The 42,701-nt window shown below is 64.7% G+C and carries 40 protein-coding genes and 1 tRNA gene; 18 read left to right on the top strand and 23 right to left on the bottom strand.

The window, feature by feature from the left end; translation table 11 throughout:
• Positions 1 to 112, bottom strand: a 112-nt coding sequence (locus B2V90_RS05365; protein WP_293920139.1) for a hypothetical protein, incomplete at its 3' end; no start/stop codon positions are given.
• Positions 113 to 280: 168 nt separating this feature from the next.
• On the opposite strand from B2V90_RS05365, the gene wecB reads away from it, so the two are divergent.
• Positions 281 to 1,393, top strand: a complete 1,113-nt coding sequence (gene wecB / locus B2V90_RS05360; protein WP_293920136.1) for a non-hydrolyzing UDP-N-acetylglucosamine 2-epimerase — start codon at positions 281 to 283, stop codon at positions 1,391 to 1,393.
• 38 nt (positions 1,394 to 1,431) lie between these two features.
• Here the strand turns inward: wecB and purQ are convergent, their stop codons facing one another.
• From purQ to sppA, 6 genes are all read right to left on the bottom strand, one after another.
• Entirely contained in the window at positions 1,432 to 2,106 is a 675-nt protein-coding gene (purQ, locus tag B2V90_RS05355; protein WP_228223012.1) for a phosphoribosylformylglycinamidine synthase subunit PurQ, read from the bottom strand.
• Positions 2,107 to 2,109: 3 nt separating this feature from the next.
• Complete coding sequence (purS, locus tag B2V90_RS05350; RefSeq protein ID WP_009821548.1) at positions 2,110 to 2,343, bottom strand: phosphoribosylformylglycinamidine synthase subunit PurS; 234 nt, start codon at positions 2,341 to 2,343, stop codon at positions 2,110 to 2,112.
• A 124-nt stretch (positions 2,344 to 2,467) separates the two neighbouring features.
• On the bottom strand, positions 2,468 to 4,591 hold the full coding sequence (locus tag B2V90_RS05345) for a GumC family protein (RefSeq protein WP_228223011.1): 2,124 nt from the start codon (positions 4,589 to 4,591) through the stop codon (positions 2,468 to 2,470).
• 2 nt (positions 4,592 to 4,593) lie between these two features.
• Positions 4,594 to 5,295: a polysaccharide biosynthesis/export family protein gene (locus B2V90_RS05340; protein ID WP_228223010.1), complete on the bottom strand. Its 702-nt coding sequence runs from the start codon at positions 5,293 to 5,295 to the stop codon at positions 4,594 to 4,596.
• Positions 5,296 to 5,418: 123 nt separating this feature from the next.
• Positions 5,419 to 6,714 carry a UDP-N-acetyl-D-mannosamine dehydrogenase gene (wecC, locus tag B2V90_RS05335; protein WP_228223009.1) on the bottom strand — a complete coding sequence of 432 codons (1,296 nt, stop codon included), beginning with the start codon at positions 6,712 to 6,714 and terminating at the stop codon, positions 5,419 to 5,421.
• Positions 6,715 to 6,823: 109 nt separating this feature from the next.
• On the bottom strand, positions 6,824 to 8,707 hold the full coding sequence (sppA, locus tag B2V90_RS05330) for a signal peptide peptidase SppA (protein WP_228223008.1): 1,884 nt from the start codon (positions 8,705 to 8,707) through the stop codon (positions 6,824 to 6,826).
• 168 nt (positions 8,708 to 8,875) lie between these two features.
• Between sppA and gpmA the strand changes: the two genes are divergently transcribed.
• The 8 genes from gpmA to B2V90_RS05290 all read left to right on the top strand — a co-directional run bounded on the left by gpmA (position 8,876) and on the right by B2V90_RS05290 (position 16,720).
• On the top strand, positions 8,876 to 9,562 hold the full coding sequence (gene gpmA / locus B2V90_RS05325) for a 2,3-diphosphoglycerate-dependent phosphoglycerate mutase (protein WP_037542670.1): 687 nt from the start codon (positions 8,876 to 8,878) through the stop codon (positions 9,560 to 9,562).
• A 90-nt stretch (positions 9,563 to 9,652) separates the two neighbouring features.
• Positions 9,653 to 10,138, top strand: coding sequence for a 5-(carboxyamino)imidazole ribonucleotide mutase (gene purE / locus B2V90_RS05320; RefSeq protein WP_009821554.1), 486 nt, complete (start codon positions 9,653 to 9,655; stop codon positions 10,136 to 10,138).
• A 22-nt stretch (positions 10,139 to 10,160) separates the two neighbouring features.
• Positions 10,161 to 11,231 carry a 5-(carboxyamino)imidazole ribonucleotide synthase gene (locus B2V90_RS05315; RefSeq protein ID WP_228223007.1) on the top strand — a complete coding sequence of 357 codons (1,071 nt, stop codon included), beginning with the start codon at positions 10,161 to 10,163 and terminating at the stop codon, positions 11,229 to 11,231.
• A complete protein-coding gene (locus B2V90_RS05310) occupies positions 11,228 to 11,716 on the top strand; it encodes a dihydrofolate reductase (protein ID WP_228223006.1) in 489 nt (162 codons plus the stop codon). The genes B2V90_RS05315 and B2V90_RS05310 overlap by 4 nt, the downstream gene beginning before the upstream one ends.
• A gap of 70 nt (positions 11,717 to 11,786) precedes the next feature.
• Entirely contained in the window at positions 11,787 to 12,713 is a 927-nt protein-coding gene (ribF, locus tag B2V90_RS05305) for a riboflavin biosynthesis protein RibF (protein WP_228223005.1), read from the top strand.
• Positions 12,714 to 12,834: 121 nt separating this feature from the next.
• Positions 12,835 to 15,801, top strand: a complete 2,967-nt coding sequence (ileS, locus tag B2V90_RS05300; RefSeq protein ID WP_228223004.1) for an isoleucine--tRNA ligase — start codon at positions 12,835 to 12,837, stop codon at positions 15,799 to 15,801.
• Complete coding sequence (gene lspA / locus B2V90_RS05295; protein ID WP_228223003.1) at positions 15,798 to 16,310, top strand: signal peptidase II; 513 nt, start codon at positions 15,798 to 15,800, stop codon at positions 16,308 to 16,310. Before ileS ends, lspA begins: the two co-directional genes overlap by 4 nt.
• The gene (locus tag B2V90_RS05290) at positions 16,307 to 16,720 is read left to right on the top strand and encodes a DUF3035 domain-containing protein (protein ID WP_009821560.1); all 414 of its coding nucleotides are present in this window, start codon (positions 16,307 to 16,309) and stop codon (positions 16,718 to 16,720) included. The genes lspA and B2V90_RS05290 overlap by 4 nt, the downstream gene beginning before the upstream one ends.
• Before the next feature lie 3 nt (positions 16,721 to 16,723).
• Here the strand turns inward: B2V90_RS05290 and B2V90_RS05285 are convergent, their stop codons facing one another.
• The 6 genes from B2V90_RS05285 to B2V90_RS05260 form a co-directional block, all read right to left on the bottom strand.
• Positions 16,724 to 18,211 carry a DUF4403 family protein gene (locus tag B2V90_RS05285; protein WP_228223002.1) on the bottom strand — a complete coding sequence of 496 codons (1,488 nt, stop codon included), beginning with the start codon at positions 18,209 to 18,211 and terminating at the stop codon, positions 16,724 to 16,726.
• 96 nt (positions 18,212 to 18,307) lie between these two features.
• Positions 18,308 to 20,227: a 1-deoxy-D-xylulose-5-phosphate synthase gene (gene dxs / locus B2V90_RS05280; RefSeq protein WP_228223001.1), complete on the bottom strand. Its 1,920-nt coding sequence runs from the start codon at positions 20,225 to 20,227 to the stop codon at positions 18,308 to 18,310.
• 60 nt (positions 20,228 to 20,287) lie between these two features.
• Positions 20,288 to 20,752 carry a Fur family transcriptional regulator gene (locus B2V90_RS05275; RefSeq protein WP_009821563.1) on the bottom strand — a complete coding sequence of 155 codons (465 nt, stop codon included), beginning with the start codon at positions 20,750 to 20,752 and terminating at the stop codon, positions 20,288 to 20,290.
• 46 nt (positions 20,753 to 20,798) lie between these two features.
• Positions 20,799 to 21,125, bottom strand: coding sequence for a DUF423 domain-containing protein (locus tag B2V90_RS05270; RefSeq protein ID WP_009821564.1), 327 nt, complete (start codon positions 21,123 to 21,125; stop codon positions 20,799 to 20,801).
• Complete coding sequence (locus tag B2V90_RS05265) at positions 21,122 to 22,912, bottom strand: cation:proton antiporter (protein WP_009821565.1); 1,791 nt, start codon at positions 22,910 to 22,912, stop codon at positions 21,122 to 21,124. Before B2V90_RS05265 ends, B2V90_RS05270 begins: the two co-directional genes overlap by 4 nt.
• Positions 22,912 to 23,334 carry an iron-sulfur cluster assembly scaffold protein gene (locus B2V90_RS05260; protein WP_228223000.1) on the bottom strand — a complete coding sequence of 141 codons (423 nt, stop codon included), beginning with the start codon at positions 23,332 to 23,334 and terminating at the stop codon, positions 22,912 to 22,914. The genes B2V90_RS05265 and B2V90_RS05260 overlap by 1 nt, the downstream gene beginning before the upstream one ends.
• A gap of 109 nt (positions 23,335 to 23,443) precedes the next feature.
• On the opposite strand from B2V90_RS05260, the gene B2V90_RS05255 reads away from it, so the two are divergent.
• Positions 23,444 to 23,899 carry a YaiI/YqxD family protein gene (locus tag B2V90_RS05255; protein ID WP_228222999.1) on the top strand — a complete coding sequence of 152 codons (456 nt, stop codon included), beginning with the start codon at positions 23,444 to 23,446 and terminating at the stop codon, positions 23,897 to 23,899.
• Entirely contained in the window at positions 23,899 to 25,086 is a 1,188-nt protein-coding gene (locus tag B2V90_RS05250; RefSeq protein WP_228222998.1) for an NAD(P)/FAD-dependent oxidoreductase, read from the top strand. Before B2V90_RS05255 ends, B2V90_RS05250 begins: the two co-directional genes overlap by 1 nt.
• Before the next feature lie 20 nt (positions 25,087 to 25,106).
• Here the strand turns inward: B2V90_RS05250 and B2V90_RS05245 are convergent, their stop codons facing one another.
• Both B2V90_RS05245 and B2V90_RS05240 read right to left on the bottom strand, forming a co-directional pair.
• A complete protein-coding gene (locus tag B2V90_RS05245) occupies positions 25,107 to 26,804 on the bottom strand; it encodes a GAF domain-containing hybrid sensor histidine kinase/response regulator (protein ID WP_293920122.1) in 1,698 nt (565 codons plus the stop codon).
• 137 nt (positions 26,805 to 26,941) lie between these two features.
• Entirely contained in the window at positions 26,942 to 28,996 is a 2,055-nt protein-coding gene (locus B2V90_RS05240) for a transglycosylase domain-containing protein (RefSeq protein WP_228222996.1), read from the bottom strand.
• Between the two features lie 108 nt (positions 28,997 to 29,104).
• Here B2V90_RS05240 and B2V90_RS05235 point away from each other — a divergent pair, with 108 nt between their 5' ends.
• Complete coding sequence (locus B2V90_RS05235; protein ID WP_228223015.1) at positions 29,105 to 29,302, top strand: hypothetical protein; 198 nt, start codon at positions 29,105 to 29,107, stop codon at positions 29,300 to 29,302.
• Positions 29,303 to 29,328: 26 nt separating this feature from the next.
• Here the strand turns inward: B2V90_RS05235 and B2V90_RS05230 are convergent, their stop codons facing one another.
• Positions 29,329 to 30,639 carry an MFS transporter gene (locus tag B2V90_RS05230; RefSeq protein ID WP_009821572.1) on the bottom strand — a complete coding sequence of 437 codons (1,311 nt, stop codon included), beginning with the start codon at positions 30,637 to 30,639 and terminating at the stop codon, positions 29,329 to 29,331.
• A 156-nt stretch (positions 30,640 to 30,795) separates the two neighbouring features.
• On the opposite strand from B2V90_RS05230, the gene pgsA reads away from it, so the two are divergent.
• Genes pgsA through B2V90_RS05215 form a run of 3 tightly spaced genes read left to right on the top strand, consistent with a single transcriptional unit; the run spans position 30,796 to position 32,065 of the window.
• Positions 30,796 to 31,359, top strand: a complete 564-nt coding sequence (pgsA, locus tag B2V90_RS05225) for a CDP-diacylglycerol--glycerol-3-phosphate 3-phosphatidyltransferase (protein ID WP_228223014.1) — start codon at positions 30,796 to 30,798, stop codon at positions 31,357 to 31,359.
• Positions 31,360 to 31,364: 5 nt separating this feature from the next.
• The gene (gene moaD, locus B2V90_RS05220) at positions 31,365 to 31,625 is read left to right on the top strand and encodes a molybdopterin converting factor subunit 1 (RefSeq protein WP_228222995.1); all 261 of its coding nucleotides are present in this window, start codon (positions 31,365 to 31,367) and stop codon (positions 31,623 to 31,625) included.
• Positions 31,622 to 32,065, top strand: a complete 444-nt coding sequence (locus B2V90_RS05215; protein WP_228222994.1) for a molybdenum cofactor biosynthesis protein MoaE — start codon at positions 31,622 to 31,624, stop codon at positions 32,063 to 32,065. Before moaD ends, B2V90_RS05215 begins: the two co-directional genes overlap by 4 nt.
• A 695-nt stretch (positions 32,066 to 32,760) precedes the next feature.
• On the opposite strand, the gene B2V90_RS05210 is transcribed toward B2V90_RS05215, so the two are convergent.
• Together B2V90_RS05210 and B2V90_RS05205 are read right to left on the bottom strand one after the other, a co-directional pair.
• Positions 32,761 to 33,690 (bottom strand): hydrogen peroxide-inducible genes activator, encoded by a 930-nt coding sequence (locus B2V90_RS05210; RefSeq protein ID WP_009821577.1) that lies wholly within the window; start codon positions 33,688 to 33,690, stop codon positions 32,761 to 32,763.
• 39 nt (positions 33,691 to 33,729) lie between these two features.
• A complete protein-coding gene (locus tag B2V90_RS05205; protein WP_009821578.1) occupies positions 33,730 to 34,503 on the bottom strand; it encodes a sulfite exporter TauE/SafE family protein in 774 nt (257 codons plus the stop codon).
• Positions 34,504 to 34,669: 166 nt separating this feature from the next.
• Between B2V90_RS05205 and epsC the strand changes: the two genes are divergently transcribed.
• From epsC to uvrC, 3 genes are all read left to right on the top strand, one after another.
• On the top strand, positions 34,670 to 35,383 hold the full coding sequence (gene epsC / locus B2V90_RS05200) for a serine O-acetyltransferase EpsC (RefSeq protein WP_009821579.1): 714 nt from the start codon (positions 34,670 to 34,672) through the stop codon (positions 35,381 to 35,383).
• A complete protein-coding gene (locus B2V90_RS05195; RefSeq protein WP_009821580.1) occupies positions 35,383 to 35,721 on the top strand; it encodes a DUF2794 domain-containing protein in 339 nt (112 codons plus the stop codon). Before epsC ends, B2V90_RS05195 begins: the two co-directional genes overlap by 1 nt.
• 71 nt (positions 35,722 to 35,792) lie before the next feature.
• Positions 35,793 to 37,706: an excinuclease ABC subunit UvrC gene (gene uvrC, locus B2V90_RS05190; protein WP_228222992.1), complete on the top strand. Its 1,914-nt coding sequence runs from the start codon at positions 35,793 to 35,795 to the stop codon at positions 37,704 to 37,706.
• A 164-nt stretch (positions 37,707 to 37,870) separates the two neighbouring features.
• On the opposite strand, the gene B2V90_RS05185 is transcribed toward uvrC, so the two are convergent.
• From B2V90_RS05185 to mreC, 5 genes are all read right to left on the bottom strand, one after another.
• Positions 37,871 to 37,946 (bottom strand) — tRNA-Lys (locus tag B2V90_RS05185).
• A gap of 113 nt (positions 37,947 to 38,059) precedes the next feature.
• Positions 38,060 to 39,172 (bottom strand): rod shape-determining protein RodA, encoded by a 1,113-nt coding sequence (gene rodA / locus B2V90_RS05180; RefSeq protein ID WP_228222824.1) that lies wholly within the window; start codon positions 39,170 to 39,172, stop codon positions 38,060 to 38,062.
• A complete protein-coding gene (gene mrdA / locus B2V90_RS05175) occupies positions 39,169 to 41,208 on the bottom strand; it encodes a penicillin-binding protein 2 (RefSeq protein ID WP_228222823.1) in 2,040 nt (679 codons plus the stop codon). Before mrdA ends, rodA begins: the two co-directional genes overlap by 4 nt.
• Positions 41,205 to 41,732 carry a rod shape-determining protein MreD gene (mreD, locus tag B2V90_RS05170; RefSeq protein ID WP_009821584.1) on the bottom strand — a complete coding sequence of 176 codons (528 nt, stop codon included), beginning with the start codon at positions 41,730 to 41,732 and terminating at the stop codon, positions 41,205 to 41,207. The genes mrdA and mreD overlap by 4 nt, the downstream gene beginning before the upstream one ends.
• Positions 41,729 to 42,640 carry a rod shape-determining protein MreC gene (gene mreC / locus B2V90_RS05165; protein WP_228222822.1) on the bottom strand — a complete coding sequence of 304 codons (912 nt, stop codon included), beginning with the start codon at positions 42,638 to 42,640 and terminating at the stop codon, positions 41,729 to 41,731. Before mreC ends, mreD begins: the two co-directional genes overlap by 4 nt.
• Between the last annotated feature and the right edge of the window lie 61 nt (positions 42,641 to 42,701).

Here is a 42,701-nt window from a genome sequence, read left to right as displayed (position 1 = left end):
CCGCGATCTTGCCCGCATCCTTATCGACGCACACAACGTCATGCCCGAAATCCGCAAAACAGGCCCCCGACACAAGGCCTACATAACCCGCGCCGATCATCGTGATTTTCATACGATCTTCCCCGCTCCACCCTTGAGAATAACACCAAGCAGCGCGACTATCCCACAGATTGTCGCCCGTGCCGCTTGCTGCATTGCAGCGCGGAAATACACAAGATGTTCAGCGGCTGTATACCAATTTCTGCGACAGGCGGTGCAGGGAATGATGAGGGAGCGAGATGTGAAAGTGGCCATTGTGTTCGGGACGCGGCCCGAAGCGATCAAGATGTTCCCGGTCGTCCATGCGCTGCAAAGGCGACAGGGGGTCGATACGCGGGTGATCGTGACCGCGCAGCATCGCGGGCTGCTGGATCAGGTGCTGGAAATTGCCGGGATCGTGCCGGACATCGACCTGGACGTGATGGTGCCCAACCAGACGCTGGACGGGCTGACGGCGAAGCTGATCGTCGAACTGGGCAAGGCCTTCGACGCGGAAAAGCCCGATCGCGTGGTGGTGCATGGCGACACGCTGACGACGATGGTGGCGAGCCTAGCGGCTTATTATCGCAAAATCCCGGTCGCCCATGTCGAAGCGGGGCTGCGCAGCGGCGACATTCACCATCCCTGGCCCGAAGAGGTGAACCGGCGGGTGGTCGCCTGCATCGCTGACATGAATTTCGCCCCGACGCAGGCAGCGGCCGATGCGCTGATGAAGGAAAGCCGCGATCCTGCCTCCATCCACGTCACCGGCAATACGGTGATCGACGCTCTGCTGGCGACGCGCGACCGGGTACGTGATACGCCCGCCATGGCGCGGGGGCTGGACGATCTGGCGGCGCGCTTTGCGGGCAGGCGGATCGTGGCGGTGACGACGCACCGGCGCGAGAATTTCGGCGGCGGCATGGAATCGATCGCACGCGCGATCGCCGACATCGCCGCGCGGCCGGATGTGGCGGTGATCTTTCCGGTTCATCCCAATCCCAATGTCCGCCCGATCATGGATGCCGTGCTGGGCGACCTGCCCAATGTGGCGATGATCGAACCGCTGGATTATCCGCATTTCGTGCGGTTGCTGGACATAAGCCATCTGGTGCTGACCGACAGCGGCGGGGTGCAGGAGGAAGCGCCGTCACTGGGCAAGCCGGTGCTGGTTATGCGCGAAACGACCGAGCGGCCCGAGGGCGTCGACGCGGGGACGGCGCGGCTGGTGGGCGCGGATCGCGAGCGGATCGTGCGCGAAGTGCTGGCGCTGCTGGACGATGACGCGGCCTATCAGGCGATGGCGCGGGCACATAACCCGTTCGGCGACGGCGGGGCGGCCGAACGGATCTCGGCCGTGATCAGCGGGGCGTGATGTGGCGGCCGGGTCGACGCCCGGTCGCGAAATGCACCTCAGGCGCGGGCCAGCAATCCTTCGACCAGGCCGTCGAACAGGCGCTTCCCATCGGTCGAGCCATGGGCGGGTTCGATGACGCGTTCGGGATGGGGCATCATGCCCAGGACATTGCCCGTATCGTTGAGGATGCCGGCGATGTTGCGCGCCGATCCGTTGATATTTTCGGCATAGCGCAGCGCGACGCGGCCTTCGCCCTCCAGCCGGTCGAGCGTGGCGTCATCGGCGAAATAATTGCCGTCATGATGGGCGACGGGATAGCGGATGGTTTCACCGGCGGCATAGCGGCTGGTGAACGCGCTTTGTGCATTTTCGACGGTCAGCGGCACGTCGCGGGAGACGAAATGACCGCCTGCATTGCGCAGCAGCGCGCCGGGCAGCAGGCCGCTTTCGGTCAGCACCTGAAAGCCGTTGCAGACGCCCAGCACGAAGGCCCCGCGCGATGCCGCCTGCGCCACCGCCTGCATGACGGGCGAACGCGCGGCCATGGCGCCGGACCGCAGATAATCGCCATAAGAAAAGCCGCCGGGCACGCCGATGAGGTCGATGTCGGCTGGCAGATCCGTGTCCCGGTGCCAGATCATGGCGGGCTTGACCCCGGTGGCCGCTTCGAACGCCACCGCCAGGTCGCGGTCGCAATTGCTGCCGGGAAAGACGATGACGGCGCTTTTCATGGCTCAGGCCACCTTTTCGATGCGATAATTTTCGATCACCGTGTTGGCGAGCAGCTTGCGGCACATGGCGTCGATATCGTCGTCGCTGGTGCCATCGGCCAGATCGAGTTCAATCAGCTTGCCGGCGCGCACATCATTGACGCCGCCAAAGCCTAGGCCTTCGAGCGCGTGATGGATCGCCTTGCCCTGGGGATCGAGGACACCGCCCTTGAGGGTGACGAAGATGCGGGCTTTCATGGCGTGCTGCTCCTTGGGATCAACCTGGGCCGCGCGGCGGGCGGCGGCAATAATGCGGCACCCCCTAGGCCCGGCGCGCGCGCGAGGCAAGCCATTATGAGTCGGGGGACGAAGGGACGCGGACCTAGTCGCCGCGATGATAATCATAGTCGAAGGCGCGGCCCTGCTGCTTGGTCAGGATCGCGCCGATGATGACGCCGCCGGCGCGGCGGAGGCGATCGACCGCCGTGCGCAGCCCGCCATGATGGTTGCGGCCCCATTCGACGACCATCAAGGTCGCCTGCGTGCGCGTGGCGAGCAGCGGCGTGTCACCGAGGCCCAGGATCGGCGGTGCGTCGATCAGGATCGTATCATAATGATCGCGCACCGATGCCAGTAGATCGTCGAGCGCGGGGGTGGCCAGTAATTCGGTGGGGTTGGGTGGCACCGCGCCGCAGGGCAGCAGCGAAACGCCGGGTACGCCCGTCGCGATGACGGCGTCGACCGCGTTTGCCTGACCCGTCAGCACTTCGCTGATCCCCTTGCCAGGCGCAACGCGGAAGAGGGCGTGCTGGACCGGACGGCGCATGTCGCCGTCGAGCACCAGCACCGTCTTGTCGAGGGCGGCCAGCGCGCGGGCGAGGGCGTTGAGGGTGAGCGACTTGCCTTCCCCTTCCTGCGCGCTGGTGACGAGGATGGAGCGCGGCAGGCCCCCGGTGGAGGCGAGCAGCAGCGAGCGGGCAATGGGAGCGAAGACTTCGGACGGCTGGGGATTGTCGCCCGTGACCGGCACGGCGCCCAGCAGCGGCAGATCGACCCGCTCCGCCAGCGTTTCGGCCGACGTCACCGCATCGTCAAAGGCGTGACGCGCGCCCACCAGCAGCAGGCCGAGCGCCAATCCGCCGAGCGCGGCGAACAGCATTGTTTCCCCGACTTTGGGTGAAAAGGGGCTGTCGGGCGGGGACGCACGGTCAAGTGGCTGGATGCGGCCCGCCTGAAAGCCGGCTTGCGAGGCCATGTCGCGATAACGCTGGAGCAGGCTGTCGTGCAGCATGCGATAGGTTTCGACTGAGCGTTCGTACATGCCCATCTGGACGCTGCGGCCACGCGCGGCCTGCGCATCCTGTTCTACATCGGCGATCTCGTCAGCAATCTGCTTTTCGCCGCGCCGGGCGATGTCATAGTCCTGTCGCAGCGAGGCGCGGATGCGATTGGCCATCTGCTGCGCCTGATCGTCGAGTGCGGCGAGCCGGGCGCGCGCTTCGCGCATTTGCGGATGCGCGTCCTTGCGGAATTGCCGTTCCTCGACCAGTTCGGCCCGCGCCTGCGCTCGCTGCGCCATCAAGTCCTGCATCGCGCCGTTGCCGAGCACTTCAGGGAGGGTTTCGGTGGAGGCGGCGCGGGCGCTTTCCCACCGTTTCTGCGCCGCGATCCGATCGGCCAGCGCCTGGGCGCGCAGGCTGTTCAACTGCGCCAGCCGGCTGTCGATTTCCGATCCCGATGGTCCGGCGGGGCTATTTGCAGAGGATGCGCTGTCCATGTCCGCGCCAGGCGGGATCGGTGCGCCGTTGCGCGCGGCATAGACCGCCAGTTCGCGCTCCGCCCGTTCCAGATCGCGCCGCGCGCCGTCCAGTTCACCCAGCAGGAAGCGCCGCGCCTGAACACCGGACTGGAAGCCGCGTTTCAGGTCCGAGCGGATCAGGCTGTCGGCATAGCCGTTGGCGATTCTCGCCGAGAGCGCCGGATCGGCGCTGACGAAATGGATGCGGATGACCCGCGACTTGCCCGGCAACTCGACCTCCAGATGATCGCGCAGCAGGGCAATGACGCGCTCCTGCTCGGCCTGGCGCTGGCTCTGGCCGCCGGCTCCGACTTTCGGGCGGCTGACGCCCATGCCCTGGAAGAAGGTGGGGGTGCCCACCAGCGAAAGGCTGCGCGCGACATCCTGCGCCAGGGCGCGGCTGCGCAGCACTTCCAGCTGCGTCTGCATCACTGTTTCGATGCCGTCGGTGCTGGGGCGCGGTGGCACGCCGGAGCCGGCCGCGCCGGCGGGCACATCCTGCACCTCGACCGAGGCGGTGGCGCGATAATCGGGGGTGGACAAGAGAATATAGAGCAGCGCCACGAGCAGGCAGAGCGCCATGGTGACGAACAGGATCACCCGGTGGCGGCGCAGCAGCAGCCCATAGTCCCGCAGACCGCGCGTCAGCCGCGCGCCAAGGCCAAGGCGTTCCGGGCGATCGTGCAGAGGGGGCGTGGTGGCGGCCATGGTCAGTCTCCGTCCAGCGCGATGAAGCCGGCGGCAAGCGCAGGCGCGGCAATGAGCGCGCCGCCAAGGATCGCCTTGGCGCGCGACAGGCCGACGATCACCTGATCGCCCGGCAGGATTTCAGGGTCGGCCGCTTCGCCCTTTCGGATAGCGCCCAGGTCGAACATCGCCGCCTGCCGCTGACCATCGAGCCGGCGGATCACCACGACCTGGCGCGTGTCGGCCAGGCGGGTCGGACCTTTGCCAAGGGCAAGCGCCTGCGACAGGGTCAGGCGGCCATCGATCGGGTAGAGGGCGGGTTCGCGAATTTCGCCGTCCAGCGTGATGCGACGGCCCACCGCCTTCTTGACGAACAGGCTGACCTGCGGCGAGACGAGATAGCGTTCGCCCAGACGCCCGGCGATGACGTCGGCGGCTTCGCTGGCGGACAAGCCAGCGACCGGAACCGCACCGATCAGAGGCATCCGCACCATGCCCTGCGCATCGACCTGTGCGTCTTCCAGCGACAGGTCGGGTTCATGATAGACCTGGATGCGCAGCACATCGTCGGGCGAGAGGCGATAGTCCATGCCGACGGCAGGCGGCGGAGGAATGACCGCATAAGCCTGATCCCCGCGCGGGGCATCCTCGACGGTGGCGCAGGCCGCGACGCTGCCCAGCAACAAGGCGGCCATGATCGCGCGCGGCGCAGGCTGTCGCATCATGCCTCATGTCCCCCATCGGCCGTTGCTTTCGCACGTGCAAAAACATCGTGCCTTGCGGGGGTTAGCGGCGGGGCGGGGCAATGGCAACCGCGTGCGCGACGGGCTGCGCCCTGGCGGCCCCCGTCAGACCGCAATGCGCCCCGATGTCGACGCTGCCGCTCGGCGGGGCTGATCGGGCCAGATTCCCCGCGTATCATAGACAGCCTTGTCGGCGCGTTCGTCGACGGGAACGGATTTGAACATGTCATGATCGACCAGAATGACGAACACGCCACATTGTTCCAGAGCCGTATCGAGATCGATCAGTTCTGCACCCGTGCCGGCAAATTCTATCGGCAGTTCCTGGGCATAGGGTTCGACCAGTTTGATGCGGCGGCCATAGCGGCGGGCGAGTCGCGCGGCGACCTTTACGGCCGGGCTTTCGCGGAAATCGTCGATGTTCGCCTTGAAGGCGAGGCCGAGGCAGGCGATGTCCTCACCAGCGAGATCGTCGATCAGGTCGGATGCCTTCGCTACGACATGATCGGTCTTGCCGTCATTTACTTCGCGTGCGGTGCGGATGATGCGGGCATTTTCCGGGTCGCCATGGACGATGAACCACGGATCGACCGCGATGCAGTGACCACCGACGCCCGGGCCGGGATTGAGGATATTGACGCGCGGATGCCGGTTGGCGAGGCGGATCACTTCCCACACGTCGATGTCCATATTGTCGGCAATGACGGACAATTCATTGGCGAAAGCGATGTTGACGTCCCGAAAGCTGTTTTCGACCAGCTTGACCATTTCAGCCGCGCGGGCGGTCGTCGTGATGCAGGCGCCGCGCACGAACTGGCGGTAGAAGCCCAGCGCCTTGCGGGCGCAGCGCGGCGTGATGCCGCCGATGCAGCGATCATTGTCGATCAGCTCCACCAGGATGCGGCCGGGCAGCACGCGTTCGGGACAATAGGCGATGGCGACGTCGCCCTGCGCGCCCATGCCCGGCATTTTGAGGTCGGGACGCAGCTGCGCGAAAATGTCGCGCATCGCTTCGGTCGTGCCGACGGGCGAGGTGGATTCGAGGATCACCGTATCGCCGGCCTTGAGCACCGGGGCGACCGTGCGGGCGGCCTTGAGCACATAGGAAATGTCAGGCGCGCGATCCTCTGCCACCGGGGTCGGCACGGCGATGATGAAGACGTCGCTTTCCTCCACCGTCAGGCTGGCGCGCAGATTGCCGCGTGCGACGACGCCCTGCACCAGCCCGTCAAGATCGACTTCCTCGATATGGACGCGGCCGGAATTGACGGTTTCCACGACATGGGGCGACACGTCGATGCCCACCACCTGGCACCCGCCGCGCGCGATCAGCGCTGCGGTCGGCAGCCCGATATAGCCAAGGCCGATAACGGAAACCTTTTGCTTGGTATCGACGGGCATGGAGCGGCAAATCCCCTGTTCAACGGCAATGATTAGCGGCTTTTGGCCGAAATTGCTGAAGAATTCGGTAATGGCAAGGGCAGGGCGGAGACGCGCCCTGCCACGTCCATCAGCGCCAGAGCGTCGCCAGCATCGCCATCATGCCATGGTCGTCCGCCGCCTGGCGCGGACGGGGCGCGCCATAGCCGCGACATTCCAGGCAGTCCGCGCGCACCCCCGCGCCCGATACGAGCCCGCGCACGTCGCTGACCGCCTGCAACGCCCAGCCGTGCTGGAGCCAGGCCTGACGCGCCAGCATGTCGCGCGGGGCGGTGGCATCGTCGCTTTCCCGTTCAGCGAATTCCTGCAACCATTCGGCCCATTTGTCGGGCTGCTTTTCGATGCGGAAGGCGCGTGCCTTTGCCGGATCGATCTTTGCGCGGCGAGCCGCTTCGGCAATCGCATCCTCCAGCCCGCCGAACCGATCGACAAGGCCAAGCTGGCGCGCGGTGCCGCCGTCCCAGACGCGACCTTGCGCGATGCGGTCGATCTGTTCCGGCGTCTTTTTGCGCGATTGAGCGACAAGGCCGACGAAGCGGCGATAGATATCCTCAACGCCCAATTGCATGATCTGGTCGAATTCGGGCGTGGTGCCGCCGGCCAAGTCGGGCTGACCCGACAGGGGCGTGGTGCGCACGCCATCCGTGGTAATGCCCATTTTCGCCAGCGTGCCTTCAAAGCTGGGCAATATGCCAAAGACGCCGATCGATCCGGTGATGGTGTCGGGTTCGGCAAAGATGACATCGCCAGGCGTGGAGACCCAATAGCCGCCGCTGGCCGCGACATTGGCCATCGACACGACGACGGGCAGGCCATCCTCCTTCGCCTGCATTATGGCGCTGCGGATCTTTTCCGACGCCATGACCGACCCGCCCGGCGAATCGACGCGGACGACCAGTGCCTTGAGATTGCCCTTGTCGAGCGCGCTCAGCAGCAGGTCCGAAATCGTGTCGCCCGCAGCGGTGCCGGGGCCGGCTTCGCCATCGACGATATCGCCCGCAACCGTCAGCACGCCGATCTGCCCGTTGTTGGCGGGTGCGCGGGCCTTCACATAGGAGCGCAGGTCGATGGCCGCAAAGCCGGTGGCATCGCCGGCCGCCGAATCCCCGGCAATGTCCGCGACATGATCGGCAAAAGCGGTGGCGTCGCCCAGCTTGTCCACCAGGCCAGCGGAGAGCGCGGCCTTGGCAATATCGCCATTGGCGGCGCGGGCGGCAGCGGCGGGATCGCCGGCATAGGCCGCGATCCTGGCGCGGGGGCGCGCCTTGGCTACATCATCCTGCCATTGCTGCCACAGCGCCTCGGCCAGCGCCTCATTGGCCTGGCGCGCTTCGGGCGATTGTTCGGTGCGGATGAAGGGTTCGACGAAGCTCTTGTAGGTGCCGACGCGATAGACATGGGTGTTGACCCCCAGCTTGTCGATCAGCCCCTTATAATAGAGGTTAGATCCGCCCCGGCCCATGATCGCCACGCCGCCGAGCGGATCGGTCCACACTTCGCTGGCATGGGCGGCGAGTTGATAGCTGTCGTCGCTGTAAAGCGTAGCGTAGGCGAGCACGGGCTTCTTCGCCGCGCGCACAGCATCGAGCGCCGCGCCGATGCGTCCTAGCGCGACCTGACCGCCGCCCAGAAACCCGTCGAGGTTGAGGACCACCGCCTTGACCTTCGCATCGCCTTTGGCCGCTTCCAGCGCGGTGACGATGTCGGACAGGCGATATTCCCTGGCCTCAGGCGCGCCGCCGCTCAACAGCGCGGTCGGGCTGATTTCGGCGGGCTGTTCAACGACCGTGCCGTTAAGTTCCAGCAGCAGCGCGCCGGTGTTCACCGACTTTGCCGGCTTGGGCGAATAGGACAGGGCGGTATAGAGCGCGCCGAAGAAGAGCAGCAGGAACAGGAGGACGAGACCGTCCTTGATCGCGACCACAATGCGCCATGCGCCCTTCACAAATGCCAAGTCGGCTGCTCCTCATGTCTAAACCCGCGATCTATGCTTCTGGCGCTATCGCATCAACGCTTGCGCTGCAATGTGGGGCATGTGTCGCCCGCGACAAGCTTGCGCGCACGATTTTGCCCGTTATGGGAAGGCGCATCATTCGCCGCTGTCGTGCAGGAGATGCGTCCCATGCCCACCCTCGTCCTTATCCGCCATGGTCAGTCCGCCTGGAACCTGGAAAACCGCTTCACTGGCTGGTGGGACGTGGACGTGACCGAAAAGGGCGTTGAGGAAGCGCGCGCGGCCGGAAGGTTGATGGCGGAAAAGGGGCTGGACTTTGACCAGTGCTACACCTCGCTCCAGACCCGTGCGATCAAGACGCTGAACCTGGCGCTGGAGGAAATGGGGCGACTGTGGCTGCCGGTCGAGAAGGACTGGCGGCTCAATGAACGCCATTATGGCGGTCTGACCGGCCTTAACAAGGCGGAGACGGCGGAGAAGCATGGCGATGAGCAGGTGAAGATCTGGCGCCGCAGCTTCGATATTCCGCCCCCGGTGATGGAAGCGGGCAGCGCGTTCGACCTGTCGGGCGACCGCCGCTACGCGGGCATCGCGATTCCGTCGACCGAATCCTTGAAGGACACGATCGCGCGCGTCCTGCCCTATTGGGAATCGGTGATCGCACCGGACCTGAAAGCCGGCAAGCGGGTGCTGATTTCCGCCCACGGCAATTCGCTGCGGGCGCTGGTCAAGCATCTGTCGGGCATTTCCGACGACGAAATTACAGGCCTGGAAATCCCGACTGGTCAGCCGATCGTCTATGAGCTGGCAGACGACCTGACCGCCACCGACCGCTATTATCTGTCGGAGCGCTGATCCGCGCGGCCTGCAAAGCGCATTGCCCCCTGACGGTACGGCCGCTAAGGGGCTTTGCTTTCCGCGCCATCAGGGGACATCAGCACGGTCATGAGCGCTATCGACGTCGGCATCATCATGGGGTCCCGTTCCGATTGGGACACGATGCGGCATGCGGCCGAGACGCTGGAGGCGCTGGGCGTCGCGCATGAATGCAAGGTGGTGTCGGCGCACCGCACGCCGCAGCGGCTGTATGATTATGCCAGCGGCGCGGCGGCGCGGGGCCTCAAGGTCATCATCGCGGGCGCGGGCGGGGCGGCGCATCTGCCCGGCATGGCCGCGGCGATGACACGCCTGCCGGTGTTGGGCGTGCCGGTCGAATCCAAGGCATTGAAGGGCATGGACTCGCTGCTGTCGATCGTCCAGATGCCCGGCGGCATTCCAGTCGGCACGCTGGCGATCGGCAAGCCCGGCGCGATCAATGCGGGCCTGCTGGCGGCGGCGATCCTGGCGACGGGCGACGCTGCGTTGGCGCAGCGGCTGGACGATTGGCGCGCGCGGCAGACGCAATCCGTCGCCGATACCGTCGAAGACTGACGCGAATCAGAACAGGACCGCCATGACGATCATCCCGCCCGGTTCCACCATCGGCATCCTTGGCGGCGGCCAGCTGGGCCGGATGATCGCCGTCGCCGCCGCGCAACTGGGCTATCGCACCCATATTTTCGCACCTGAAGACAGCGGGCCGGCCGCCGACGTGTCGCCTAACTGGACGCACGGCGCCTATGAGGATGCCGCCGCCCTGTCCGCCTTCGCCGACAGCGTCGATGTCGTCACCTATGAGTTCGAGAATATCGACCCGTCCGCCGTCGATACGCTGGCGCGGCATGGGCTGGTGCGACCGGGCGCGCAGGCGCTGCGCGTGGCGCAGGACCGGCTGGCGGAAAAGCGGTTCGTCTGCGACCTTGGCGGGCTGACCGCGCCCTTCGCGCCGGTGGAAAGCCTGGACGATCTGGAATCGGCGGTCGAGACGATCGGCAGCCGCGCGATCCTGAAGACCAATCGCATGGGCTATGACGGCAAGGGGCAGGCGCGCCTGGCCGAGCCGGGCGATGCGGTGGGCGCGTGGAACGCAATCGGCCGGCAGAGCGCGATCCTGGAAGGGTTCGTGACCTTTGCCGAGGAATTTTCGGTGATTTTGGTGCGCGGCGCGGACGGCGCGGTGCGGTTCTGGGACTCGCCGGCCAATGTCCATGTGGACGGCATATTGTCGACATCGACCGCGCCGGCCGGGCCGCTGATCGAGGGGCAGGTCGATCAGGCGCGGGCGCTGGCCAAGCAGGTGGCCGATGCGCTGGACTATGTCGGCGTGCTGACGCTGGAATTTTTTGCCAGCGCCGACGGCCCGGTCTTCAATGAAATGGCGCCGCGCGTCCATAATAGCGGCCACTGGACCATCGAAGGCGCGGTGACGAGCCAGTTTGAAAATCATGTGCGCGCCATTTGCGGCCTGCCGCTGGGCGAAACGGGTTTGGCCGCGCCGCGCGTCGAGATGCGCAACCTGATCGGTGACGATGTGGCGGCGTGGGCCGATATTCTTCGCGATCCGGCCAACCATCTGCATCTTTATGGCAAGCATGAGGCGCGCCCTGGCCGCAAGATGGGGCATGTGACGCGGCTGGCGCTGTGAGCAAGATCATCCTTGTCCTCGCCCGTGCCGACAACGGCGTGATTGGCCGGGACGGCGACCTGCCCTGGCGGTTGCCGGCGGATTTGAAGCATTTCAAGGCGATCACGGCGGGCCACCCGATGCTGATGGGGCGCAAGACGTTCGACAGCCTGCCCGGATTGCTGCCGGGCCGCCGTCATATCGTGCTGACCCGCGACCGAACGTGGCGGGCCGAGGGGGCGGAGGTAGCCCATGATGTGGACGGGGCGATCGCACTGGCGCAGGCGGCGAGCCTGATGGTCATTGGCGGCGCGGAGATATATCGCCAGTTCCTGCCAATCGCGGACCGGATCGAACTGACCGAAGTGCATCTGGACGCCGACGGCGACACGAGCATCGCCTATCCCGATGCGGCGGATTGGCGCGAAACGGCGCGGGCCGATCACGTTGCTGTGGAGGGCCGACCCGCCTACAGCTTCGTGACGTTCGAGCGGCGCGCGCACTGATGGCGGGGGCGAATGGGTGGGCAATCCGCCTCCATTGCCAGTTTTTCGTCCTGTCCCTATAGCGCGGCGCATGGAGCGGCTTTCCAGCAGCGCCCCGGTCCCGCCGCATTTGCGCGGGAGCGTCATGGCGCTCGGCAATTTCGATGGCTTTCATGCCGGGCATCAGGCGGTAGTCGGACGCGCGATCGCGCGCGCGAAGGCCGAGGGACGGCCGGCGATCGTCGCGACCTTCGATCCGCATCCCATGCGGCTGTTCCGGCCCGATACGCCCAGCTTTCGTCTGACCACGCTGGATCAGCGGGAAGCCTTGTTCGCCCGCGCCGGCGCGGATGCGATGATGATATTCGATTTCACGCCGGCGCTCGCGGCATTGGAGCCGGCGGACTATGTCCGCGTGCTGATCGAGGATATGGGCGTCGCGGCCGTCGTGACGGGCGAAGATTTCACCTTCGGCCGCGCGCGCAGCGGCACGATCGACAGTTTTGCGGCGCTGGGCCTGCCGGCGCAAGCGGTGGGGCCGGTCAGCGATGGGCAGGGCATCATTTCCTCCACCCGCGTGCGTGAGGCGCTGCGCGCGGGCGACTGCGAGACGGCGTGCCGGCTGTTGACCCGGCCGTTTGCGATCCGGGGCGTGGTGCAGCATGGCGACAAGCTGGGCCGGACCATCGGCTTTCCCACCGCCAATATCGATATGGGGCCGTATCTGCGACCGGCCTATGGCATTTATGCGGTGCGCGGCATCCTGCCCGATGGGCGAGTGCTTAACGGCGCAGCGAATTTGGGCATCCGCCCCAGTTTCGATCCGCCCAAGGAGTTGCTGGAGCCGCATTTCTTCGACTTTGCCGAAAGCCTATATGCGCAAGAGGTGGAGGTGCAGTTGATCCGCTATCTGCATGGTGAGCGCAAATATGACGGGCTGGACGCGCTGACGGCCGGCATTGCCCGGGACTGCGCCGATGCGCGGCAAATCCTTGCGGGAACGCCCATGCTCGCGTAGGGCACGGCCCTGATTTGCTCAACCTCCGTTCGGTTCGAGCGTGTCGAGACCTATTCTCGACAGACGCTTCTCGGCTTCGCTCGAAGCTGCTTGAACCGAACGGGCCAGAATAAGCGCGCCCATGACCGACCAGCCTGCCCAGAAAACCGACGATTATAAGTCCACCGTCTTCCTGCCCCAGACCGACTTTCCGATGAAGGCGGGCCTGGCGCAGAAGGAGCCGGCGATTGCCGCGCGGTGGGAGGCGATGGACCTCTATGGCAAGCTGCGCGAAAAGCGCGCGGGGCGCGAACGCTTCATCCTGCATGACGGCCCGCCCTACGCCAATGGCGACATCCATATGGGCCATGCGATGAACAAGGTGCTCAAGGACATCATCGTCCGCAGCCAGTCGCTGCTCGGCAAGGATGCGCCCTATGTCCCCGGCTGGGATTGCCACGGTCTTCCCATCGAATGGAAGATCGAGGAGGAATATCGCAAGAAGAAGCTGAACAAGGACGAGGTGCCCGCGCAGGAATTCCGCGCCCAGTGCCGCGCCTATGCCGACAAATGGGTCGGCGTGCAGCGCGAGCAGTTCAAGCGGCTTGGCATCATGGGCGATTGGGAAGACCCCTATCTCACCATGAAGTTCGACGCCGAGGCCACCATCGTCGGCGAGTTGCTCAAGTTCGCGGAGAGCGGCCAACTCTATCGCGGCGCGAAGCCCGTCATGTGGTCGCCGGTCGAAAAGACCGCGCTGGCCGAGGCGGAGGTTGAATATGAGGATGTGACGTCGACGCAGATCGACGTGGCGTTCGAGATTGTGGAAGCGCCGAACGCGCCCGAACTGGTCGGCGCGCATGCGGTGATCTGGACGACGACGCCGTGGACGATCCCGGTGAACCAGGCCTTGGCCTATGGGCCGGAGGTTGAGTATGTATTGGTCAGCCCAAGCTACGATCGTGCCCTGACCGACGCATCGTTTGAGAATGCCGGAGCGTTGCAAGGAAAAAGGCTAATAGTTGCTAAAGCGCTGATTGACAGTGTCAAAGCGCGTCTCGGTTTCACTAGCTATTTCACGCATTGGGAAGGCAATGGTTCGGACCTCGCCGGTGCCGTGGCGCGTCACCCTATGCACCATCTCGGCGGCTTCTTCGCCAAGCCGCGTCCGTTCCTGCCCGGCGATTTCGTTACCACCGACGCCGGCACGGGTCTGGTTCATATGTCGCCCGACCATGGCGAGGACGACTTTGCGCTGTGCAAGGCGCACGGGATCAACCCCGTCTTCGCGGTCGAGGGCGACGGGAAATATCGCGCCGACTGGGCGTGGCTGGGCGGGCAGGGGAGCGTCATCAACCCCAAGTTCGTGAGCAAGGATGGGCCGATCTGCACCGACTTGGCGCAAGCCGGGGGGCTGCTCGCGGCATCGGACGATTTCCGGCACAGCTATCCGCATAGCTGGCGGTCGAAGGCGAAGATCATCTATCGCTGCACCCCACAATGGTTCATTCCGATGGACCAGCCGCAGGGTAAGCGCGGCGTTCTCGACAAGCTCGAACCGAACGGCGGTGGGAGCGAGGTCCACAATATCTCGTTTGGTTCGAACAGCGTCGAGCGAAGCCGAGAAGCGTCCGTCGAGAACTCGTCGAATGGCGCAACCCTCCGCGAAATCGCGCTCGACGCGATCGCGCATACCCGCTGGGTGCCGGAACGGTCGACCAACCGCATCCGCTCGATGGTGGAGGGCCGCCCGGACTGGGTAATCTCCCGCCAGCGCGCTTGGGGCGTGCCGATCGCGCTCTATGTCCATCGCAAGAGTGGCGACTATCTTGTTGATCCGGGCGTGAATTCCAGGATTGTCGAGGCATTTCGCGTGGGTGGGGCGGACGCGTGGTTCGGCGCGGATCATCAGGCGCTGCTCGGCCCGGATTATGATCTAAGCGACTATGAAGTCGTTAACGACATTCTCGACGTCTGGTTCGACAGCGGATCGACGCACAGTTTCGTGGTCGAGGGCCGCTATGGCGAGGGCGCGCGCGCGGACCTCTATATCGAAGGGTCGGATCAGCATCGCGGCTGGTTCCAATCGTCGCTGCTGGAAAGCTGCGGCACGCGCGGCCGGGCACCCTACAAGGCCGTCCTGACCCATGGCTTCGCGCTCGACGGCACGGGCAAGAAAATGTCCAAGAGCCTTGGCAATGTCGTCGATCCGCTCAAGATCATGAGCGAGAGCGGCGCGGACATTTTGCGCGTTTGGGTCGCGAGCACCGACTATTTCGATGACGTCCGCATCGGCAAGGAAGTGCTGGCTGGCGCGTCGGACGCCTATCGCAAATTGCGCAATACGTTCCGCTACATGCTGGGCGCTCTGTCCGATTATGATGAAGAGACCGAAGCGGTCAGCTATGCTGAGATGCCGGAGTTGGAGCGGTATATGCTCCATCGGCTGGCGGCGTTGGACGCGGAACTGCGCGCGGTAGTGGACAAGAGCAAGGGCAGCGAGAACTGGCTGGAATTCAGCCGCTACAGCCGGGCGATCTTCGATTTCGCCAATAGTGACCTTTCTGCCTTCTTCTTCGATATCCGCAAGGATTGCCTCTATTGCGATGCGAAGTCGGACCCCAAGCGCCGCGCCTATCGCACCCTGCTCGACACGCTGTTCCACGCGCTGGTCCGCTATGTCGCGCCGATCATCCCCTTCACGGCCGAGGAAGTATGGCAGAGCCGCTTCCCAAGTGCCGATGACAGCGTCCATTTCCTGGAATGGCCCGAGATCGATGCGCGCTGGATCGACGGCGATCTGGCGGATAAATGGGCTGAGCTTCGCGACCAGCGCGAGCAGGTGAACGAGGCGATCGAGCCGCTGCGACGGGACAAGATCGTTCGGTCCAGCCTGGACGCCGACGTGACTATGGGCGAATTGCTGCCGGTGGGCGATGTCGATTTCGCTGAAGTGGCGATCGTCGCGCGCGTGACCATGGGCGAGGGCGACGGCATCATCGTGCGGCCGAGCGAATGGCATAAATGCGGGCGATGCTGGCGCAAGCTGCCCGAAGTGACGCAGGACGGCGCGCTGTGCGACCGTTGCGCGACGGTGCTGGGCGCATGAGCGGCGTAAATCACCGCCCGCTGGGCCTGACGGTGGCGATCGTGACGCTCGCGCTCGACCAGTTGATCAAATATACCGTGACCTATCCGCTGGCGCTGCAAAGCCGGGCGGACGAGGGGATCGGCCTGCTGCCGATATTCCGCCTGCGTTGGCTGGAGAATAGGGGCGTGTCGATGGGCTTTTTCCACGCGGATACCGACGCGATGCGCTGGGCGCTGGTGGGTATGACCTTCCTGATCGCCACCTTCGTTGGGGTATGGATGTGGCGGGAAAAGGCGCGGCAGGACGTCGCGGCGCTGGGCCTGGTGCTGGGCGGGGCGATCGGTAATATCGTCGATCGCGTGCGGCTGGGCTATGTCGTCGATTATGCCGATCTGCATTTCGGCGAATGGCGGCCCTTCCTGATTTTCAATCTGGCGGATGCCGCCATCACCATTGGCGTGCTGATCCTGCTTGCGCGGGCGCTGCTGCTGCGCGACAAGGGCGCAAAGACGGAGACTTTGAAGTGAAGCGTAAACTGATCCTCGCTGCCGGCCTGATTGCAACCCTGTCGGCCTGCGGCGGCGGCCGTGGCCTAGCGGGGCGCGACCGTCCCGATGAATTCGCCGTATCGCGTCAGGCGCCGCTGGTCGTGCCGCCCGATTTCGCGCTGGTCCCGCCCGCACCCGGCACGCCGGCTGCTGCGTCAGTGGATGCCAGCCAGGAAGCGATGCAGGCGATGTTCGGTGGTCCCGCCCAGCGCAGCGCCGCGGAGAGCGGTACGCTGACCCAAGCCGGGCGTGCCGATGCCGCCGCCGGTATCCGCTCGCAGGCGGGCGACCCCGATACGCAGGTCGTGAACAAGGGCAACACCACCCGCGACATCATCGCCGCGCCCGAAGGCGATGGGCAGGACGCGCGCGCCGCGGTTCCGCAATAATCGTCAGCGCGGCTGGTAGCGAATTTGTGCCTTGCCGGTCGCGCGGACCGGCAGGTGCAGCCCCTGGCCATAAGCGTGAATCTGGCCGATCTCATAGCGGTCGGCCCTTGCGCGGATAACGAAATCGCCGATCTGTTTGTCGGCGATGGCGCGGGCAATCTTGCCCTTGAGCTCCGCGATATCCTTGGCGAAATTCTGACTCAACGCTGCGGCGATTAGGTTGGAGAAGCCCGGCGCCTGCGCGATGGCGAGCGCGGTATCGCCGCCCGCCCCATCGGTGTCGCCGGTGATGACCGGATCGACGAAATCCACCTTCGGGGAATTGGGTGCGTTGACGGGCCGCGCCGCCAGCCAGATGCGCCCATGGGTGTCCTTTCCCTCCACACGGGCGGCGATATCCACGCCCACGGCGATGCGGCCGCCGGTTGCGCCATAGCAGGTCACATTGGAAAAGCGTGCGCGCACCGTACCGAGCGCAGGCAGGGTGAAGGGACGTGCCGCGCGCTTGTCGAGCGCGCGCTGGATCACGGGTTCCAGCGTGCGATAGTCCGACGTGACGGGCAGGAAAAAGCGCAGGCCGTCGTTGATGTCCGTTCGGTCGAGCGGGGGAAGCGGCGTCGGCCGCGGCGGATCTGGACGGGCAACGCCCACCAGGGTCTGCGTCACCGCCTCCAGCCCCAGGTCGAGCCGCAGCGTGCGCCCGTCCATGCGATAGCCATTATAGAAGATGCGGGTGGGGGCCACGCGCATCCACACCGCTGGGTTGCGCCGGTTGAGCTCGAGCGTCGAAAAGGCGTCCCGCCACAAGGTTTCCGCCCTGGCGCGCAGGTCTTGTTGCGCCAGTTCGCGCGGCAGGTCGCGTTCGAGGCGCGCGACGATCGGGCGCAGCCTTTCGTCCGCCTCATCAGTGAAGCGGATGCGCTGGCCCAGAAAGTCGATACCCGGCGGCGTTGTCCAGTCATAATGCAGGTCGATCTTGCCAGTGGGCGTCCAGTCCCGCCCGATGTCGAGCTGGATTCGCGCCTGCACCCGCGCCGTGCCGGTGGCGGTTTCCCCTTTCAGCACACCCGCCACGTCGCGGGCGCTGATGCGAGCATGGACGGGCAGGTCTGCGATGATCGTGCGCCCTTCGCCGTGCAAGGTCACCGGGCCGCGCGTAACCTCCCCGATGATGGTGCAGCCGATGGGCGGCGTGACGTTCAGTTCTTCGCCAAAGACGCGCAGTTTTTGCGCAGGTATGCAGCGAGGCTCTGGGCGGTTGATGGTCCATAAGGTGCGCGGCACGGCCTTTTCAATCGCCGCGCGCAGGGCGTCGGCGTCGGCGTCGATCGGCACGGCGATGACGGATGTTTCGCGGGGAACGGGAACGGGATCAGACGCGCGTTGCGGGGCGAGATCAGTCGGCTTTTGCTGGCAGGCGGCGAGCAGCAGCAGGGCAAGCGGCGTTCCACGACGAAAGGACGGCCAAACCGCCCGCAGACCGCTGTGCAACTGCCCCTTCTCCTATTCTCTGGTCCGCGGCGGCGCAGGGCCGCCGCGGTGAAAGGAAGACAGTCAACGGGCGAAATGGTTCCGCGCCAGCGTCATTCAGGCGCGCGCACCGGCCCCCACGCTATTGTGGCGCAGCGCGGTCAGCACCGTGTCGATGATGGCGTCGGCGTCCAGACGGGCCATTGCATATTGTTTTTCCGGCTTGTCCTGGTCCTGAAACAGGTCGGGCAGGCGCAGCGTGCGCAGTTTCAGACCATTGTCGATGAGGCCAAGGTCGCTCGCCAGCGTCAGGACATGCGCGCCAAGGCCGCCGACCGCGCCTTCCTCTATGGTGACGGCGACGTCATGGGTGGTCAGCAGCTTGCGGATCAGCGCTTCGTCCAGAGGCTTGGCGAAGCGCAGGTCGGCGACGGTGGTGGAGAGGCCCTTGGCCTCGAGCGCGTCCGCAGCCTTCATTGCTTCCTCCAGTCGGGTGCCGAGCGAGAGGATCGCGACCTGACGCCCTTCGCGCACGATGCGGCCCTTGCCGATCTCCAGCGCCTGCGGCTCCTGCGGCAAGGCGATGCCCGTACCGTTGCCGCGCGGATAGCGCACTGCAATCGGGCCGCTGTCATGCATGGCGCAGGTGTGGACCATATGGACCAGCTCCGCCTCATCGGCCGCGGCCATCACCACCATATTGGGCAAGGTGGCGAGATAGGTGACGTCGAAGCTGCCGGCATGGGTCGATCCGTCCGCGCCAACGAGGCCCGCGCGATCGATGGCGAAGCGGACCGGCAGATTCTGGATCGCCACGTCGTGCACGACCTGATCATAAGCGCGTTGCAGGAAGGTCGAATAGATGGCGCAGAAGGGGCGCATACCCTGCGCCGCCAAGCCTGCCGCGAAGGTGACGGCATGTTGTTCGGCGATGCCGACGTCAAAGATACGATCGGGGAAGGCGGCCTGGAACTTGTCCAGTCCCGTGCCCGACGGCATGGCGGCGGTGATGGCGCAGACAGCGGGATCGCGCTGCGCCTCGGCGATCAGCGCCTTCGCAAAGACATTGGTGTAGCTGGGCGGGCCAGGGGGCGCTTTGTCCTGCGTGCCGGTAATGACGTCGAATTTCTGGACGCCATGATATTTGTCCGCCGCGGCTTCCGCCGGACCATAGCCCTTGCCCTTTTGCGTGACGACATGGACCAGGCACGGCCCCTGGGCTGCGTCGCGCACATTTTCCAGAACCGGTATCAACTGGTCGAGATTATGGCCGTCAATGGGGCCGACATAATAAAAGCCCAGTTCCTCGAACAAGGTGCCGCCCATCGCCATGCCGCGCGCAAATTCATCGGTCTTGCGCGCTGCGTTGTGGAGCGGGCGGGGCAGCTTGCGCGCCAATTTCCTGGCGAGATCGCGCAGGCCCAGAAATTCGCGGCTGGACACGAGGCGGGCAAGATAGGCGGACAGGCCGCCGACCGGTGGGGCGATCGACATGTCATTGTCGTTGAGGATGACGACCAGGCGGTTGCCCGCGTCGCGGGCGTTGTTCATCGCCTCATAGGCCATGCCCGCCGACATGGCGCCATCGCCGATCACCGCGATCGCCTTGCCCGGCTTGTCCTGCATCTTGTTGGCGATGGCAAAGCCCAGCGCCGCGCTGATGGAGGTGGAGCTATGCGCCGCGCCGAAGGGATCATAGTCGCTTTCGGCGCGCCTGGTGAAGCCGGACAGGCCGCCGCCCTGGCGCAGGGTGCGGATGCGGTCGCGCCGGCCGGTCAGGATCTTGTGCGGGTAGCATTGATGGCCAACATCCCAGATGAGTTTGTCATCGGGCGTATCGAACACATAATGGATCGCCGCGGTCAGCTCCACCACGCCCAGGCCCGACCCCAGATGGCCACCGGTGACGCCCACGGCAGCGATGGTTTCGGCGCGCAGTTCGTCGGCCAGCTGGCGCAGCTGTTCGGGCTGCAGCTTGCGCAGGTCGGCCGGCCAGACGACCTGGTCGAGCAGCGGGGTTTCGGGGCGATCAGTCATGATGAGGCATAGTCTCCGCTGCGCGTCCGGCCTTGCGCGGGCCGGGCGTCCTTGTCGTCATCAGGCCGCGCACTTGGCGCACAGGCCCAGTATCTCGATGACGGGGCGTTCGGGGTGGAAGCCATCCTGTTGCGCAATGGCGCGAACCTGGCCTGTCACTGTGTCGTCATCGACATGGGTCGCCTGCTTGCAATTGCGGCAGACCATGAAGATGCAGTCATGGTGACAGCCCGGATGGGCGTTGGCGATATAGGCATTGGCGCTTTCGACACGCATCGCGACATTATTGGTCACGAACAGGTCGAGGATGCGATAGACGCTGTTGGGCGCGACGCGCTTGCCGCGCGCTTTCGAAACGGTGTCGGCGATGTCATAGGCCGACGCGGGCCGATCTTCGGACGCCAGCGCATCGAATATGGCGGCGCGCATCGGCGTCCATTGCTCGTTCTTCGCCTCCAGCGTCGCGCGGGCGGCATCGGCCAGCTTCGCGCCGGTCGGTTCGTGATGATGGTGGTGGTTGGCCATAAGGTCCAATCTATGCGCAGGCGGCGGATCGGGCAAGGGCGGCGCGTCAGCGCTGCCCGAAGGTCCAGGCGGCCCACAGCCAGGCTGCGATCATCAGCGCGCCGCCGATCGGCGTCACCGCGCCCAGCCAGCGTGGACCGCCTAGCGCCATGATGTAGAGCGAGACGGCGAAAATCGTCGCGCCCGCAAGCATCAGCGCGGCCGCGCCACGCGCTGTGCCCACGACCGCGAGCGCGGCGACCGCGTGGACAAGCTGATACAAGCCGCCGGTGCGCAACCATTCGGCGGCTTTGGGATCGGCGACGCCATGCGCGCCAAATGCGCCTGCGCCGATGGCAAGTGCCGCAGAGAGGCAGGCCAGTATCGCGATCATGCGCCGTCTCCATCCCCGCGGCTGAGCAGCCGCATGCCATTGCCAGGGCGGTACATCAGGTCCTTGGCCGCGAGCAGCGTGCCATGCTCGATCTGGAGCGCCATGCGCTGGTCGTCATTTTCGCGATATTGGCGCTCCACTTCCTCCACCTCCTTGGGCGGGACGCCCAGCGTCTCCATCGCTTGCACGCCCATGCAGATGGCCGATTCATAGACTTCGCGCACGACGCCGGCGAGGTCGATATCCTTGAGCGCCAGCACCTGCCGCCGGTCGAAGGCGCGCACCATGATCGCGGCCTGCGGGAAGGCCTCCGCGATGGGCTGGAGCGCGCGCGAATCAAGGCTGGGATCGTCGATGCAGAAGGCGATCAGCCGCGCTTCATCCGCGCCCGAACGGCGCAGCAGATCGATGCGCGTGCCATCGCCATAATAGACCTTCATGTCGAAGCGGCTCGACACTTCGATCTGGGCGGGCTTCTTGTCGATCAGCACAACGCCAAAGCCATGGCCCATCAGCATCTGCGCGACGGTCTGACCAAAGCGGCCATAGCCTACGATGATCGCCGATCCGCGCGGCGCATCCTCCGGCCCCGGCAGGTCATAGCGTTCCTTGTCCCTGGCAAATTCGAAGCGGCGGGCAAACAGCATCAGGAACGGCGTGGTCGCCATGGAAAAAGTGACGATGGCGCTGAACAGGCTGGCGGCCTGGGGCGCGATCAGCAGTGCATTTTGCGCCTGGGTGAAGAGGACGAAGCCGAATTCGCCGCCCTGGCTCAGCAACAGGCCCGCGCCCAGCGCTTGTTGCCAGTTCATGCCGAACAGGCGGCCAAGGCCGGTGATGATCGCTGCCTTCGTCGCGACCAGGATCGCGGCCATGGACAGAACGAACAGCGGATTAGCTATGACGGCGCCAAGGTCCAGAACCATTCCAACCGCGAGGAAGAAGAGACCAAGGAGGATCGAGCGGAAGGGTTCGACGTCGGCTTCTATCTCATGGCGATAGGGTGAATCGGCCAGCATGACGCCGGCGACGAAGGCGCCGAGCGCGGTGGAAAGATGCAGCGCGTGCATCAGCGCGGCGGCAGCCAGCACGGTGAAGAGGCCAACCGCGACGAACAGTTCGCGCTCGCCCATACGCCCGACCAGCGAGAGGAGCGGACGCAGGATGAAGCGGCCGGCCAGGACCAGCCCGGCGATCGCCGCGACGGTGTAGCCCGCCATCACCCAACCGGGCGGACCACCGGCATCGGCCGGGTTGCGCGACAGGGCCGCGATGATGGTGATGAGCGGGACGATCGAAAGATCCTGGAACAGCAGGATCGAAAAGACCTTTTCCCCGAAGGGCGAGTTGATTCGGCCGCTGGATTTGAGGCCCGGCAGCACCTGCGCGGTGGAGGATAGGGCGAGCGGCAATCCGAGCGCGATGGCCGCGCCCCAGCTGAAGCCGGTCGAGTAGAAGATGATCGCTGTCAGCACGCAGCCGCAGGTCACGACCTGCGCAAGGCCGAGCGCGAAAATGTCGCGCTTCAATCGCCAGAGCCGCGCGGGGTGGAGTTCCAGCCCGACGAGGAACAGCAGCAGCACGATGCCGATTTCCGCGATGGCGAGTTTCGATTCGCCGCCGCCGACAAGGCCAAGCCCCTGCGGCCCCACGAGTGCGCCCGCGACGAGATAGCCGAGCACCGCGCCAAGGCCAAAGCGGCGGAACAGCATGACGAAGGCGACGGCCGCGCCGAGCAGGATGACGCCTTCGCTCAGCAGCATGTCGGTGGCGCTGGTCGTTTCCATCAAGCGTCCGCCATCCGCGCGGCTTCCGCAATGGCTTCAAAGCCCAGGCGAATGGAAGCGTGGCGCGCGGGATAGCCGCGCGCCGGCGCCAGCACCGCCAGGCCGGGCCAGAAATCCAGATCCTCGCTTTCGCCCGCCAGATAGGCGGTCAGGCGATCGCGCGCGTCCGTCAGTTCATCTGCGGTGAGGCCGATCGCCTGCGCGGCCATCAGCGCGGCCGATGCCTGCCCCAAGGCGCAGGCCTTTACGTCAAGGCCGAGTTGCGCGATCCGGCCATCGGTCATGCGCACGTCCGCCGTCACCCGCGATCCGCAGGTCGCCGAGCGCTTCTCCACACTGGCCTGCGGGTCGGCAAGGCGCTGATGATGCGGGATGCTGGCGGCGAGCCGCAATATGTCTGTATTGTAGAGGGGGGCGCTCATACCGCCGATGTAGGACAGGAATGCGATTTGCGGAAGGCAGGGAAGGATGCTGGGATGAAATAAGCCGCCGCCATTGTTTCGCCGGGCCGCGCGGCCTATCGCGGGCGGCATGAATATCCTGGTCGATGCCGATGCCTGCCCCGTCAAGGACGAGATCTACAAGGTCGCCTGGCGGCATGCGGTGCCTGTCACCATCGTCAGCAACAGCATCATCCGCGTGCCGGCGCACCCGCTGGTGGAGCGGGTGGTGGTGAGCGAAGGGTTCGATGCGGCCGACGACTGGATCGCGGAGCGGGCGGGCGCGGGGAGCATCTGCATCACCGCCGACATCCTGCTGGCGGACCGGTGCCTGAAGGCGGGGGCGCAGGTGATCGCGCCCAATGGCAAACCCTTCACCACCAGTTCGATCGGCGCGGCTGTCGCGACGCGGGCGATCATGGCGGATTTGCGCGCGGGGGCGGTCGGCGATGCGATCGGCGGACCGCCGCCCTTTTCCAAGGCGGACCGGTCGCGGTTCCTGTCGGCGCTCGATGAAGCGCTGGTGCGCCTGAAGCGGGGCCGCTGATGGAAAGCGGGGACCAGCAGCAATGGGACGCCATCATTCTGGGCGCGGGCGCGGCGGGAATGATGTGCGCGGCGGTTGCGGGACAGCGGGGACGGCGCGTGCTGCTGGTCGATCATGCCGATGCACTGGGCAAGAAAATTCTGATTTCGGGCGGCGGTCGGTGCAATTTCACCAATATCCATACCGCCCCCGACCGCTATCTGTCGGCCAATCCGCATTTCGCCAAGTCCGCGCTGGGACGTTACAGCGCGCAGGATTTTCTGGCGCTTGTCGAGCGTCATGGCATTGCCTGGCATGAGAAAACGCTGGGGCAATTATTCTGCGATGGTTCGGCGCGGCAGATCGTGGCGATGTTGCAGGCCGAATGCGATGCGGGTGGCGTCACCATGATTCTGGGCACGTCCGTGACGAACATCGACCATGGCGATGGCCAGTATCGCGTTTGCGTGGGCGAGCGGGAGCATCGCGCGCCCGCGCTGGTCCTGGCGACGGGTGGGCCGTCCATCCCCAAGATGGGCGCGAGCGGCTTTGCCTATGACGTGGCCCGACACTTTGGCCTGTCGGTGGTGCAACCGCGCCCGGCGCTGGTGCCGTTTACGCTGGGACCGGACGATGCGCTGTTCCAGGCGCTGTCGGGCGTGTCGGCGGATGTGGGCGTGCGATGGGGCAAAACCCGCTTTCGCGAGGCCGCGCTGTTCACGCATCGCGGCCTGTCGGGGCCGGCGATGTTGCAGATCAGTTCCTATTGGCAGCATCGCACGCCGATCCAGGTCGATTTTCTGCCGGATCGCGGTGCGGACTGGCTGTTGGAGGAAAAGCGGGCGCGACCGCGCACGCAGGTGCGCAAGCTGCTGGGGCAGGCGTTGCCCGAACGGTTGGCCGACGCTCTGCTGGAACGGGCCGGGGTGCAGGGGGAGCTGGGCGCGCTGAGCGACAAGGCGTTGCGGCAATTGGCCGCGCGACTGGCGGACTGGCCCTTCACGCCGTCGGGGACGGAGGGCTATGCCAAGGCCGAAGTCACGGTAGGCGGCATTGCTACCGCCGGCCTGTCTTCCCGCACGATGGAAGCAACGCGGGTGCCCGGCCTTCATGCCATCGGTGAGGCGGTGGACGTGACCGGATGGCTGGGCGGCTATAATTTCCAATGGGCCTGGGCGAGCGGCTGGGCGGCGGGGCAGGCGCTCTGAACCTATGGCGGCGAGTGATGTCAGGCGCGCTGGGCGCGCGCGGCTGAAATGCTGGCTTGCAGGTGCGACGGGCGGAAGGGCTTGGACAGCCGCACGATGTCGGGCGCGATCAGGTCTATGCCCTGATAGCCCGAAATGATGAGCAAGGCGATGTCCGGATGGTCGCAGCGCAGCCGGATCGCCAGTTCCGCGCCGGTCATGCCCGGCATCACATGGTCGGTGACGACGATGTCGGGGCGATAGCCCGCGTCGATCATGCTGAGCGCCAGTTCGGCATGATCGACGTCGACGACATCATAGCCCATCTCGGCCAGCATATCGCGCGTGCTGGCGCGAACCAGCGCATTGTCGTCGACGAGGAGCAGCTTCCCGGTCTGGCGGCGTTCGCCCGGTTGCGGCTGGTCGGGATCGCCGGTTTGTGCAATATTCTGTTCCACCGGCAGCCATAGCAGGATGGCGGCGCCCGCGCCTTCTTCACTGTCGATCTGGAGCGTGCCGCCAAGCTGGCCAGCCAGGCCGTGCGCCATCGACAGGCCCAGGCCATGACCCCCCGTCTTGGTCGTGAAAAATGGCTCTATGGCAGCCTTGCGCACATCTGGCGTCATGCCGGTGCCAGTGTCCCGGATGGTGATGCGGACATAGTCGCCCGGCGCGAGGCCTTGGGGTGGCGAAAGCCGCTCGGCTTCGATGGCAAGCGTGCCGCCATCCGGCATCGCATCGCGGCTGTTGATCGCCAGGTTCAGGATCGCCAACTCGAGTTGGTTGGCATCGGCGCGAACCGGGGGAAGGTCGGCAGGCAGGTCAGTCGACAGCGTGATGCGCGGGCCGAGCGTGCTGGCAAGCAGCGCTTCCATCCCCGCAAGGAGATCGGGCAAGTGGACCGCGGTAGGCGAAAGGGGCTGGCGACGGGCGAAGGTCAGCAGCCGTTGAACCAGGATCTGCGCCGATTCGGCCGCCTGCAGCGCCATGCCGGCATGACGGTCAATCGATTCGGGGGTGCGCCGTGGCGACAGGATGAGATCCAGGCCGGCGATGATCGGGGTCAGCAGATTATTGAAGTCATGAGCGACATGGCCGGTCAGTTGTCCCATGACCTCCATCTTCTGAAGCTGGCGCAGCATGTCCTGCGACTGTTCCAGTTCTTGCGTTCGTTCCTGCACCCTCTGGTCAAGCTGGTCATTGAGCGATTCGAGCGCAGCGAACAGCCGCCCATTTTCCAGCGCAGTGGCGGCAGCGCGGGCCAGCGCTTCCAGCAGGGCGATTTCATTGTCGGTCGGCTCGCCCTGTTCGGACCAATAGGCGCCGACCGCCGCCGTCGCTTCGCTGCGGCCGATCGGCACCATGACCAGAGAGCGCACGAAGGTCTGTTCATAGGCCGCCACCGGCACGCGCGCATCGTTGAATATATCGGGAATGATGGCGGTTTCGCCATGGCGCATGGCCCATCCCGACACGCAATTGCCGGCGGGAAAACGCTGCCCCGACCAAAGGGGCGCCATCGCATCCTCAGCAACATAATGGCACAAGCCGCCTTCGCGCAGGATCACCGCAATGCCGTCCGCGCCCACCGCGCGGCGGGCAAAGGCACGCAGCACATTGACGATCGCATCGAGCGACCGTGCGCCAGCAAGCGCTTCCATCGCTTCGGCCGCGATTGTCCATCGCGCAGCCAGCGCCTTTTGCTCCGAACTGCGCACGCTCATCAGTTCCCTGGTCATTGGCTGCCCTCTTCCAAAGAGTCGGCGGCCCTTATATCATTGGAATCGCTTGAATGTGAAATCGGATGCGCCGTGGCGCGCCCGCTCACCACCCCTCTATCGGCGATTAACCATGCAAAGCTTCACGAACCTGCGCTTCAGGGGCCGTCATCCTCGCCGGCTGGCTGCGTGCGCGCGATCGGTGGCGGGGGCGCATTGGCGGGCGGAACGGGCGCAGGCGGATCGGACGGGAGGCGCAGCTGATTCGGGCCTAGATTGACCGTCATGCCGTCTTCATCCACCCCCAGTTCCAGATTGCCTATGCCGGTTTCGACCGTGATGTTGGCGATCGCGTTGACCAGATCGGCATCCTGCGTGTCTTCGGGCGCATCCTCGACCGGTTCGTTGATCGCGCCGCTCATGAAATTGCGCCAGATGCGCGCGGGCACGCCGCCGCCCGCCGCGCCGCCGGGCAGCGGGCTATTGTCGTCGTTGCCGATCCATACCGCCGTCACCAGCCCGCCGGCATAGCCGACGAAAATGGCGTCGCGGCTGTCCTGCGTCGTGCCGGTCTTGCCGAAGGTGCTGGTGCGCAGCGCAGCGGCGCTGCCCGTGCCGCGATTGGCGGCGGACGACAACAGGTCGCGGATCATGGTCAGGTGATTTTCGCTGAACCGCCGCTGACGCTGCATCAGCCGCGCGAACCAGCCTTCGTTCTCGGGCGGGAGGCCGTGGGCCACGACCGGATAGCTGCCAGCCGCGACCGCTGCATAGGCTTCGGCCAGTTCAACGAGCGGAATTTCCGATGTGCCAAGCGCAAGACTGAGATCCTCGGTCAGCGGCGCGGTGACGCCCAGGTCGCGCGCCACCTTGATGACATTGTCGACACCCACCTGCTGCGTCAGCCGCACCGCCGCGACATTGCTGGAGGCGGCGAAGGCCTGACGCAGGGTGATGCGGCCGCGATATTTGCCGCCATGATTGGCGGGGCGATAGCTGCCGGAGGTGAAGGGCGTGTCGTCCACCATGTCGTCGGGCGTCATGCCGGCGCGAAAGGCGGCGAGGTAGACGAACAGCTTGAAGGTTGATCCGGGCTGGCGTTTTGCCTGCACCGCGCGATTGAAGCTGCTCTTCGCATAATTTTTGCCACCCACCATGGCGACGACGCTGCCGTCCGGCTTCATCGCCACCAGCGCGGCTTGCGCCTTCCCGAGCGGCGCACGCCGCACGGCGGCTTCGGCAAGGCGCTGGATGCGCCAGTCGAGCGTGGTTTCGATTTGCTGTTCGCCATAGACCGCGCCCGCGCGATCGCGGGCGATGGGCAGCACCCAATCGGCGAAATAGGTGCCGCTGGTGGCGTCCGGATCGTCATGCACGTCGAGCCGCGCCGGGCGCAGCCGGTTGCGTTCTTCCTGGGTCAGATAGCCCGCATCGACCATCGCCTGCGTCACCAGCGCGGCGCGCGCGCGCGCGCCGGACAAATTCCCGGTGGGTGCAAGGCGGGACGGCGCCTTGAGCAGGCCGGCCAGCATCGCCGCCTGCGGCACGGTGAGGCGCGCGGGCACGCGATTAAAATAATGGCGAGCGGCCGCGCGCAGGCCATAGACATTGTCACCGAAATAGACGTTGGAGAGATAGCGCTCCATGATCTGATCCTTGGTCAGCCAGACCTCCAGCCAGAGCGCGATCAGCGCCTCGCGCGCCTTGCGGCCAAGCGTCCGGTCGCTTGAAAGGAACACGCCCTTGGCCAGTTGCTGGGTGATGGTGCTGCCCCCCTGCGACGCACCATCGGACCAGAGGTTATGCCACATCGCCCGCGCAACGCCGCGCGGGTCGATGCCCCAATGGGTGGGGAAGCGCCGGTCCTCGATCGCCATGAACGCTTGCGGCACATGAGGCGGCAATTCGGTCATCGTCACCGGCGTATCGATGACGGCCCCACGCCGGGCGATCAGATGACCGTCCGCCGACATCAAACTGATGCTGGGCGGGACGATCGGCTTTAGCGAGCGGGACAGCGGTGCGGTGATAGCCAGCCAGGCGACCAGGATCATTAGCAGCGCGAGAAGGACGGCCAGAATCCAGCCGAAAATCTGCACCCTGCGCCGCCAGGGTGAGGGCGGCGCGAAGGCGCTCGGCGGCCCGGCGCCAAATGTGCGCGACGGCAGCGGAGCCGGCTCGACGGGGCGTGTGTCGTTCATCGGTTCGCTCATGCTGTGTTATTCACATCATACAGTCAAGCCTGTCCCGTCCCGGGACATCGGCAAATTGGCATTACGAAGGCATGGCACAAATGGTAAATTATTCGTTAACGACGCATGATGCGAACCCGTCCTCTTGTCCTCACGACCGAATCGGCCCGCCACCCCTTCCGGCAGAGCCTGCCCGCCCATGTCCTGCGCGTGCGCGACGAGGGTACGCCCCAGGCACGCAAGCTGGCGGATGAAGACAAGGACTGGAAATTGTTCGCGCTGAGCTTCTGCGCTTTCTTCACGGCCTTCTACAGCTTCATTTTCTGAAGCCCGGCACGGCGTCACTGGCCGCGTCAGTGACAAATCGGGCCGTCGCATGCCTTGTGCAGTTTCCACGCCATCGCTGCGCAAGGCAGTGACAGGACGGCCACCAGCAGCAATTGCATTACGACCGACACGCCCGCGACGCTGAGGCTGATGGCACAGAGCGACCCGATCACCATCGCCCCGCTGTTGACGATATTGTTGGCGGCAACGGTGCGTGCCGCCTCGCATTTTTCGACCGTGGTGGTGAGGAAGGCGTAGAGCGGCACGACGAACATGCCGCCGAACGTCGCCACGCCCAGCAGGCAGAGCGACAGCGGCAAGGCCAGCGGGTGCGCCATGAATTCGGACAGCGAGAGCATCTGTCCGTTTGGCGCGGGCGCCCACAGGTCGCACACGACATGGAAAGCGACGATGCACAGGCCCATGCCGATCACCGACGCGGGCGCATATTTGGCGGATACATGACCCTGCAACAGGCGGTTGATCGCAACCGATCCGATGGCGATGCCGATGGAAAAAATGGCGAGGAACAGGCTGGCGACCGGCTTGTCTGCGGTCAGCACATTCTTGACCAGCGGGGGAAACTGGATGAACAGGATGGATCCGACCGCCCAGAACAGGCTGATCGCCATGATCGCGAGGAACAGGCGGCGGATATGCATGGTGCCGCGCACCAGCGCGATGGACGACCGGATGATGTGGAAGTCGATTGGCTGCGCGTCCAGCATAGATGGTGCCGGCGGCACCTTGCGCCCTGCGACATAGCCCACCAGGGCGGTCGCGATGATGCAGACAGCGGCGATTTCGACCGGGATGAGGCCGGCCAGGATGGTGCCCGCCAGGATCGCGATATAGGTGCCGGCCTCCACCAGTCCGGTGCCCCCCAGCACTTCGTCCTCATGCAGATGCTGCGGCAGGATCGCATATTTGATCGGGCCGAAGAAGGTGGAATGGATGCCCATGGCGAACAGCGCCGCCAGCAAGAGCGGGATCGCCAGCGTATGGACGGTGATGCCGCTCCAGATCAGCGCCAGCCCGACCGCGCCCACCGTCATGATCGCGATTTCCGCCCCCTTCACCCAGCGGATGATGACCGCCTTGTCGCGCTGGTCGGCCAATTGTCCGGATAGCGCGGACAACAGGAAGAAGGGCAGGATGAACAGGCCCGTCGCCAGCGCGCTGAACCAGGTTTCGGACTTTTCGTCGTTATACACTTGGTACACGACGAACAGCACCATCGCGTTCTTGAACAGATTGTCGTTGAACGCGCCAAGCAATTGAGTGACGAAAAGCGGCAGGAAACGGCGCTTGTTCAGGAGCCTGAGCGAGGCTTGCATGTATGGGGGATCTTCTTTCCCGTGAGCGACCGGGGCGGGGTCTAGCGGTTGGCGGCGTCCATGTCCAATGGTTGCGGCGTGCGGGCAGGGCGGCCGGCATACGCGAGCGATTTTCGCCTGCTTGTGCGCAGCGCCGGACTGTGGCAGTCCGCGCCCATGCTGACGCTGCCCAACCTGCTGACGCTTTCGCGCATCCTGACCGTTCCGTTGCTCGTCGCGCTGCTGTGGCCGGCGGAAATGGGTGCGCGGTGGACGACCGGCTATACGCTCGCCTTCGCGCTATACTGCCTCATGGGCATTACCGATTATTTCGACGGCTATCTGGCGCGCGCGCAGGGCACGGTGTCGAAACTGGGCGTGTTTCTGGACCCGATCGCGGACAAGATCATGGTCGGCGCGGTGATTTTGATGCTGGCGGCGACGCGCGACATTGCTGGCCTGCACATCATCGCCGCGATGATCATATTGCTGCGCGAAATCGCCGTGTCGGGCCTGCGCGAATTTCTCGCCGGATTGCAAGTGTCGGTGCCGGTGTCCAGGCTCGCTAAGTGGAAGACGACCTTCCAGCTGATTGCGCTCGGCGCGCTGATCCTGGCGGGCGCGGTGCCGCAATTTCCCTTCGTGCAGATGGTCGGGATCGCGACCCTGTGGGCCGCCGCGATCCTGACGCTGATCACCGGCTGGGATTATCTGCGCGTCGGCATCAGCCATATGGATTGATGGCTATGGCGACGCTCACCATCGTCTATTTCGCCTGGGTGCGTGAGGCCATTGGCCGCGACGAGGAGCAGGTGGAGCGGGCGCAGGCCGGCGCCACCGTCGCGGATTTGGTCGCGATGCTGGCGGCGCGCGGCGGCGGCTATGCGCGGGCGCTGGGTGATCCCGCCCGGCTGCGCGCGGCGATCGACCAGCGGTTCGCGCCGCTCGACACCCCGATCGGCGACGCGCGCGAAATTGCGCTGTTTCCGCCGGTGACGGGCGGATGAAACGGGTCGCGATCCAGGCGCAGGATTTCGACGTCGCGGGTGAACTGGCCGCGCTGGAGGCGCTGGGCGGCGGCGGGGTCGCCAGCTTCACCGGCGTGGTGCGCGGGGGCGATGGCCTGATGGCGCTGGAGCTGGAACATTATCCGGCCATGACGCAGGCGCAGGTGGCGCGGATCGTCGAAGATGCGATGGCGCGCTGGCCACTGCTGGGCGTCAGCGTCATCCACCGCGTCGGGCGGCTGGAGCCGGGCGCGCGGATCGTCTTCGTCGGCACTGCCTCGCGCCATCGCACCGCTGCGCTGGAAAGCTGCGCCTTCCTTATCGACTGGCTGAAATCCCACGCGCCCTTCTGGAAGAAGGAGCATTTTGAAGGCGGTGCGACGGAATGGGTGGAAGCACGCGCGGAAGATGAGGCGAAGGCGAAGGAATGGGGCGGCTGAGGGCCGGGCCTGGCCAAACGCGGCGTTAAAGTAACTCAGTCTCTCCTGGCAGGGGAGGATGCCCGAATATGACCATTTTTTGTCGTTCCGCCTCATAATCCTGCCCCTTGAAATATGCCATTCATTCAGGCCATCAAGTCCACAGAACGCGAACTACCTATTAAAAAGGCCTTTTACTCGACACCACCAAGAGATCGGGTCGATGGATTGCGAAGGCCTGCCGCCTAGGCATGCGGTGGGTTGATCGGCAAATAGGATGTTAAGCATTCCCTTGGTTAAACCGTCAGGTATCGGTATGCTATCAGCGCAGGCCTCTTGCGGCTCATCATCGATAAAAACAGACACCGTAGGGCCGCTTGCCCACACAACGAGATTTTGCGGGGTCCATTCAATCTCAAGGTCGCCTGACGTTTTCAGGGTAATGACAGATCGGACAGGAACTTCGAATTCGTCACACCACGGCTCGAGCCAAACGAGAAACGCGTCCGGTCCTGGATTGGATAAACTCCATTCTTGGTCCGCATCCATCATCAACGTCAGCATCTCAGATGACGCGAATGTCCGCAACCGAGCGATTGTTACCGAAGGATTTTTTAAGCGCAGCGTCATCTATGGTTGGTTACCTCCTCCAAACCGGACCGTGGCAAATCCAACCTTCAGCTTCTAAATCTCACCTTCAAACCGTGCGCGGCGCCTCACGCAGCCTCGGGCAAGCGGCAGCTCTTCGCGGCGGCGTCGCGTAATATGTCCGCGAGCATGTGGAATTCCTTTTCGCGCGGGCTGTTGCGCCGCCATACCAGCGCGATGTCGCGGGCCGAGCGGTCCGATTTGAGTGGGCGGGCGGTGATGCGGGTATGGTCCAATATGCCGCCGGCAATCGCCATTTCCGGAATCATAGTGACGCCTAGGCCATTATCGACCATCTGAATGAGCGTATGCAGCGACGTGCCCATCATCGTCGCGCTTGCGCGCAGGTCGGGGCGATTGCAGGCGGCGAGCGCATGGTCCTTGAGGCAATGACCATCCTCCAGCAGCAACAGCTTGCTTTCATCGATCATGCCGGGCTTGATCCATTCGGGTGGATTGGTCGGATCATCCTGCGGGAAGGCGACATAGAGCCGGTCCTCGAACAGGATTTCGCTGTCCAGTTCGCCGGTGGGGAAGGGCAAGGCCAGCAGCACGCAGTCGACATTGCCGTGGCGCAGCGATTCGATCGCGGCCTGGCTGGTTTCTTCGCGCAGATAGAGTTTGAGTTCAGGCCGATCGGCACGCAGCCGAGGCAAAAGGCGTGGCAGCAGGAAGGGCGCGATAGTCGGAATGACGCTCATGCGCAATTCGCCGGTCAGCGGCTTGCCCGACGCTTCGGCGATCGCGGCCAGTTCCTCCGCCTCCCGCAGCACGCGATGCGCCTTTTCCACGATACGGTCGCCCAGCGCCGTGAAGCGGACGACGCGGCGCGTCCGCTCGACCAGAGTGACGCCGATCAGCGATTCCAACTCACGGATGCCGGCCGACAGGGTGGATTGCGTCACGAAACAGGCTTCGGCTGCTTTGCCGAAATGCCCCTGTTCCTTCAGCGCCACCAGATATTGCAGCTGTTTAAGCGTCGGCAGGTAACTGGACATTTATCGCCTTCCTCGATCAGAAGGCCGAATATAAGCGGCCTACCCGATAAATCCAAGCCATTTGCCGATGCCGAACGCCGATGTGATGGTCAGGATCACGCCCACGGCCGAGAACAGGAAGCGCGGGGCGATCCGCCGCGCCAGCATCGCGCCGAACGGCGCGGCCACCACGCCGCCGATCAGCAGGCCCACGGTGTAGGTCGTGAATGTCTCCCACCCCAGATGGAACAGGAAGGTGAGGCTGATTGACAGGGTCAGGATGAATTCGACGCTGTTGACCGTGCCGATGGTGTGGCGCGGGCTGGACCCTTGCAGCAGCAGGTTTGACGTCACGATCGGCCCCCAGCCGCCACCGCCGGTCGCATCCATGAAGCCGCCTGCCAGACCCAGCGGCGTCACCCATTTGGGATCGCGCGGCTTGGGCGGCAGATGGAAGCCGCGCCAGATAAGATAGAGGCCGATCGCCGCCAGATAGATCTGGACGAACGGCTTGATGACCGATCCGTCGATGTTCGAGAGCAGATAGGCGCCCGCCACACCGCCGACGACACCGGGGATGATCAGCCGCGCGAACAGCCGCCAGTCGACATTGCCGTGCAGGATATGGCTGATCGCAGATACGCCGGTGGTGAAGGTTTCGGCGGCATGGACACTTGCCGACGCGCGACTGGGCGGCACGCCCATGGCCAGCAACAAGGTGCTGGAAATGACCCCATAGGCCATGCCCAGGGCGCCGTCGATCATCTGAGCGCCGAAACCGATGAGGATGAAAGGCAGGATTTCGCCAGAATTGGCCAGCAACGCGTCAATCATCCGTCGTCCTTGGGTTTGATTGTCTACTACATTGATAGGCATATCTCCCAAAGCAAAGCAAGCACCTCTTTTCGGCGGGAATGTCCGGCCATGGGGTTGGTCTGGAAAAAGCGCTGCGGGAGGCCTATGTTGGCCGTCATTGGGTTCAGGATTTCAGGGACGCGGGATGCTGCGCAATCTTATTAGCTATATCGATTCGGTGAAGGCGCGCGATCCCGCGCCTCGATCCCGCGCCGAAATCCTGCTATATCCGGGCGTCTGGTCGCTCGCGTTTCACCGGGTGGCCCACCGGCTGTATCGCGCGCGGCTGTTCTTCCTGGCGCGCCTGGTCAATCACATCGCCCGTTTCCTGACAGGCAACGATATTCACCCCGGCGCGCGGATCGGCAAGCGCTTCTTCATCGACCATGGCTTTACCGTCATCGGCGAGACGGCGGAGATTGGCGACGATGTCACGCTCTATCAGAATGTCACGCTGGGCGGGACCGATCCGGCCAACGGCATTGCGGGCAAGCGGCACCCGACGCTGCAAGACGGCGTGATCGTCGGATCGGGCGCGCAGGTGCTCGGGCCAGTGCAGGTCGGCGCGCGGGCGCGGGTCGGTGCCAACGCCGTCGTGACCAAGAATGTGCCCGACGGCGCGACCATGGTGGGCATCCCGGCGCGGCAGATGCTGGTTGACGTTACCGCCTATCAGCGCGACTTCGTGCCCTATGGCACGCCCTGTTCCGACTGTTTCGACCCGGAAAAGCAGAAGCTGGAAATGCTCCAGTGCGAGGTCGAGCAGTTGCAGAAACGGTTGGCGCAATTGATGGCCGAGCGGCAGACCCCGCAGTTGCCCGACGCCGATACGCTGTTCAAGGACCGTGACCGCGCCTGATGACCAATGTGACGCCGTTTCCCGCCGCGACTTCCGGCCAGGTCGGTTTTGAGCGGCCGGAACTGCAACGGATCATGGATCTTTATGGCCGGATGGTCGCGGCTGGCCATTGGCGCGACTATGCGATGGACATGGGGCGCGATGCCGCGATTTTTAGCGCCTTTCGCCGCTCCGCCGAACGCCCGGAATATCGTATCGAAAAGCGGCCGGCGCTGCGCAACCGTCAGGGCATGTGGGCGCTGGTGGGGGAAGGCGGCGCGATTTTGAAACGCGGGTCCGACCTGCACAATGTGCTGGCGCCCGTCGAACGCAAGTTGCTGCGGATCGTCGAGGACTGAGACAGGCAGGAGGCTGGGCGATCGTCACGCCCGCCATTGCGAAACAGGACGGGAACGCTATCTGTCCCCTGATGTCTGGTCCCCAATCCCCCGATCGTTTCCACGAAGACAAGGCCACCTACACCGTCACCGGCAGCCAGCCGGATATCGACGCAGGCGTGGAGGCGATCCGCACCGTCCTCAAGACGCTGCCGATCCGGCCTGGCGTCTATCGCATGCACGACGCGCGCGGGGATGTGCTCTATGTCGGCAAGGCGCGCGCGCTGAAAAACCGTGTCGCCAACTATACGCAGGTCGATCGCTTGCCCAAGCGGCTGCAACGCATGGTCGCCCAGACCCGCAGCATGACCATCGTCACCACCAACAGCGAGGCCGAGGCGCTGTTGCTGGAAGCGCAGCTCATCAAGCGATATCGCCCGCCCTATAATGTCCTGCTGCGCGACGACAAAAGCTTCCCATTCATTCTGCTGCGCGACGATCATGCCTTTCCCCGCGTGCAGAAGCATCGTGGCGCGCGCAAATATCAGGGGCGCTATTATGGACCCTTCGCCAGCGCCGGGTCGGTGACGCGCACGATCAATGCGCTGCAAAAGCTGTTCCTGCTGCGGTCCTGCACCGATAGTTTCTTCGCCAATCGCTCGCGCCCCTGCCTGCTCTATCAGATCAAGCGTTGTTCGGCCCCCTGCGTCGACCGGATCGACGAGGCGGGCTATGCCGAACTGGTCCGCGACGCGCAGGATTTCCTGGGCGGCAAGTCGACCGCCGTGCAGAAGAAGCTGGGCGCGGCGATGCAGCAGGCGTCGGATGCGATGGATTTCGAACAGGCAGCGGTGATCCGGGATCGGCTGAAGGCGCTGACCTTCATCCAGGGCAGCCAGGCGATCAATGCCGAGGGGCTGGGCGACGCCGACATTTTCGCGCTGGCGGAAAAGGGCGGGGCGATGTGCATCCAGGCCTTTTTCATTCGCGGCGGCCAGAATTGGGGCCATCGCAGCTTCTTTCCCGTCCATACCGCCGATGTCGCGACGGAGGAGGTGCTGGAAAGCTTCATGGCCCAGTTTTACGAGGAAGTGCCGCCGCCCCGCCTGATCCTGGCCGACCGGCACCCTGCCGAATGCGAACTGATGGCGCTGGCGCTGTCGGAGCGCGCGGGCGGCAAGGTGCGGATCGAAGTGCCGCAGCGGGGTGAGCGCACCCGTCTTATCAAGCAGGCGCAACGCAATGCGGTGGAGGCGCTCGACAGGCGGCTGGCGGAAACCACCAGCCAGGGCCGCATTCTTGACGAGATGGTCGAAACCTTCGGGTTGGAAGGTGTGCCGGACCGCATCGAAATCTACGACAACAGCCATATTCAGGGCGCGCATGCGTTGGGCGCGATGGTCGTTGCCGGACCGGAGGGATTCCGCAAGAACGCCTATCGCAAGTTCAACATGAAGAATCCGGAGATCAGTAACGACGATTTTGCGATGATGCGTGAAATGTTCGAGCGGCGGTTCGGCCGCGCGGCGCGCGAGGATCCCGACCGCGACAGCGGAGAATGGCCCGACCTGGTGCTCATCGACGGCGGTAAGGGGCAGCTATCGGCTGCGCGCGGCATATTGGAGGATTTGGGGATCGAGGATGTGTGCATGATCGGCGTTGCCAAGGGGCCGCATCATGGCCGCGAAGGGCGCGAGGTGTTCCACCTGATGGACGGCCGTGAAATCACCTTTCCCCTGAACCACCCTGTGCTGTTCTACCTTCAGCGCCTGCGCGACGAAGCCCACCGCTTCGCCATCGGCGCCCACCGCGCCAAGCGCAGCAAGGCGATCACCGTCAGCTCGCTGGACGAGGTCCCCGGCATCGGCCCTGCGCGCAAGAAGGCCCTATTGATGCACTTCGGCACTGCCCGCGCCGTCCGCGACGCCGCCCTGGAAGATCTGGCCAAGGCCCCCGGCGTGTCGAACGCCGTGGCGCAGCAGGTTTATGATTATTTTCACGGGTGACGTGAGACAACGCCGTCGGGCACGGGCTAATCGAATCCACATTCGCGCCCATCATCATGGCAAATGCAGACAGGGGGGCTCACTGCGCGCTATCATATGCCATTGCAAGGAGAAGCATCCGCAACCGCATCGGGCGAGATCGATAGCCAGTGAGATGAAAAGAATGGTGGACGCACTAGGGCTCGAACCTAGGACCCGCTGATTAAGAGTCAGCTGCTCTACCAACTGAGCTATGCGTCCATCCGGGGCGGCCGATCGGGCCAGCGTTCCGAAGTGGGCGGACTGCTAGCAGCGGCGGCTCGTTTTGCAAACCCCTATTCGCAGCTTGTCGCGATTTTTTGCCGAAGTCGCGATCAGGCCCAGTCGCCGGGCCGCCGCTGCCGTTTGCCCGACCGGTCGATGGCCATGATGATGCCGATGCACAGCATCACGGTCAGCATCGATGATCCGCCGTAGGACATGAAGGGGAGGGGAATGCCGACCACTGGCGCCAAGCCCATCACCATCATGAGATTGATCGCCACATAGAAGAAGATGGTGGTGGTAAGGCCGGCCGCCGCCATCCGAGCGAATTTGTCCTGTGTCCGCATGGAGACGCGTAAGCCCCAGCGGAACAGGAGCAAGAACGCGCCGATCATTAGGATGCCCCCCAACAACCCCCATTCTTCGGCCATGGTGGCGAACACGAAATCGGTATGGCCTTCGGGCAGATAATCGAGGTGACTTTGCGTGCCTTGCAGGAATCCCTTGCCCCAAATGCCGCCTGACCCGATCGCGATTTTCGACTGGCTGATATGATAACCTGCGCCCAGCGGATCGCTTTCGGGATCGAGGAAGATCAGCACCCGCTTTTGCTGATAATCGTGCAGAAAGCTGAAGGCGATAGGGATGGCCGCAGCGACGGTCAGGCCCGAACCGATGAACAGTCGCAGCGGCAGCCCGGCAAGAAACATGACGGTGACGCCGCCCGCCGCGATCATCGTTGCGGTGCCAAGGTCAGGCTGCACCAGCACCAGCGCCCAGGGCAAGCCGATCAGCACCAGTGCGGGCCAGATCGCGTTCCATCGTCGAATTTCGCCGACAGGCAGCAGCGCATAGAAACGCGCGACCGTCAGGACGATGACCGGCTTCATGAATTCGGACGGCTGTAGCTGCATGAACCCAAGGTTGATCCATCGCTGGCTGCCGCCCCTGACGCCCCCGATCAGTTCGACCAGCACCAGAGCGACCAGAATCGCCCCATAGGCGGGAAAGGTGTAGCGAGCAAAGACCTCAACCGGGATGCGGCTGAGCACCAGCGCCATGACGGTGAAGATGCAGAAGCGAACCGCCTGATTGGCGGCCCAAGGGAAAATGCTGCCGCCCGCGGAACTATAGAGAACGAGAGTGCCGAAGCCGGCGATTGCCAGCAATAACGCCAGCACGCGCCAAGGAAACTGCGTCAAGGATTGCGGAATGATGCTCATGGGGCGTCGGCCGCGTCGCTGCCATTGTCGGGCGCGGGAGCAGAGGCATTGGCGGTATCGGACGCATTGGACGCGTTGGCGGCTTCGGGTGGCGGCACTTCGCCCTTGCGGATCGCTTCGGCCATGCGAAAGGCGGCCATCTGACGATTTTGCCGTTCGGCCGGTGTTCCGCCCCAGCCCTTTTCCAGAGTGACCAGCTTTTCCATCGCCCGCTCGGGATCGAAAAGATAGGACAATGTATCGCTGGCGATCATGGGCGCGTCCTCATTGCGGATCAGGTGGCCGCCATGTTCGATGATGCATCCCACCGCATAGCGCGGCTTGTCGAAGGGCGCAAAACCCTGGAACAGGGCATGATCGCGCAGCTTGAACGCGAGCGAACTGTTGCCGCGAACGCCGCCGGCCCGTTCCGCCATGGTGATGCGCCGCACCTGCGCCGTGCCGGTCTTCCCCGCGATGAGGACATTCGGGATGTTCATGCGCGCCGCGCCACCGGTTCCCCCGCCATTGACGACCGCGCTCATCGCATCGCGAATGATGACCAGATGCTCTTCGCTGGCGCCGACCAGCGCGGGGTCCGGGCGCGGCGCATCGTAGAGGAAATTGGGCATCAGTTGCCGACCGGTCGCCAGCCGCGCCGCCATCACCGCCATTTGCAGCGGGTTGATCAGCATATAGCCCTGACCGATGGTGGCATTCACCGTGTCATAAACCTGCCATTTCTGGTTATATTTCCGTTCCTTCCACGCGGGGTCTGGCACCGTGCCGTAACTCTGGCTGGGAAAAGGAAGGTCGAAGCGCTGCCCCATGCCGACGCGATGGGCCATGTTGGCAATGCGGTCCATCCCGATCCGCTGGGCCATCTGGTAGAAATAAATGTCGCAGCTCTGTGCGATCGCCCCGCGCATGTTGAGCGGGCCATGGCCGCGCCTTTTGTGACAGTGGAAAAGCGTGTTGCCGACCCGGATCGCGCCGCCGCAACTGATCGTCTCCTGCGGCCCCACGCCCGCTTCCAGCAGCGCCAGCGCCACCATCGGCTTGACGGTGGAGCCGGGCGGATAGAGGCCCTGCAAGGTCTTGTTGCGCAATGGAACATGATCGTCTTGCGAAAGCATATTCCATTCGAGGTGGCTGATGCCGTCGGAAAAGCTGTTGGGATCGAAACTGGGCATGGACGCCATGGCCAGCACGTCGCCATTCTGACAATCCAGCACGACGACGGCGCCGCTCTGCGTCGCCAGGCGGCGGCCGGCATATTCCTGAAGGCCAGCGTCGATGGTGAGCTTGATCGAGCGGCCCGGCGTGTCGGGACGGGTGGTGAGTTCGCGCACGATCTTGCCGCGCGCGGTAACTTCGACGCGCTTTGCGCCGGGCTTGCCCGTCAGATGCCGGTCGAACGCTTTTTCCAGCCCGTCCTTGCCGACCTTGAAACCGGGGGTGATGAGGAGCGGGTCCTTGCGCTCCTTATATTCTTCGGCCGTGGCGGCACCGACATAGCCCAGCAGATGACCGACCGTCGCTCCGGCCGGGTAATAGCGCGAAAAGCCCTGGCTGGGCGCGACACCGGGCAGGTCGGGCAGGCGCACACTGACGGCGGCGAACTGATCATAGGTCAGCTTGTCGGCGACCTGCACGGGGCGAAAGCCGGCCGATTTTTCCAGTTCGTCGCGGATGCGGTCGATCTCATCCGATTCCAGGCTGAGCAATTGCGCGAGGTGGCGGATCGTGCCGTCTGCATCGACCATCCGCTGGGGGATGAGGTCGACGCGGAAATCCGTACGATTATTTGCCAGCGGCTTGCCATGCCGGTCCAGAATCCAGCCCCGCCTGGGCGGGATGAGCGTCAGGTTGACGCGGTTGCTTTCGGAAAGCGCGGTATAATGCTCATTTTCCGCGACGCTGATCCAGGCCATCCGGCCGATCAGCATCGCACCGATCGCGCCTTGCAAACCACCCACCACCATCGCGCGGCGGGTAAAGGTGAAGGTCTGGCTGGCTTCGGTAACGGATTTGCGCTTGGACTTGAGAAACGTCATGCCATGACGCGCCAGCGATCGATCCGTGCGCACTGCCGGACTATGAAGGGAAAAAGCAGCATCGACCAGAGCATCTGCGGCGCGACCAAAAGCAATTCTATGCGACCCCCGCCCGTGACCCGGGCGAAGAACCATCCACCAATGAGACAGAAGATAATGGCAAGACAGGCAATTAGCCAGTCCTGCCGATAACTGCGCCAGACCAGCCGATGTTCGAACGCATCGACACCGATCAGCGTGATGGTCCACAGGAACATGGCCGATCCGATGGGCTGCCCGCTCATCAGATCGTCGAACAAGCCGAGCGGCAGCCCAATCCATGCCCGCCACAATTCGGGGCGGAGCAAACGCCAGGCGAGCAGCAGCAGCAGACCAAAGGGCGGCAGGACCGGCGACTGGGCGACGAACGGGAGCGCGGTAAGAGAGGAGCCCAGCATGACCACGATGACGGGCGTGCCGGCCAGGCGAAACCGGCCCGGATGGCGTCCCAGCCGGGGGACGTGGTGGAGATGCGGGTCGATCACGGCGCGCTCGCGTTGCCGGAAGGCGTTTCCTCGGCTGGTGTGACGGCCGGATCCTGCCGCGTGACGACTTCTTCGAAGGCGCGTTCGACGACGACAGCGTCGATGCGCGAGGGGTTGGCGAGCGGAAAGCCCCAGGCGATTTCGCCCTGAACCCGGACAACGACCGCGACAGGAATATTGGGTTGATAAATGCCGCCGATGCCGGACGTCACCAGCAGGTCGCCGGGCTTGAACGGGTTGCGACCGGCAGACAAAGCACGAATTTCCAGCGACCCGTCACCGCCCCCGGTAGAAATGGCGGGAACGCTGTCGTTGGCGCGGCGAACGGGAACGATGTTCCCCGTGTCGGTCAGCAGTAAAACTTCCGATGTGTTGGGCGTCGTGCTGTCGATCCTGCCAACCAGCCCTTCAGCCGCGCGTACGGGCATGCCGGGCCGGACCCCCTGCCAGCGCCCGGCATTGAGGCGGGCGAAGCGACGGGTGCTGCCGGAACTGGAACTGATGAGGCGGGCAGTCAGCAGATCGCTCTGATCTTCATCCACCAGCTTCAACAGTCGTTTGAGCCGCGCATTTTCCTGCGCGATCGCGCGCGCTTCGATGATGCGGTTGCGATCGGATTCGACCTGGCGGCGCAGGACGACATTTTGAGAGCCCGCGCGCCAATAGGCGGCGAGCACTTCATCAACCGAGCTGATGCCGCTTACCATATTCTTGAGCCCAACCGAGATGGGCCGCGTGACTTCTGCTGTCACCGTGCGCAGGCCGGCAAAGCCAGTCGGATCGAAAATCGCGATCACGACCAGCAGCAGGCCCGCTACCGCGCCGACAACCGCGACGACATAGCTTGCAAACAGGCTATATTGCGCCTTCCGGTTGATGCCGGGGCGGCGGCTGGGTGGCCGCGCCATGTGCGGTCCCCTTCAATCAGGCGGTCTGGAGCACGCCCCGGAAGATCGGATCCTCCATCGC

Origin of the sequence: Sphingobium sp. UBA5915, assembly GCF_002431195.1 — a bacterium.
In the GTDB taxonomy this organism is placed as follows: Bacteria; Pseudomonadota; Alphaproteobacteria; order Sphingomonadales; family Sphingomonadaceae; genus Sphingobium; species Sphingobium soli.
The sequence above is the reverse complement of the archived record's forward strand: the minus strand, read 5'-3'. Positions and strand labels throughout refer to the sequence as shown.

Excerpts from the sequence above, each read along its gene's own strand:
- purQ (WP_228223012.1), bottom strand. The coding sequence starts at position 2,106 with ATGAAAAGCGCCGTCATCGTCTTTCCCGGCAGCAATTGCGACCGCGAC.
- moaD (WP_228222995.1), top strand. The coding sequence starts at position 31,365 with ATGGCGACGCTCACCATCGTCTATTTCGCCTGGGTGCGTGAGGCCATT.
- B2V90_RS05245 (WP_293920122.1), bottom strand. The coding sequence starts at position 26,804 with ATGACCAGGGAACTGATGAGCGTGCGCAGTTCGGAGCAAAAGGCGCTG.
- mreC (WP_228222822.1), bottom strand. The coding sequence starts at position 42,640 with ATGGCGCGGCCACCCAGCCGCCGCCCCGGCATCAACCGGAAGGCGCAA.
- B2V90_RS05345 (WP_228223011.1), bottom strand. The coding sequence starts at position 4,591 with ATGGCCGCCACCACGCCCCCTCTGCACGATCGCCCGGAACGCCTTGGC.
- wecC (WP_228223009.1), bottom strand. The coding sequence starts at position 6,714 with ATGCCCGTCGATACCAAGCAAAAGGTTTCCGTTATCGGCCTTGGCTAT.
- epsC (WP_009821579.1), top strand. The coding sequence starts at position 34,670 with ATGCTGCGCAATCTTATTAGCTATATCGATTCGGTGAAGGCGCGCGAT.
- B2V90_RS05275 (WP_009821563.1), bottom strand. The coding sequence starts at position 20,752 with ATGGCCAACCACCACCATCATCACGAACCGACCGGCGCGAAGCTGGCC.
- B2V90_RS05260 (WP_228223000.1), bottom strand. The coding sequence starts at position 23,334 with ATGAGCGCCCCCCTCTACAATACAGACATATTGCGGCTCGCCGCCAGC.
- rodA (WP_228222824.1), bottom strand. The coding sequence starts at position 39,172 with ATGAGCATCATTCCGCAATCCTTGACGCAGTTTCCTTGGCGCGTGCTG.
- B2V90_RS05205 (WP_009821578.1), bottom strand. The coding sequence starts at position 34,503 with ATGATTGACGCGTTGCTGGCCAATTCTGGCGAAATCCTGCCTTTCATC.
- B2V90_RS05210 (WP_009821577.1), bottom strand. The coding sequence starts at position 33,690 with ATGTCCAGTTACCTGCCGACGCTTAAACAGCTGCAATATCTGGTGGCG.
- purS (WP_009821548.1), bottom strand. The coding sequence starts at position 2,343 with ATGAAAGCCCGCATCTTCGTCACCCTCAAGGGCGGTGTCCTCGATCCC.
- B2V90_RS05315 (WP_228223007.1), top strand. The coding sequence starts at position 10,161 with ATGACGATCATCCCGCCCGGTTCCACCATCGGCATCCTTGGCGGCGGC.
- B2V90_RS05235 (WP_228223015.1), top strand. The coding sequence starts at position 29,105 with ATGCGAACCCGTCCTCTTGTCCTCACGACCGAATCGGCCCGCCACCCC.
- B2V90_RS05265 (WP_009821565.1), bottom strand. The coding sequence starts at position 22,912 with ATGGAAACGACCAGCGCCACCGACATGCTGCTGAGCGAAGGCGTCATC.
- ribF (WP_228223005.1), top strand. The coding sequence starts at position 11,787 with ATGGAGCGGCTTTCCAGCAGCGCCCCGGTCCCGCCGCATTTGCGCGGG.
- ileS (WP_228223004.1), top strand. The coding sequence starts at position 12,835 with ATGACCGACCAGCCTGCCCAGAAAACCGACGATTATAAGTCCACCGTC.
- B2V90_RS05215 (WP_228222994.1), top strand. The coding sequence starts at position 31,622 with ATGAAACGGGTCGCGATCCAGGCGCAGGATTTCGACGTCGCGGGTGAA.
- uvrC (WP_228222992.1), top strand. The coding sequence starts at position 35,793 with ATGTCTGGTCCCCAATCCCCCGATCGTTTCCACGAAGACAAGGCCACC.
- B2V90_RS05250 (WP_228222998.1), top strand. The coding sequence starts at position 23,899 with ATGGAAAGCGGGGACCAGCAGCAATGGGACGCCATCATTCTGGGCGCG.
- B2V90_RS05255 (WP_228222999.1), top strand. The coding sequence starts at position 23,444 with ATGAATATCCTGGTCGATGCCGATGCCTGCCCCGTCAAGGACGAGATC.
- B2V90_RS05195 (WP_009821580.1), top strand. The coding sequence starts at position 35,383 with ATGACCAATGTGACGCCGTTTCCCGCCGCGACTTCCGGCCAGGTCGGT.
- mrdA (WP_228222823.1), bottom strand. The coding sequence starts at position 41,208 with ATGACGTTTCTCAAGTCCAAGCGCAAATCCGTTACCGAAGCCAGCCAG.
- purE (WP_009821554.1), top strand. The coding sequence starts at position 9,653 with ATGAGCGCTATCGACGTCGGCATCATCATGGGGTCCCGTTCCGATTGG.
- dxs (WP_228223001.1), bottom strand. The coding sequence starts at position 20,227 with ATGACTGATCGCCCCGAAACCCCGCTGCTCGACCAGGTCGTCTGGCCG.
- pgsA (WP_228223014.1), top strand. The coding sequence starts at position 30,796 with ATGCTGACGCTGCCCAACCTGCTGACGCTTTCGCGCATCCTGACCGTT.
- B2V90_RS05240 (WP_228222996.1), bottom strand. The coding sequence starts at position 28,996 with ATGAGCGAACCGATGAACGACACACGCCCCGTCGAGCCGGCTCCGCTG.
- B2V90_RS05340 (WP_228223010.1), bottom strand. The coding sequence starts at position 5,295 with ATGATGCGACAGCCTGCGCCGCGCGCGATCATGGCCGCCTTGTTGCTG.
- gpmA (WP_037542670.1), top strand. The coding sequence starts at position 8,876 with ATGCCCACCCTCGTCCTTATCCGCCATGGTCAGTCCGCCTGGAACCTG.
- lspA (WP_228223003.1), top strand. The coding sequence starts at position 15,798 with ATGAGCGGCGTAAATCACCGCCCGCTGGGCCTGACGGTGGCGATCGTG.
- B2V90_RS05270 (WP_009821564.1), bottom strand. The coding sequence starts at position 21,125 with ATGATCGCGATACTGGCCTGCCTCTCTGCGGCACTTGCCATCGGCGCA.
- B2V90_RS05230 (WP_009821572.1), bottom strand. The coding sequence starts at position 30,639 with ATGCAAGCCTCGCTCAGGCTCCTGAACAAGCGCCGTTTCCTGCCGCTT.